The sequence below is a fragment of the Cytobacillus sp. ABV4_503 genome (genome assembly GCF_056158445.1).
On the sequence record NZ_JBSWTH010000001.1, the window covers coordinates 974,429 to 1,031,635 of the forward strand.

General features: G+C 41.1%; 55 protein-coding genes, 3 pseudogenes and 1 riboswitch (2 of these 59 only partly in view). Of the genes and pseudogenes, 36 read left to right on the forward strand and 22 right to left on the reverse strand.

Translation table 11 applies throughout. The features are described 5' to 3' along the window. From ACXAD1_RS05040 to ACXAD1_RS05050, 3 genes and pseudogenes are all read right to left on the reverse strand, one after another. Positions 1–1,211, reverse strand: a pseudogene (locus ACXAD1_RS05040) (YheC/YheD family endospore coat-associated protein) (it extends 155 nt beyond the left edge of the window). Next, a complete protein-coding gene (locus tag ACXAD1_RS05045) occupies positions 1,189–2,292 on the reverse strand; it encodes a YheC/YheD family endospore coat-associated protein (protein ID WP_474909598.1) in 1,104 nt (367 codons plus the stop codon). Before ACXAD1_RS05045 ends, ACXAD1_RS05040 begins: the two are co-directional and overlap by 23 nt. Then, the gene (locus tag ACXAD1_RS05050) at positions 2,261–3,667 is read right to left on the reverse strand and encodes a YheC/YheD family endospore coat-associated protein (protein ID WP_474909599.1); all 1,407 of its coding nucleotides are present in this window, start codon (positions 3,665–3,667) and stop codon (positions 2,261–2,263) included. Before ACXAD1_RS05050 ends, ACXAD1_RS05045 begins: the two co-directional genes overlap by 32 nt. Before the next feature lie 222 nt (positions 3,668–3,889). On the opposite strand from ACXAD1_RS05050, the gene ACXAD1_RS05055 reads away from it, so the two are divergent. The 3 genes from ACXAD1_RS05055 to ACXAD1_RS05065 all read left to right on the forward strand — a co-directional run bounded on the left by ACXAD1_RS05055 (position 3,890) and on the right by ACXAD1_RS05065 (position 6,147). Beyond that, complete coding sequence (locus ACXAD1_RS05055) at positions 3,890–5,035, forward strand: DUF445 domain-containing protein (RefSeq protein ID WP_474909600.1); 1,146 nt, start codon at positions 3,890–3,892, stop codon at positions 5,033–5,035. Between the two features lie 106 nt (positions 5,036–5,141). Further along, positions 5,142–5,492 carry a YlbF/YmcA family competence regulator gene (locus ACXAD1_RS05060; protein ID WP_113883461.1) on the forward strand — a complete coding sequence of 117 codons (351 nt, stop codon included), beginning with the start codon at positions 5,142–5,144 and terminating at the stop codon, positions 5,490–5,492. 130 nt (positions 5,493–5,622) lie between these two features. Then, entirely contained in the window at positions 5,623–6,147 is a 525-nt protein-coding gene (locus ACXAD1_RS05065) for a D-glycero-alpha-D-manno-heptose-1,7-bisphosphate 7-phosphatase (protein ID WP_206834994.1), read from the forward strand. A gap of 69 nt (positions 6,148–6,216) precedes the next feature. On the opposite strand, the gene ACXAD1_RS05070 is transcribed toward ACXAD1_RS05065, so the two are convergent. The 5 genes from ACXAD1_RS05070 to ACXAD1_RS05090 form a co-directional block, all read right to left on the reverse strand. Then, positions 6,217–6,417: an alpha/beta-type small acid-soluble spore protein gene (locus tag ACXAD1_RS05070; RefSeq protein ID WP_009331452.1), complete on the reverse strand. Its 201-nt coding sequence runs from the start codon at positions 6,415–6,417 to the stop codon at positions 6,217–6,219. Between the two features lie 189 nt (positions 6,418–6,606). Beyond that, positions 6,607–7,386 carry an energy-coupling factor transporter transmembrane component T family protein gene (locus ACXAD1_RS05075; protein WP_474909601.1) on the reverse strand — a complete coding sequence of 260 codons (780 nt, stop codon included), beginning with the start codon at positions 7,384–7,386 and terminating at the stop codon, positions 6,607–6,609. After that, complete coding sequence (locus ACXAD1_RS05080; RefSeq protein ID WP_474909602.1) at positions 7,373–9,073, reverse strand: ABC transporter ATP-binding protein; 1,701 nt, start codon at positions 9,071–9,073, stop codon at positions 7,373–7,375. The genes ACXAD1_RS05075 and ACXAD1_RS05080 overlap by 14 nt, the downstream gene beginning before the upstream one ends. Continuing rightward, positions 9,057–9,653, reverse strand: coding sequence for an ECF transporter S component (locus ACXAD1_RS05085; protein ID WP_206835000.1), 597 nt, complete (start codon positions 9,651–9,653; stop codon positions 9,057–9,059). Before ACXAD1_RS05085 ends, ACXAD1_RS05080 begins: the two co-directional genes overlap by 17 nt. A gap of 1 nt (position 9,654) precedes the next feature. Further along, complete coding sequence (locus tag ACXAD1_RS05090; protein ID WP_206835001.1) at positions 9,655–10,260, reverse strand: YkoF family thiamine/hydroxymethylpyrimidine-binding protein; 606 nt, start codon at positions 10,258–10,260, stop codon at positions 9,655–9,657. 321 nt (positions 10,261–10,581) lie between these two features. Next, a riboswitch (TPP riboswitch) is annotated at positions 10,582–10,683 on the reverse strand. A gap of 229 nt (positions 10,684–10,912) precedes the next feature. On the opposite strand from ACXAD1_RS05090, the gene ACXAD1_RS05095 reads away from it, so the two are divergent. The 4 genes from ACXAD1_RS05095 to ACXAD1_RS05110 all read left to right on the forward strand — a co-directional run bounded on the left by ACXAD1_RS05095 (position 10,913) and on the right by ACXAD1_RS05110 (position 16,312). Continuing rightward, positions 10,913–11,779: a Cof-type HAD-IIB family hydrolase gene (locus ACXAD1_RS05095; protein ID WP_370224976.1), complete on the forward strand. Its 867-nt coding sequence runs from the start codon at positions 10,913–10,915 to the stop codon at positions 11,777–11,779. Between the two features lie 249 nt (positions 11,780–12,028). Then, the gene (locus tag ACXAD1_RS05100; RefSeq protein WP_370224978.1) at positions 12,029–13,543 is read left to right on the forward strand and encodes a coproporphyrinogen III oxidase; all 1,515 of its coding nucleotides are present in this window, start codon (positions 12,029–12,031) and stop codon (positions 13,541–13,543) included. A gap of 149 nt (positions 13,544–13,692) precedes the next feature. Continuing rightward, on the forward strand, positions 13,693–15,315 hold the full coding sequence (locus ACXAD1_RS05105; RefSeq protein ID WP_370225019.1) for a long-chain fatty acid--CoA ligase: 1,623 nt from the start codon (positions 13,693–13,695) through the stop codon (positions 15,313–15,315). Positions 15,316–15,520: 205 nt separating this feature from the next. Then, positions 15,521–16,312 carry an enoyl-CoA hydratase gene (locus ACXAD1_RS05110; RefSeq protein WP_370224980.1) on the forward strand — a complete coding sequence of 264 codons (792 nt, stop codon included), beginning with the start codon at positions 15,521–15,523 and terminating at the stop codon, positions 16,310–16,312. A 46-nt stretch (positions 16,313–16,358) separates the two neighbouring features. Here ACXAD1_RS05110 and ACXAD1_RS05115 read toward each other — a convergent pair whose 3' ends face one another. Next, entirely contained in the window at positions 16,359–16,544 is a 186-nt protein-coding gene (locus ACXAD1_RS05115) for a YhzD family protein (RefSeq protein ID WP_206835011.1), read from the reverse strand. A 178-nt stretch (positions 16,545–16,722) separates the two neighbouring features. Between ACXAD1_RS05115 and ACXAD1_RS05120 the strand changes: the two genes are divergently transcribed. Together ACXAD1_RS05120 and ACXAD1_RS05125 are read left to right on the forward strand one after the other, a co-directional pair. After that, on the forward strand, positions 16,723–17,622 hold the full coding sequence (locus ACXAD1_RS05120; protein ID WP_370224982.1) for an ABC transporter ATP-binding protein: 900 nt from the start codon (positions 16,723–16,725) through the stop codon (positions 17,620–17,622). Next, positions 17,615–18,866, forward strand: a pseudogene (locus ACXAD1_RS05125) (ABC transporter permease). The gene ACXAD1_RS05120 and the pseudogene ACXAD1_RS05125 overlap by 8 nt, the downstream one beginning before the upstream one ends. Positions 18,867–18,918: 52 nt before the next feature. On the opposite strand, the gene ACXAD1_RS05130 reads toward ACXAD1_RS05125, so the two are convergent. After that, positions 18,919–19,551 (reverse strand): LysE family transporter, encoded by a 633-nt coding sequence (locus ACXAD1_RS05130; RefSeq protein ID WP_206835018.1) that lies wholly within the window; start codon positions 19,549–19,551, stop codon positions 18,919–18,921. Between the two features lie 212 nt (positions 19,552–19,763). On the opposite strand from ACXAD1_RS05130, the gene ACXAD1_RS05135 reads away from it, so the two are divergent. The 6 genes from ACXAD1_RS05135 (at position 19,764) to ACXAD1_RS05160 (ending at position 26,711) form a co-directional block, all read left to right on the forward strand. Then, positions 19,764–20,993 (forward strand): metallophosphoesterase family protein, encoded by a 1,230-nt coding sequence (locus tag ACXAD1_RS05135; protein WP_474909603.1) that lies wholly within the window; start codon positions 19,764–19,766, stop codon positions 20,991–20,993. Positions 20,994–21,007: 14 nt separating this feature from the next. After that, complete coding sequence (locus ACXAD1_RS05140) at positions 21,008–24,001, forward strand: ATP-binding protein (protein ID WP_474909604.1); 2,994 nt, start codon at positions 21,008–21,010, stop codon at positions 23,999–24,001. A 174-nt stretch (positions 24,002–24,175) separates the two neighbouring features. Beyond that, complete coding sequence (locus ACXAD1_RS05145; RefSeq protein ID WP_280516063.1) at positions 24,176–24,514, forward strand: CidA/LrgA family protein; 339 nt, start codon at positions 24,176–24,178, stop codon at positions 24,512–24,514. Next, positions 24,511–25,200: an LrgB family protein gene (locus ACXAD1_RS05150; protein ID WP_206835029.1), complete on the forward strand. Its 690-nt coding sequence runs from the start codon at positions 24,511–24,513 to the stop codon at positions 25,198–25,200. Before ACXAD1_RS05145 ends, ACXAD1_RS05150 begins: the two co-directional genes overlap by 4 nt. A 201-nt stretch (positions 25,201–25,401) precedes the next feature. Then, positions 25,402–26,346: a 3'-5' exoribonuclease YhaM gene (gene yhaM, locus ACXAD1_RS05155; protein WP_206835032.1), complete on the forward strand. Its 945-nt coding sequence runs from the start codon at positions 25,402–25,404 to the stop codon at positions 26,344–26,346. A 179-nt stretch (positions 26,347–26,525) separates the two neighbouring features. After that, complete coding sequence (locus tag ACXAD1_RS05160) at positions 26,526–26,711, forward strand: sporulation YhaL family protein (protein WP_206837607.1); 186 nt, start codon at positions 26,526–26,528, stop codon at positions 26,709–26,711. A 60-nt stretch (positions 26,712–26,771) separates the two neighbouring features. Here the strand turns inward: ACXAD1_RS05160 and ACXAD1_RS05165 are convergent. Next, positions 26,772–27,667 (reverse strand): annotated as a pseudogene (locus tag ACXAD1_RS05165) (peptidylprolyl isomerase). Positions 27,668–28,027: 360 nt separating this feature from the next. Here ACXAD1_RS05165 and ACXAD1_RS05170 point away from each other — a divergent pair. Together ACXAD1_RS05170 and ACXAD1_RS05175 are read left to right on the forward strand one after the other, a co-directional pair. Then, the gene (locus ACXAD1_RS05170; RefSeq protein ID WP_019381424.1) at positions 28,028–28,111 is read left to right on the forward strand and encodes a YjcZ family sporulation protein; all 84 of its coding nucleotides are present in this window, start codon (positions 28,028–28,030) and stop codon (positions 28,109–28,111) included. Between the two features lie 64 nt (positions 28,112–28,175). Next, entirely contained in the window at positions 28,176–28,268 is a 93-nt protein-coding gene (locus tag ACXAD1_RS05175; RefSeq protein ID WP_082139012.1) for a YjcZ family sporulation protein, read from the forward strand. 74 nt (positions 28,269–28,342) lie between these two features. Here the strand turns inward: ACXAD1_RS05175 and ACXAD1_RS05180 are convergent, their stop codons facing one another. From ACXAD1_RS05180 to ACXAD1_RS05195, 4 genes are all read right to left on the reverse strand, one after another. After that, positions 28,343–28,522, reverse strand: coding sequence for a hypothetical protein (locus tag ACXAD1_RS05180; protein WP_009331432.1), 180 nt, complete (start codon positions 28,520–28,522; stop codon positions 28,343–28,345). A gap of 156 nt (positions 28,523–28,678) precedes the next feature. After that, the gene (locus tag ACXAD1_RS05185; RefSeq protein ID WP_206835040.1) at positions 28,679–29,227 is read right to left on the reverse strand and encodes a DUF3267 domain-containing protein; all 549 of its coding nucleotides are present in this window, start codon (positions 29,225–29,227) and stop codon (positions 28,679–28,681) included. A 229-nt stretch (positions 29,228–29,456) separates the two neighbouring features. Continuing rightward, the gene (locus ACXAD1_RS05190) at positions 29,457–30,032 is read right to left on the reverse strand and encodes an HTH-type transcriptional regulator Hpr (RefSeq protein ID WP_206835042.1); all 576 of its coding nucleotides are present in this window, start codon (positions 30,030–30,032) and stop codon (positions 29,457–29,459) included. Between the two features lie 288 nt (positions 30,033–30,320). Further along, entirely contained in the window at positions 30,321–30,677 is a 357-nt protein-coding gene (locus ACXAD1_RS05195) for a YtxH domain-containing protein (protein WP_206835043.1), read from the reverse strand. A 67-nt stretch (positions 30,678–30,744) separates the two neighbouring features. On the opposite strand from ACXAD1_RS05195, the gene yhzF reads away from it, so the two are divergent. Further along, positions 30,745–31,002 carry a membrane protein YhzF gene (gene yhzF / locus ACXAD1_RS05200; protein WP_474909605.1) on the forward strand — a complete coding sequence of 86 codons (258 nt, stop codon included), beginning with the start codon at positions 30,745–30,747 and terminating at the stop codon, positions 31,000–31,002. 97 nt (positions 31,003–31,099) lie between these two features. On the opposite strand, the gene ACXAD1_RS05205 is transcribed toward yhzF, so the two are convergent. From ACXAD1_RS05205 to ACXAD1_RS05215, 3 genes are all read right to left on the reverse strand, one after another. Continuing rightward, positions 31,100–31,627 (reverse strand): tryptophan transporter, encoded by a 528-nt coding sequence (locus ACXAD1_RS05205; RefSeq protein WP_474909606.1) that lies wholly within the window; start codon positions 31,625–31,627, stop codon positions 31,100–31,102. A gap of 128 nt (positions 31,628–31,755) precedes the next feature. Beyond that, positions 31,756–32,838: a 3-phosphoserine/phosphohydroxythreonine transaminase gene (gene serC, locus ACXAD1_RS05210; protein WP_206835048.1), complete on the reverse strand. Its 1,083-nt coding sequence runs from the start codon at positions 32,836–32,838 to the stop codon at positions 31,756–31,758. A 174-nt stretch (positions 32,839–33,012) separates the two neighbouring features. Then, on the reverse strand, positions 33,013–33,432 hold the full coding sequence (locus ACXAD1_RS05215) for an HIT family protein (protein ID WP_370224993.1): 420 nt from the start codon (positions 33,430–33,432) through the stop codon (positions 33,013–33,015). A 648-nt stretch (positions 33,433–34,080) separates the two neighbouring features. On the opposite strand from ACXAD1_RS05215, the gene ACXAD1_RS05220 reads away from it, so the two are divergent. The 3 genes from ACXAD1_RS05220 (at position 34,081) to ACXAD1_RS05230 (ending at position 36,823) form a co-directional block, all read left to right on the forward strand. After that, positions 34,081–34,821 (forward strand): ABC transporter ATP-binding protein, encoded by a 741-nt coding sequence (locus tag ACXAD1_RS05220; RefSeq protein WP_206835053.1) that lies wholly within the window; start codon positions 34,081–34,083, stop codon positions 34,819–34,821. Further along, the gene (locus ACXAD1_RS05225) at positions 34,814–36,034 is read left to right on the forward strand and encodes an ABC transporter permease (protein ID WP_474909607.1); all 1,221 of its coding nucleotides are present in this window, start codon (positions 34,814–34,816) and stop codon (positions 36,032–36,034) included. Before ACXAD1_RS05220 ends, ACXAD1_RS05225 begins: the two co-directional genes overlap by 8 nt. Before the next feature lie 63 nt (positions 36,035–36,097). Beyond that, entirely contained in the window at positions 36,098–36,823 is a 726-nt protein-coding gene (locus ACXAD1_RS05230; protein WP_474909608.1) for an EcsC family protein, read from the forward strand. Positions 36,824–36,855: 32 nt separating this feature from the next. Here the strand turns inward: ACXAD1_RS05230 and ACXAD1_RS05235 are convergent, their stop codons facing one another. After that, positions 36,856–38,061, reverse strand: coding sequence for a M20 family metallopeptidase (locus tag ACXAD1_RS05235; RefSeq protein WP_474909609.1), 1,206 nt, complete (start codon positions 38,059–38,061; stop codon positions 36,856–36,858). A gap of 158 nt (positions 38,062–38,219) precedes the next feature. Between ACXAD1_RS05235 and ACXAD1_RS05240 the strand changes: the two genes are divergently transcribed. Next, a complete protein-coding gene (locus ACXAD1_RS05240; protein ID WP_244671091.1) occupies positions 38,220–38,876 on the forward strand; it encodes a phosphatase PAP2 family protein in 657 nt (218 codons plus the stop codon). Positions 38,877–38,916: 40 nt separating this feature from the next. Here ACXAD1_RS05240 and ACXAD1_RS05245 read toward each other — a convergent pair whose 3' ends face one another. Beyond that, positions 38,917–40,323: a hypothetical protein gene (locus ACXAD1_RS05245; protein WP_206835069.1), complete on the reverse strand. Its 1,407-nt coding sequence runs from the start codon at positions 40,321–40,323 to the stop codon at positions 38,917–38,919. Between the two features lie 240 nt (positions 40,324–40,563). Here ACXAD1_RS05245 and liaF point away from each other — a divergent pair, with 240 nt between their 5' ends. The 3 genes from liaF to ACXAD1_RS05260 are packed head-to-tail and all read left to right on the forward strand — an operon-like array spanning position 40,564 to position 43,088. Next, positions 40,564–41,400, forward strand: coding sequence for a cell wall-active antibiotics response protein LiaF (gene liaF / locus ACXAD1_RS05250; RefSeq protein ID WP_244671064.1), 837 nt, complete (start codon positions 40,564–40,566; stop codon positions 41,398–41,400). Positions 41,401–41,409: 9 nt separating this feature from the next. Next, positions 41,410–42,453, forward strand: coding sequence for a sensor histidine kinase (locus ACXAD1_RS05255; RefSeq protein ID WP_206835072.1), 1,044 nt, complete (start codon positions 41,410–41,412; stop codon positions 42,451–42,453). Further along, complete coding sequence (locus ACXAD1_RS05260; RefSeq protein WP_206835075.1) at positions 42,450–43,088, forward strand: response regulator transcription factor; 639 nt, start codon at positions 42,450–42,452, stop codon at positions 43,086–43,088. The genes ACXAD1_RS05255 and ACXAD1_RS05260 overlap by 4 nt, the downstream gene beginning before the upstream one ends. A gap of 256 nt (positions 43,089–43,344) precedes the next feature. Here the strand turns inward: ACXAD1_RS05260 and ACXAD1_RS05265 are convergent, their stop codons facing one another. Beyond that, the gene (locus tag ACXAD1_RS05265; protein WP_206835078.1) at positions 43,345–43,854 is read right to left on the reverse strand and encodes an antibiotic biosynthesis monooxygenase family protein; all 510 of its coding nucleotides are present in this window, start codon (positions 43,852–43,854) and stop codon (positions 43,345–43,347) included. 319 nt (positions 43,855–44,173) lie between these two features. On the opposite strand from ACXAD1_RS05265, the gene hemE reads away from it, so the two are divergent. The 5 genes from hemE to ACXAD1_RS05290 all read left to right on the forward strand — a co-directional run bounded on the left by hemE (position 44,174) and on the right by ACXAD1_RS05290 (position 50,675). Beyond that, complete coding sequence (hemE, locus tag ACXAD1_RS05270; RefSeq protein ID WP_206835081.1) at positions 44,174–45,220, forward strand: uroporphyrinogen decarboxylase; 1,047 nt, start codon at positions 44,174–44,176, stop codon at positions 45,218–45,220. A 124-nt stretch (positions 45,221–45,344) separates the two neighbouring features. Beyond that, positions 45,345–46,277, forward strand: a complete 933-nt coding sequence (hemH, locus tag ACXAD1_RS05275) for a ferrochelatase (protein WP_206835084.1) — start codon at positions 45,345–45,347, stop codon at positions 46,275–46,277. A 30-nt stretch (positions 46,278–46,307) separates the two neighbouring features. Next, complete coding sequence (gene hemY / locus ACXAD1_RS05280; RefSeq protein ID WP_474909610.1) at positions 46,308–47,747, forward strand: protoporphyrinogen oxidase; 1,440 nt, start codon at positions 46,308–46,310, stop codon at positions 47,745–47,747. A gap of 113 nt (positions 47,748–47,860) precedes the next feature. Beyond that, on the forward strand, positions 47,861–48,433 hold the full coding sequence (locus ACXAD1_RS05285; protein ID WP_206835092.1) for a TetR/AcrR family transcriptional regulator: 573 nt from the start codon (positions 47,861–47,863) through the stop codon (positions 48,431–48,433). 73 nt (positions 48,434–48,506) lie between these two features. Beyond that, positions 48,507–50,675 carry a YhgE/Pip domain-containing protein gene (locus ACXAD1_RS05290; protein WP_206835097.1) on the forward strand — a complete coding sequence of 723 codons (2,169 nt, stop codon included), beginning with the start codon at positions 48,507–48,509 and terminating at the stop codon, positions 50,673–50,675. 52 nt (positions 50,676–50,727) lie between these two features. Here ACXAD1_RS05290 and yhfH read toward each other — a convergent pair whose 3' ends face one another. Then, complete coding sequence (gene yhfH, locus ACXAD1_RS05295; protein WP_206835100.1) at positions 50,728–50,862, reverse strand: protein YhfH; 135 nt, start codon at positions 50,860–50,862, stop codon at positions 50,728–50,730. 227 nt (positions 50,863–51,089) lie between these two features. On the opposite strand from yhfH, the gene ACXAD1_RS05300 reads away from it, so the two are divergent. The 6 genes from ACXAD1_RS05300 to ACXAD1_RS05325 form a co-directional block, all read left to right on the forward strand. Then, positions 51,090–51,824, forward strand: coding sequence for an MBL fold metallo-hydrolase (locus ACXAD1_RS05300; RefSeq protein WP_206835103.1), 735 nt, complete (start codon positions 51,090–51,092; stop codon positions 51,822–51,824). 12 nt (positions 51,825–51,836) lie between these two features. Next, a complete protein-coding gene (locus tag ACXAD1_RS05305) occupies positions 51,837–52,826 on the forward strand; it encodes a lipoate--protein ligase (RefSeq protein WP_206835107.1) in 990 nt (329 codons plus the stop codon). Positions 52,827–53,030: 204 nt separating this feature from the next. Continuing rightward, positions 53,031–54,587 (forward strand): fatty acid--CoA ligase family protein, encoded by a 1,557-nt coding sequence (locus ACXAD1_RS05310; protein ID WP_206835110.1) that lies wholly within the window; start codon positions 53,031–53,033, stop codon positions 54,585–54,587. 125 nt (positions 54,588–54,712) lie between these two features. Beyond that, on the forward strand, positions 54,713–55,489 hold the full coding sequence (locus ACXAD1_RS05315; protein ID WP_206835113.1) for an enoyl-CoA hydratase-related protein: 777 nt from the start codon (positions 54,713–54,715) through the stop codon (positions 55,487–55,489). A gap of 190 nt (positions 55,490–55,679) precedes the next feature. Next, entirely contained in the window at positions 55,680–56,690 is a 1,011-nt protein-coding gene (locus ACXAD1_RS05320; protein ID WP_206835115.1) for an ABC transporter substrate-binding protein, read from the forward strand. A 187-nt stretch (positions 56,691–56,877) separates the two neighbouring features. Next, positions 56,878–57,207: the start of an ABC transporter permease gene (locus ACXAD1_RS05325; protein ID WP_206835118.1), read on the forward strand. It continues 693 nt past the right edge of the window; only the first 330 of its 1,023 coding nucleotides appear in the window; the start codon lies at positions 56,878–56,880; its stop codon lies off the right edge, out of view.

Below are 57,207 nucleotides of genomic sequence, written 5' to 3' on the forward strand. Positions count from 1 at the left end.
CGTGGCCATTTCGGTCCAATCCAAAGTCAAAGCCGATTTCACCGATAATTCCTTCCATGCTTCGTTCCAGGGCCTTGCTGATTTTTAGTGCCGCCTCACTCAGCTTTTCCACTGCTGCTGCTTTTTCAGCATCCGATTCAAACACTTCTTCCAGGGTTTTTATTTCGCCGCCGCTCTTAACATGGGTTGTAACACTGCCAGGTCCCGCCATTTTTGCAGCTCGCAGCTGTTACTTTCCATTCCCCATTCTCATCTTTATTCGTATGAATCCTGAAATCAATAGTCCTCTGCTCATAACGGAGCAAATGGATTCCCTGCTGAACAAGCATTCGGCTTAAACTCCGCCCTGCAAAAATATTCCCCATCAAATTTTCCAGGCTGTTAAACTTTCTCAGCCGGTTGTCATCCCGCACTCTATATCGGCAATAATAATGACCATCCTTTTTATCATAAATAATTTGATGAATACCAAGGCCCAGGCTTCCATTAATCGGTTTTAGGAAAACATGGCCATAATCAGCCAGCATTCTTTCAATGACAGAAAATGAAGAAAAAGGGTGGGTTTCCGGCAAATAGTGATTAATATCATCATCGTTCTGCAGTCTTTCATAAACATCCAATTTATTAAAGAAACCAGGATTATACCAGGGAATTAAATAGTCTCTCTGCAGACGGTCACGAACTTCTTTAAGTTCAATCCTTCTTTCGCTTTTTCGATTGGGAAGCCGATCGTATACCACATTCGGAAAAGGCACTTCAAAGGTTTCCCATCCTTCCTCATGATAAAAAAGCCCCCTGATTGTTCTTTGTTCCCAGTTGATATGCTGGTCACCGAACAAATACGGAATTGCTCCAACCGTTTTTTTGACTGAAAGCAGTTTGGCAAAAAATAGGGTCCGATCCCCGACTGGCCTCAAAGGAAAGGAGGTGAATCCTGATGTGAAGATTCCTACGAGCGGGCCGAGGTACAGTGTCCCCTTATTGGCAAATGCATGCAGAGGAATCTTAAGGTCAGGAAAATGCAGTGCATCTGCCAAACCTTTACTTATGATGATGGAGTTTTTCTTTGTTTTCTGAAGTAAGAAAGCGGCATCTGCAGAATGTGTGCCAAAGGCCAGTTTCGTCAAATGAGTATGAAGGTTAAGCTCATTCGGAATATAAACTGTTTTGGAGGCTGAATCGGAAATTTCAATTTGATATTGTTTTCTCATGATTCGTTCTCCTTTCCAATTCCTTATTGGCTGCCAGGAATTTGGCATAGTGAAGGGGAGCAGTATATAGTTCTTCCTTCTTTTCAGGCTGGCTGTTTAGGATGGTTTTTCTGCCTGGTTTTGAGTTGATATCCAAAATCCAAATAGAGCCGTTGTTTTCCACTCCTATATCGATTCCCATTTCAAATAGCGGAGGAAGCTTTCGTTCAAGCGCAGCGGGAAGTGTATTGATAATGTCATTAAGCTCATCGCAAAGAAAACTCCTCAATGAAGATGGGTATTCAGTAATCCAGTCCTCAAAAGAAATGTTGATTCCGCCCGTGCTTAAATTGGAGACGATGCCGCCATTTCTGCCCGTCCGAATGCCCCGGCCAAGTTCCTTCCAGGTGCCATTCCTGTCCTTTTGAAGCAAAATTCTTATATCAAAGGGCTGTTCTTCCTTGTTCGATAGATTCACATATGGCTGGAAGAGGTACTGCCGTTTTGCGGTCAGGCTATTAAGCCAGCTCGCTGCCTTTTCAGCGCTTTCAAAGCTGCGGGTAACCTGAGTATTCTTTTTATCTGTTTTAACAAGAATGTTTTTGCCGGTTTTCTCAATATAATAGATTCCGTGCCCCTGTGAGCCGCTTGCGGGTTTTAAGATGAGGGGATGATCAGGCAGGAGGCTGCCTATGAACCTGTCGGCGCCAGTAAAGGGTGTTGTGTTTAGCAAATAGGGTGAAATGTTTGTGCAGGACAGGATTTCATATAATTCAAGCTTATTAGGCAAGCCGTAGCCAAGGAATTGGATGTCATTTCTTGCCTTGAGCCAATTCACGATGGACATGCATTGTTTTGAGTGGGAATCATTTCCGTAAAAACAGCGGTCATAAAGGATTTCGGGCACTGTAAATTCTGCTGGCTCCCATCCGCCTGAAGCAGGGTTAAAGAAATCACCTGTAATTCTTTCTGTAATAGGATTGATATCTGAAGGCACAAACCGGCAGCAGTTAATATTACATTCATTAGCTCTTTTGGCCAATTCCATAAAATATGACTGTTCACTCCGTTTATTCAATGTCATGATTCCGAATGAAAGCATGTTGTAATCCTCCTCTTTGGATGAATGATAAAGCCGTTGCATATTCCATCAGTGCCTTGGCTGAGGGCCTTACTCTTTTTTCTTTGTCTTCGAAATTTTTGGAGGGCTTAGAATTCACTTCGATGATCCATAGTTTTCCATTTATATCTAAACCAATATCAATTCCGAGTTCTCCGACAAGCCCTTCGCATTTCTGGCTGATAATCATTGCTGTTTCAAGTGCAAGCTCCTTCAATAATGCCAGCTGCTGAACCGCTGTTTTCTGATCAGACAGCATCGAGAAAATTCTTAGAGGTTTCATGATTTCCCCGCCTCTTGCAATGTTTGAAACAAATTGCTGCTCAGCTGAAACCCTTGCAACTGCAGAAGTGGCTTTCCAGATATCCTGAAAATTTTTGTGGCAGAGCACACGGAAATCAAGCTGCCTGTTATTATAGGTTTGCAGAGGGATGGCCTGCTGGGTCAGGAAAATTGTATTCTTTTGGTATTGCTGGAACCAATGTGAAAAGCGGGTATAATTTTTGAAAGTGAGTGTATTCTCTCTGCCTTTTCCGGTCGATAGTTCTGTCATGATTTCTTCGCCATATAAACTCAGTCTGATAATATTCCGGCCCTGGCTGCCGTGTATGGGCTTAAGGAATATTAATCTGTGTCTGGCCAGCATATCCTTGATGGTTTGTTCATCTGCTATGGCTGAATCAGGGAGATAAGGCTGCATATGATCCTCAGAAAAGAGCAGGTTATGAACTTCCTTTTTTGATAAAAAACGGTCATTAAACACAGGGATGTTATATTTTATTAGGCTGTTTTTAAATGATTGAAATGCGGAACTTGCTTCAAGCATTCTGGAGTGAATCCGGTTATAGATTACACTCGGCAAAGGAACCGGACGTTTTATCCACTTTCCATTTTGCAGGCAGTACCCTTGCAGACTGCCTTGAATGAAGTCCTGAAAGTGAAACACATAAAAAAATCCCCCCATATTCGAAACAACCTCATGCAATTCATCGCAAAAAGAATGAATAGAGCGGAAGTCAGGCTCTTCGCCGCTATCATTGAAATCTGTCATCAGCCCTATAATCGGTCCGGCAGTAATAGTAAAGTCCTTTCTGGAGTAACTGGCAACGAAATGGAGTTCTTCTATTGGCAAGCAGCATTCCTGAAAAAGCAGATCACTGACAATAACTTCATCTTTCGTAATGTTTGCTCCTTCAATGGTTATCTGAATGGTGTGCTTGCCGATCCGCAGCAAATGTGGCATATGCGGATCAATATTCCAATAATGGACGAGAGAATGGCTAATTTGAATGCGAAATTGATTTTCCTGAAACTTCTTTACCGGAACAATCGTAATAGGCAATAAAGAAACTGACATGATCATTCCTCATTTGCTTATCTTTATTTGAGCATTCTGGAAAGCCGAATGCAGGGTGCAAAATGAATGCTGAATTTTACCTGCGGCAGAAAGTGCAAAACTCCCATTGATGAAGTTTTCACTGTATAATGAAAAAATAGGCAAAAGCTGATACCATATCGTATGTTCTGGGCAATAAAATGGTGCGTCTGGAGAGGCGCTTGTAACTTAAGGAAGGTAGAGATGAGAATGGAAATTGCAATAACAATAATATTGATGATGTTAATAGGAGCTCTCATTGGCGGGTTTACTAATTACCTGGCTATTAAAATGCTCTTTAAACCTTATAATGCTGTTTACATAGGTAAATGGAAGGTTCCATTTACCCCGGGGCTGATTCCTAAACGAAGGGATGAAATGGCTGATCAGATGGGTAAGCTTGTTGTTAACCATCTTTTGACACCAGAAAGCATCAAGAAAAAGTTCATCAATGCTCAATTCCAGCGTGATATGACTGGGCTGGTTCAAAAAGAGCTTGAAACTATCCTGCTGTCGGAAAAATCAGCAGAGGACATTCTTGAAGCGTTTGGAATCGCGGATGGGCAAGCGAAAACAGAAAACCGCATTAACTTATTGATTGAGCAGAAATATGAAAAAATCATTAGTGAATATCGCAGCCGCCCCCTTAAAGAAGTTATCCCTCAGGCTCTTTTGGATAAAGTGGATGAAAAAATCCCGGCAATCAGTTCAACGATCCTTCAAAAGGGTATTGATTATTTTTCCAGCATTGAAGGAAAAATGAGAATACAAAGAATGGCAGATGATTTTGTCCGTGAACGCAGCGGCATGCTGAGCAACATGCTGCAGATGTTCATGGGGAACATCAATATTGCAGATAAAATTCAGCCGGAAATCATAAAGTTTTTAAATAATGAGGGAACGTCGGATTTGATTACAACCCTTTTAAAAAATGAGTGGAGTAAAGTTCTTGAAATGGAAGCTGCAGTTATTGAAGAGCAGCTTGAAAAAGAACAGATTCTTTCAGTAATAAAGAATATTGCCCATAAGGTCATTAATCTGGAAAATATATTTAAAAAGCCTATTTCATCTTTTATGGCCCCTTATAGGACTGTATTAATAGATGAACTGGCTCCTAAAAGTGTACAGATGCTTTCTGATTGGCTTTCAGGAAAAACTGAAATGTTCATGGAAAGACTTCGTCTCGCTGAAATTGTCCGTGAACAGGTCAGCAATTTTTCGGTGGAACGACTGGAAGAAATGGTCTTTTCCATAATAAAAAGCGAGTTAAAAATGATTACTAATTTAGGGGTCCTCCTTGGGGGGATTATCGGGCTCATTCAGGGATTTATAGCCATATTGATTAATTAAGGGTATCGCCTCGCGTTTACTTTCATAGTTTGTTATAGTGTAGTGGATGTTCAAAATGGGGAAGATGGATTTTCCTTTTGAACGAGAATCGGAAGGAGTGTTTTTTATGGCGGTAAATTTATATGATTCAGCCTATGAATTAGAAAAAGCGGTGCGGGAAAGCGATGAATATAAGGCTCTAAAACAAGCATACGATGATGTAAATGCAGATCCGTCTGCAAAAGCAATGTTTGATAACTTCCGTAAAATCCAGATGGAACTTCAGCAAAAACAAATGATGGGCCAGGATATTACACAGGAAGAAGTAGAACAGGCTCAAAAGACAGTCGCACTTGTACAGCAGCACGCCCAAATCTCAAAGCTTATGGAAGCAGAGCAGCGCATGAGCATGATGATTGCAGAAATGAACAAAATTATCATGAAGCCTCTTGAAGAGCTTTATGGTGCAGTTGAATAATTAGCATTGGAAGACTCCCGGAATTGATTTCGGGGGTTTTTTTATAAGAACAAGCATTATCAATATTAAACTTGACGAGGTTTGGGTACCTTTATGATAGATGTTGATTTTTCAGTAAGGGGGCTGCAATTTGAAAAAAGCCATTTTTCTTGATCGCGACGGCGTTTTGAACGAGGTTTTATCTGACAGGGTAAAATTCGTTAACAAGCCTGAGCAGTTATATTTACTTGAAGGGGCGGCAGAAGCTGTGGCAGAGCTGACCAAAGCAGGATATGAAATCTTTGTTGTAACCAATCAGGGAGGCGTGGGGCTTGGTTTTTTAAAAGAAAGAGAGCTAAGGAGAATCCATGAAAGGCTGCAAGAGCTTGTTGCAGAAATAGGCGGTAATATTAAAGAGGTGGCCTATTGTCCTCATAAACCGAAAGCAGGGTGCCAATGCCGCAAGCCAAATGCAGGGATGCTGGTGGATTTGGCGGAAAGGCACAATCTTGATCTGTCTGAGAGCATTATGGTAGGCGATCACGAGCGGGATATTGAGGCTGGCAAGAAGGCTGGCTGTAAAACTGTTTTTATCGGCTCTGATCCAACTAGTGCAGATATCCAGGCTTCATCACTTTTTGAGGCAGTGGAAGATATTTTGGAAATGCTTAAATAGGAGAGTAAAAAACCGCTTCCGGGATTGGCTGGAAGCGGCATTTTATTTAACTATGATTGCCTGGAAGGACTAGCGTGCTCCGCCAAGCTGCTGCTCAGCCATTTGCACCAGGCGCTTTGTGATTTCTCCGCCTACTGATCCATTTGCTCTTGAAGATGTTTCCGGGCCAAGGTTCACACCGAATTCTGTTGCGATTTCATACTTCATTTGATCAATTGCCTGGCTGACTCCTGATACTAAAAGCTGATTAGAATTGCTGTTTCTTGCCATGTAAATCATCTCCTTTGGTGTAGTTTTCTTGATTGTTACACTCATAGCTTTAGGAGAGAAAATAAGATTTATTCATAGGGGCGCATGGTAAATTAAGGTATTTTTTGCGTTGTTGAAAAAGTTTTACGCACATAAATTGGCTCTATGTGCACAGAAAAAAAATATGCGCACATAGACAACACTCGACTATTAAAGTTCGCCATTATAAAGCTGAAGAAACCCGAATAGCCACGAAATATAGGCACTTGCCAGCACTGTTATTATAAAAAAGGCGAAATATGCCCAATCCTTCCAGGAAACAGTGATTTTATGATAGAAATCCCGGTTTCTATCTCCGGTAAACCCTTTTGATTCCATCGCCATTGCCGTTCTTTCAGCTTTACGGATTGCTCCGGCAAGAAGAGGAACTAAATACCTCTTAAGTTCTGCCATTTTTTCCGAAAGTGTCCGGGCTTTGGGTACTCCCCTGATCCGGTGGGCGCTTCTGATAATTTCAAACTCTTCTTTCATTAATGGCAGAAACCGATAGCCTGCCATGATTCCATATGCAAGCTTCGGAGGGAGCCGGCATTGCTGCATGAGACTGAGCAGGAATTCTGTCGGCTTAGTGGTTAAAATGAACAGAAGGGACAGCGAGGTAAAACTTAAAACCCTCATTCCAAGTGAAAGGGCACGCTGAAAGCCCTCCTCAGTCAATGTGAAGATTCCCCATGTCCATAGGATAGTTTCTCCTTCAATAGTTTTTGAAAAAATCAGAGCTGACCAAATATATATTATAGCCATGAAGATAAATGGCGAGAAAAGCAAAATCCATCTTTTGAAAGAAACCTTACCGAAAATGAAGGTAGCTCCTGCAGTCACCACTAAGGTCAGAAAAGGAGTTACCGGGTCAAAGAAAATTGATAAAATCAATACGCAGACTACCACCGTCAGGGCTTTTATGCTTGGGTTAAATTCATGTAAGAGCAAACTTTTTCCTCCCTTCCACAGCCCCTATTTCGTTCCTGAGTTTTTCTGAGTAAGGAGCCTTTAGAGAAGCAACCTTCATAATCTCATGTTCCTTCCACAATGAATCAGGCACCCCCTCGTAAATTTTCTCTCCATCTGAAAGGATAATCACTTTATCAGCATAGGAATGCAGGATTTCCATGTCATGAGTGATCATCAACACGGAGCCTCCGCTCTGAATCTTTGTTTCCAAAAGCCCCATAAGCTCCGCAGAAGTCCTGGCATCCTGTCCAAATGTCGGTTCATCAAGGAGCAGCAAATCCTGTTCATTCACAAGCATTGATGCAACACTAAGCCGCCGCTTTTGTCCCTGGCTTAAGGAAAAAGGATGTATGTCAGCATGCTGAAGCAGGTTCACTTGGTCCAGAACAGCTAGAACCATTTTTTGTATATCGGCATCTGGTATGCGCTGAATTTTTAAACTGAAGGCAATTTCATTATAGACAGAATCTGCAATAAATTGGTGCTCGGGATTCTGAAAAACGTTACCTAATTTTAGCCTTAACTCTTGTTCCTTCCAATGGGAAAGGGAGCGGTCATTAAAAAGAATATTGCCTTTGGATGGAGCATATAATCCTGCCAGCAGTCTGGAAAGCGTTGTTTTTCCTGATCCATTTGAACCGGCTATTGCCACAAATTCACCTTTTTTAACCGAAAAACTAATATTTTTAAGCAGATCCTTCCCATCTTTATAAAAAGAAAGATTCTCTGCGGTTAGGATGACCTGTTCTTCAAAGCCTTGATGAATAGTCTTCCTTTTATCTAAAATATGAAGTGAAGCATAGGGATTTACAAATCCAGCAATTAATTCCCGATCAGTTAACGGAAGTTTTTCCCCTTTGTAAATCCCTGCTTTTTTTCCTAATAGGCCGGCTCTTACCGGGCTTGGCAGCCAGATACCCTCAAGCAGAAGTTCTTCTGCATACTTATCAAAGCAGTCGGCAGTGCTTCCATTAAATAAAATTTCGCCATCCCGGTTTAGCACCAAGCAGCGGTCGGTCAAATCAATCCAATCATCCAGCTTGTGCTCAATTATTAGAAGGGATAAGGATTGCTCCTCTTTAAGCTCTTTGATGATGCGGGTAAGTTCATAGCTTGAAGCCGGGTCAAGGTTTGCTGTCGGTTCATCCAAAATCAGGATATCCGGTTTTAATGACAATACACATGCGAGTGCAAGTTTTTGCTTTTGTCCCCCCGAAAGGGTGTGGATTAAGGCATGCTTAAATGGCAGAAGATGAACAAGTTCCAGTGCTTCATCAATCTTGTTCTCAATTTCTTCAGGAGGTGTTTTCATATTCTCAAGTCCGAATGCCAGCTCTTCTTCAACTGTTGTCATGCAAAACTGGCTTTCTGGATCCTGAAACACAATGCCGATGTGCCGATTAATTTCACCTGGCCGGAATTCCTCCAGCATTTTTCCCTTGAAAGAAATGGTGCCTTCCAGTTCTCCATCAATGGCTTCCGGATACAATTTATTTAAGCAGAAAGCAAGCGTACTTTTTCCGCAGCCGCTGGGGCCCAATAATAGAACAGCTTCCCCTGGATAAAGACTAAAATTCAAATTCTTAAAAACAGGATTCTTCTCATCTTCATGACGGAAGGACAGCTGTTCTGTTATTAATAGAGGCTGGCTATACTGTAATGCCATTTTCCGATTTTCCCCTTTTCAGCTCTTTTCCTATAGGAAAGCTGTTTAATGCACCAGTTTTTGCAAGACTCTCACTGAGCCATTTCCCCAGCAATCCGGCAAGCAAAGCGCCGCTAATCAGTCTCACGAAAAACATGGCAGCTACATAACCGGGTGAGAGGGCTGCATAGCCTGAAATGAAATAGCCCCAAATAAAGCTTGTAACAGAAGAGCCCATGCCGGCAGCAATTAAAACCCATGTCCGGTAGTTGTTCCATTTTGTTGCCGCAAACACCGCCTCTGCTCCAATCCCCTGTATCATGCCTGAAAGAATCAGGCGAGGGCCTACTGCATTGCCAATCATGACCTCAATGGCTGCAGCGACGGTTTCCGATAAAAAGGCGGCTCCGGGTTTTCTGATTATGTACGCTGCGATGATTGAAACAATAAACCAAATGCCAAAAATCAGATCATAGCCGATTAAGCCAAACATCCCATATAACACGTTCCCAAATTGCATGAACACCAGGTATACAACTGCAAACACAACAGCGAGTACAGACAGGACAATGACCTCACGAAGTTTCCATTTTTCGAGCATATTACACAGCCCCCTTCTTGGAAGGACTGTTCGCAGACATATTCACTGTCATGACAATATGAGTAGAATCGCTTTTCTTACAGCTTTGGAATGCATCTTCCAGCGTTTTAAAAACAGCATGTGCATCTCCATCTAATCTTGAAGCATAATGGACACCTTCAGTAAATGTTCCCTGATCCTTTGCGAGCTCGACCTGCTCCATAATGACGTTCATGTATGAAGGAATCCCCATCGGATACAGTGCGAACTGTACAGCGACTTCCTGGCTGATTCCAGCAGATTTATTTTCATTCGCCTTCTCTTCATTTTCAGCAAGATAAGCATCTCCGGCAGTATCCCCAGGGCAGCCATTTGAAAATGTGCCGTTAAATACCACATGATCACCATGCTTAGCAGCTTCAAGATAAATAGCTTTGACCACATCAAAAACATGAATGGATCTGCCGCGCACACAAGTGCTCACATCATCTGTTTCCATCCATACCTTGCTTGTATCCACTTCTTTTAGAGCAGATAAAATAACATCCACAAACCTGTCAGTCATTGGATAAATCGAAAACCTGCACCCTGTAATCTCACTTGTTCCGCATAGAAAATTTTCCTGCATCTTTCCATCCTCCTAGTTTAGTTTTCATGAAAGGCTATTTTCGCAAGGTTTGTTGCTTTTTGTATATGATTTACTGAGTTGATTGTAGCGGAAGGTGCGAGACTCCTGCGGGAGTAGCGGGACAGGTGAGACCCCGCAGACGCGCAGCGTCGAGGAGGCTCACCGCCCGCCCCGCGGAAAGCGAGCAGCCTGGAGCGGAAATCAACGGACAATATTAATAAGCGAAAAACAACAATTTACACGAAAAGAGCCTAATGAAAATAAAAAACTGCATTCCCATAAGGAAATGCAGTTGAATGATATCAATACACTAGAAATGATAGCCGTTCACCTGCACTTCCCCACGCTGGTATTATCCAGATCGGGTGATAAGAGTCAGAACGGATTGTTCTTCTCAGCCAAAAAGCTCCCCTAGTGCAAAATAAGATATGCAGTTTTTATTGACTCCATCTTAATACGGAGCATCCAAATTGTAAATGACTAATTTATAATTCTTTAAATCATTTGATCTATGAAAACAGACAAACGCCTTCACTAACACAGAAAAGCTATAAAAAATTTCTGCATTGTCCATGTCATGTTCTATTCCAATCCTTCCCTTCATAAAAGTGTAATAGGACAATTTTACACCGAGAAGAGGGGGGCAAATTGGATGATATACAGAATGCTTGCTTTAAATATTGACGGAACACTACTCCAATCAAATGGAAGACTTCATAAATCAACAAAAGAAGCCATTGAATATGTGCAGCAAAAAGGAATTTATGTAACACTTGTCACATCTAGAAGTTTTCCATCCGCGAAAAAAGCGGCCAAAGCATTGAAAATCAATTCTTTACTGGTCACACACAGGGGGGCTTATATTGCAGCTTCTCAGGAAAAGCCGATATATGTAAAAAGGATACAGGAAGATGAAACGTATGAAATCGTGCGCCTGCTTGAAGGCTTTACCTGTCAAATCAGGCTGGTGCACGAAAAATATTCCCTTGCCAACAAAACCAAGCTAAATACCAATATGCTTGCTAAAACGGTTTTTACAACCGGGGATCCCATTTTTTACTCGCAGCAATTTGTGGATTCATTAAGTGACACCATTCTAGATGAGCCGGTCACGCCGCCAAAAATTGAAGTGTATTTTGAAGATAAAGGAGACCTTGAGGATGCCAAGGCAGCCATTAGGGGCATGTTTGAAAATGTAGAAGTCATTAAGCTGGGTGATCTGCGGATGGATATCGTTCCTGCCGGAGTTTCAAAGCTGAATGGTTTGCTTTATTTATGTGAACATCTCGGAATATCCCGAAACCAAATGGTCGTTATAGGCGATTCGGCAGATGACCTGGAAATGATTGAAGCCGCCGGTCTCGGTGTGGCTATGGGAAATGCCCCTGCAGAAGTAAAAAAAGCAGCCGACTGGCTGACCCGATCCAATAACCAGAACGGGGTAAGCTACATGGTTAAAGAACATTTCCGGAAGCAGCATCCAATTGATTTTCTGAAGAAAATGAATCTATTAAAATAAAATCAATGAAAGAGAGTTCGATTAGGTAATCGGCTCTTTTTTTGCTTTGTGAAATTGCCAAAGGAGAAAGGAAGAAGAACCATAAATAATATAAGCAATCCATTAGGAATCATTCCGCCTATATTGACCTTGTTTCCCCATTTCTGTACACTAAAAGAAGTTTGTCAACATGAAAAATAGACACTTTACAGCTGCCGTCAAAAAAAGACATCGGCACATTTAATATATTTACTAAAAAAGGTGATCGATTTGAACATTTCAATTTTAGGTATACAGGATGAACGGTTCCATCGGCCGCTCCGGCTGATCGGGAACCTCTTTTTTGAAGAATGTGCAGTGTTGATGGGTGAGAATGCTGCAGCTGATTTGACAATTAATTTTCAGCTTGAACATGGAAAGCACATTAAGGCCATTGCAGAGCTTTCTGATAAAGATGGAAAGAATCTTTCAGCGAATTTTGAGAAGGAATTCGTTCCGGCTGAGTCAGAAAAAGAGAATTTCAAACAAATAAAAAATGCAGTATCCCATGTATATCTGACTGTTTTGCAGGACTGGACAGGCATTACCCAGAAGTGGGGAATTCTGACTGGGGTACGTCCCACAAAATTGCTTCACCGTGCTATACAGCATCAGACACCTCTCCATGAAGCCCATCAGCAGCTGAAGGAAGAGTATTTGATTACAGATGAAAAAATCCAGCTTATGCAGAATATTGTAAACAGGCAGCTTGCTGTCGTACCGGATCTTTATGACTTAAAAAATGAAGTCAGTATATATATTGGCATTCCATTCTGCCCGACAAAATGTGCGTACTGCACTTTTCCTGCATATGCGATTAATGGCAGGCAGGGTTCTGTCAACTCGTTCCTTGGCGGCCTGCATTTTGAAATGCGCAAAATTGGCGAGTGGCTGAAAGAAAATGATGTGAAAATTACTACTGTCTACTATGGAGGAGGGACTCCGACAAGCATTACGGCGGAAGAGATGGATATGCTTTATGAGGAAATGTATGACTCTTTTCCAGATGTAGAAAACATACGGGAGGTCACTGTGGAAGCTGGCCGTCCGGATACAATCACACCTGAAAAGCTTGAGGTGCTGAAAAAATGGAATATTGACCGAATCAGCATCAATCCTCAGTCCTATATTCAGGAGACCCTGAAAGCCATTGGCCGCCACCATACAGTGGAAGAAACCGTGGATAAGTTCCATTTGGCTCGCAATATGGGAATGAATAACATCAATATGGATCTGATTATCGGACTTCCTGGAGAAGGTGTGCCGGAATTTTCGCATACTTTGGATGAAACTGAGAAATTAATGCCGGAATCCCTGACTGTTCATACTTTATCCTTTAAACGAGCTTCGGAAATGACGAAGAACAAGCAAAAATATAAAGTTGCCGGGCGGGAAGAAATTGAAAAAATGATGGACATGGCTGAGGATTGGACAAGAGGGCATAATTACCATCCTTATTATCTTTACCGTCAGAAAAATATTCTCGGCAATCTTGAAAATGTCGGCTATGCCCTTCCGAATCAGGAAAGCATCTATAACATCATGATTATGGAAGAACAGCAGACAATCATCGGGCTTGGATGCGGGGCCTCCAGTAAATTCATTGATCCTCAGACTGGGAAAATCACTCATTTTGCAAACCCGAAAGATCCTAAATCGTATAATGACAGTTTTGAGCATTATGCAAACGAGAAATTGAAAATATTAAAAGAACTTTTTAATAAACACGAATCCCTGGCCGAATAGGCGGGGATTTTTTCAAAGTAAATATTTTAGAAAATTTAGAAAAATATTAAAGGAATTCCTGAAAATAAAGAGAATGAAATAGGTAATAAAGATCATAGAATTATTTGAATCCAAATGTAAGCGTTTTCTAAAGAGGGGGAATTGTAATGATGATGCAAACACCTTTGACTATGACGCAAATGATAAAGCGTGCTGAAAAGTATTTTCCAAGGAAGACAGTTGTTTCAAGAACAGCCGGAGGAATTCAGAGATTTACATATAAGCAGATTGCAGAACGTACAAGGAAGCTGGCAGAAAGCCTGCAAAACATAGGAGTGGAAAGAGGGGACAAGGTCGGGACACTTGCGTGGAACCATCATCGCCACCTGGAGGCTTATTTTGCCATTCCATGCAGCGGAGCCGTCCTCCATACGATTAATATACGTCTGTCACCTCAGCATATTACTTATATAATTAACCATGCTGAGGATAAGGTACTTCTGATTGATTCTGATATTGTACCCCTAATTGAGAAGGTTAAGGATGAACTGAAGACGGTCAAGGCGTTCATTATTATGACTGATAAAGATGAATTGCCGGAGACTTCTCTTTCGCCGGTTTATCATTATGAGACGCTTATCAATGAAGCAAGCGGTGCATATGAATATCCAGATGATCTGGATGAAAATTCGGCAGCTGGAATGTGCTATACCTCTGCAACCACAGGCAACCCAAAAGGTGTCGTCTATTCCCACAGGGGCATTGTCCTTCACAGTATGGCACTTGGAATGGCAGATAGTGCAGCGGTAAGCGAGAAAGATATCGCCCTTCCAGTAGTGCCGATGTTCCATGTAAATGCATGGGGGCTGCCTTTTGCTGCTGTCTGGTTTGGAACGACTCTTGTGTTGCCGGGACCATATTTTACACCTAAGCTCCTGGCTGAACTTATCCAATCAGAAAAAGTCACCATAACGGCCGGAGTGCCGACAATCTGGCTCGGACTATTAAAAGAACTTGATGAAAATAAATATGACATGAGTTCACTCCGATCGGTTCTTTGCGGAGGATCGGCGGCACCAAAAGGCATGATTAAAGCTTTCGAGCAAAAGCACAAAATTCCATTCATGCATGCTTACGGAATGACCGAAACAAGCCCTCTTGTTGTTATTTCGACTTTAAAAAGCTATCAGGAAGAGTTGTCAGCAGAAGAGAAGCTGGACATAAAAGCCAGGCAGGGCATACTTGTACCCGGATTGGAAATGAAGATTGCCGGCAAGGATGGGGAAGCAGCATGGGACGGAAAGGAAATGGGGGAACTGGCTATAAGAGGTCCGTGGATTGCTTCTGAATATTACAAGGATGAGCGGACAGATGAGGCGTTCCGTGATGGCTGGCTCTACACGGGTGATGTCGTAACCATTGATGAAGAAGGATTTATGAAGATTGTTGACCGGACAAAAGATTTAATTAAGAGCGGAGGGGAATGGATTTCTTCTGTTGATATCGAAAATGCCTTGATGGCTCATGAATCGGTATTTGAGGCAGCGGTTGTTGCTGTACCGCATGAGCAATGGCAGGAACGACCGGTGGCATGCGTTGTGCTGAAAGAGCCATTTAAAGGGCAGACAACAAAAGAAGAACTTTATGAATTCCTGAAGCCGCAATTTGCAAAATGGTGGCTTCCGGATGAAATTCTTTTCTTTGAAGAAATACCAAAAACATCTGTAGGGAAATTCCTGAAAATGGCATTAAGAGATCAGGTCCAAAAAGAATATACAGGTAATGCAAAGTAATAAGGGCCAAGTACAGCATCCTTCTGCGGATGCTGTTTTTTAGTGCAGGTTTTGGAACGTTAAAACTTACTTAATTTCTGCTATAGTTTGGATTTACAGCAAAAACTTGAATAAGTGACAAAATTAAAAATTTTTAGATAAAACACTTTTTAAATATAATAATACTCTTTATAATAAAAGAAGCACAAAAAGGAGGGAAAGGATTTTGACAACAGACTTTGTAACTGATACTGTCAGCGTACAGCTTGATGGCCGAGTAGCCACAGTTGAGATGAACAGGCCGGAATCATTGAATGCATTGAATGTGGAAATGATTAAGGGGCTCTTGACTGCTATGAAGGATATAAGCCAAATGGATGATGTGGATATCGTTGTATTAAAAGGAAAGGGCCGCGCATTTTCCTCAGGCGGGGATATTAAAACAATGCTTTTGGAAACAAATGAAAGCGATTTCCCGGTGGTGATGGATTGTATCAACGAGCTGGTTGTAACTCTTTATAGCATGCCGAAGCTGACAATAAGTGCTGTAACAGGGGCAGCTGCTGGTCTGGGCTTAAGCCTGGCATTGGCCACTGATTATGTTTTGGCAGATAAGGGCAGCAAGCTTGCCATGAATTTTATTGGAATTGGATTAATTCCTGATGGAGGGTCGCACTTCTTCCTGCAGCAGCGCATTGGCGAGGATAAAGCTAAGCATTTAATCTGGGAAGGAAAAGTGCTGACTGCAAATGAGGCTTTACAAATGGGGCTGATTCACGAAATAGCCGAAGCTGAATTAAATACCGCTGTTGATGAAAAATTGAGCAAATGGCTTAACAGCCCAACTGAAGCAATGATTAAGACAAAAAAAATTCTTGCAGATAAAAACCGGCCGCTCCTGCTGAAAGTGCTTGAACTTGAAAAGCTCGGCCAGCATAAAATGAGGCAAACAGAGGATCACAAAGAAGGAATCCGGGCCTTCATTGAAAAAAGAAAGCCTGTATTTAAGGGGAAATAATGACGGCAAGAAGAAAAAGCAAAGAGCTGAGCCCTTTGCTTTTTTACTATCTATGAAACAAAATCAGCTTGCCGGCCGGAGAGGTGCAGCGGTGCGTTTTTTCATCCAATCCTTTTTCCTTAAGAAGGTTTTCTCCCATACTCTTTGCAGCGTCATCTGTAGCTGCCTGGAAGGATTCATCCAAAATCTTTTCTCCGTCCTGTTCAAATGCAGTTAGCTTGTACGTTTTCATAATAAGATACCCCTTTATTATAAAATTCAGATAGTTACTATTATTCTTGCATAGTTTTTATAAATGTGCAAAATATTTTTAAAAGAAATGCCGTAAATTAAAATGCTAAATTTTAAAAAATAGTGAACCTTTTTTATGTTATGTCCGTATTACCAATTAGGCAAAGGAGGAGTTCGATATGGCATTAGAGCTTGAACATGTAACAAAGCGTTTTGGTAAGTTTACTGCAGTTGATGATTTATCTCTATCTATTCCCGAGAGCGAGATGTTTGGGTTTCTGGGGGCGAATGGCGCCGGTAAAACGACTACCTTCCGGATGATACTGGGGCTATTGGATCCCAGCGGGGGAAAGATTACGTGGAATGGAAATCCAATCGATTATTCAACCAGTCCGCTGATAGGCTATCTTCCCGAAGAAAGAGGCCTATATCCAAAGCTGAAGGTCAAGGATCAGGTAGTATATTTAGCTAAGCTGAGGGGGATGGCAAAGCAGGACTGTTTAAAGGAATTAACATATTGGCTTGAGCGCTTTAAGGTTCCCGAATATGCCAATAAAAAAATTGAAGAACTATCAAAAGGCAACCAGCAAAAAATACAGTTTATTACTGCAGTTATACATAAGCCTAAGCTTTTGATATTGGATGAACCATTCAGCGGGCTGGATCCGGTGAATGTAGAACAGCTGAAGGATGCTGTACAGGATTTGAAGGATAGCGGCACAACGATTGTTTTTTCCTCCCATAGGATGGAGCATGTAGAAGAACTTTGTGAGCATTTATGCATCATGCAAAAAGGCCGGCCAGTTGTGCACGGGTCTCTAAAAGAAATTAAACGCTCCTTTGGCAGGAAGAATCTTGTTATCCATGCAGACTATAATTTAAGCTTTTTGGCAGATAGCAGGGGAGTGGTGAAAGCCAGACAGACAGCTGAGGGGATTCAGCTGCAGATTTCCGGAGAAGAAGCAGCTGAAGGCATTTTCAGGGAGGTTGCTGAGAAGGGTTTTGTCCGTAAGTTTGTACTGGAAGAGCCATCCCTGAATGATATTTTTATAGAAAAGGCTGGTGCTTCCTATGAGTAATTTTATGACTATCCTTCTTCATACTTATTTAAGCAAGCTGAAGACCAAGTCATTTATTGCAACAACTCTCATAACTGTGTTGATTGTTGCAGGGCTTGCCAACTTATCAAGCATTATTGATTATTTTAATAAAGATGATGAAGAAAGAGTTGCAGTGATCGATGAGACTGGTGTGCTGTTAACTCCTCTTCAGGAGCAAATGGATGCTCTAAATAACAAGATAGCTTTAATTGCATACAAAGGGTCTGAGGCAGAAGGGGAAACTGCTGTTAAAGATGGAGATTATAAGGGGCTTTTACTGTTATCCTTTAGCACCGATGAGCTCCCTGAAGCGGCCTATAAAGCCAGAAGCATAGCCGATTCAGCCATCCCATCCGAATTGCAGGGCGGGCTGCAAGCAGCTGAAAACACAAATGGCTGCCACCCAAATTAATCTTAGTCCAGAGCAATTAAGCAAGCTATATGAGCCGGTGCCTTTTGATAAGACTGCTCTTGAAGAAAACGCCAAAACAGAAGAAGAACTGAATCAGGCAAGAGGGCTTGTGTATGTTCTATTATTCATCATTTATTTTGCAGTAATCTTATATGCCAATATGATTGCCATGGAAGTAGCAACTGAAAAATCTTCCCGTGTCATGGAAATCTTAATATCCAGTGTTTCTCCAATCAAGCAGATGTTCGCAAAAATATTGGGAATCGGGCTGCTTAGCCTGACACAGATGGCACTTATTCTATTAGTAGGCTATTTTTCAGTCAAACAAAACCTTGATACTATGGAAGGCGGCTTTTTTGAATTCTTTGGCTTTGGAAACATTCCGGCTTCGACCATCGCTTATGCACTCATCTTTTTCATTCTTGGATATTTCCTATATGCCACACTGGCTGCTTTTCTTGGTTCGCTGGTAAGCAGGATTGAAGATATTCAGCAGATGATTACTCCAATGACCATGATGGTTGTGGCAGGCTTTATGATTGCTATGTTTGGCTTAAGCCAGCCGGAAGCATCTTTTGTTACAATCACCTCTTATATTCCATTCTTCACTCCAATGCTCATGTTCATGAGAGTGGGGATGCTGTCACTGCCTGTATGGGAGCCAATTCTTGGAATCGTAATCCTTCTGGCTGCCATTATATTACTGGCCGTCTTTGGAGCGAGAGTTTACAGGGGCGGAGTATTGATGTATGGAAAGTCGAATTCATTTAAGGATATTAAAAAAGCCTTACAGCTTACTAAAAATGAATAATACGAAAAAAGCTCCGTCTTTTTGTGACGGAGCTTTTTTCAATGGGGTTTCATTAAATAAACAATGCCTTTAACCCTTCGAATGCAAAATAAAGCCCAAATCCAATCAGTGATATTCCTGAAAGAATCGAGATGATGATAATCCCTTTTGAAGTAAGGAATCGGCGAAACCCTGTGGTCAGTCCAGCCACAAACAAATCCCAGAGCATGAGACCCAGAAAAATCATTGTACTGTATAAAAAGAGCTCTGTTTTTCCATAGGCTGCTGCTGTTTTTGCAAGAACTGATCCGTAGATGCCCAGCCAGAACAGAATGGAAAGAGGACTGGATATGGACATAATAAATCCGGAAAAAAAACATTTAAACAATGAATCGCGGCTTCGCACATAGCTTAAGGATATTTTATTGGCATTTGCAATGCTCTCAATCCCTGTATATAAGAGTATAAATCCTCCAAAAAGCCACAGGAATATCTGTACGACAGGGGTGTCCAAAAAATGGACAAGACCAAGGTATACAACCAGCATATAAAAGGCATCAGCAAACATGGAGCCCACTCCAACAATCCACGCATGCCAAAATCCATTTTTAATCCCCTTTTCAAGCCTTACAGCATTTACCGGCCCGATTGGAGCTGCCAGGGATAGTCCGAGAAACACATAACTTAAATAAATTCCAATTCCCAATATACCACTCCGCCCTTAAATTTCCCCTGAAGCCGCAAACTTGCCCTTGAGGAAAGAGTACTTGTACATTTTTATGCACAAGCTTTCCAGTCTAAAACAAACTTCAGGAAAATTTTCAGACGGGCACATATAGTTAATTAATTTATGATAGGAACGTGCATTCGCTTTTTGGATGAGGTAAAATGAGAGAAAAGGAATGAAAGGAAGTTTACATGAAAAGGGTTACGTTTATTCATGCAGCTGATTTGCACCTGGATAGTCCAATGTCCGGTTTGAAGCATTTGCCTCCATCCATTTTCAAAAAGCTCCAGGAAAGTACATTTGAAGCATTTACGAAAATAGTTGATTTAGCCATTTTCCACACTGTGGACTTTATCATTTTAGCCGGAGATTTGTTTGATGGTGAAGACAGAAGTATAAGGGCACAAACACGTTTTCGGAAAGAGATGGAGCGGATGGCTGAATCAGGGATTGCTGTTTATGCAGTCCATGGAAATCATGATCATATGGATGGGAGATGGGCTCACCTGCCTATGCCGGAAAATGTCCATATCTTTTCCCATGAAGTTGAAGTGGCGAAGCATATTGCTAAAAATGGTACATCCGTTCACCTTTATGGTTTCAGCTATCCTAAAAGACATGTGGCGGAACGGATGATCGATCAATATAGCAGGGAAAATGGAGCTGACCTGCACATTGGAATCCTTCACGGTTCTTTTGAAGGCAGCAGTGATCACGCTCAATATGCCCCATTCCGAATAAATGATTTGCTTGAAAAGGACTTTGATTACTGGGCTCTCGGCCATATACATAAACGAGAAATCTTAATCTCCCTGCCACCCGTCATTTACCCAGGTAATATACAGGGAAGGAACCGGAAAGAAACTGGTCCCAAAGGATGCTATTTAGTTGAGCTGGATAGTTCTGGTGCAAAGACGGAGTTTCTGGAGGCTGCTCCTGTTATATGGGAGAATGCAGAAATAGATGCTTCAAAATCGGAAAGCTATCAGGAGATTTATGAACTTTGCTTAAGTTTGATTGAAGAAAAGCGCCAAAACAGGATGGGGACAATCATAAATCTGACACTCAAAAATGTATGCTTGTCTGATCATGAATTAAGAAGCATAACGAGCGGTGAGCTGCTCGAATCTTTGCAGGAGGAAGAGGCAGAAGAGGAATCCTTTGTATGGATTTCCGGTATAGAAGTGAACGAAAAAAGATTGTGGAATAAAGAAAAGCTGGCACATGAATCGGATTTTTTCAGTGAGCTTTTTAAAACTGCAGGTCATTTTGCAGAGGGCAGCGAAAGTCCTCTGATCTTGTATGCACATCCACTGGCAAGAAGATTTATAGGAGAGCTTACTAAGGATGAAAAACAGAGAATCGCGGAGGAAGCCGAAGCACTGCTTGTGGATCTTCTATACAAAACTGAAGGATATTGAATGGAGGTGTACCTTTGAGAATTACAGATATACATATTTACGGATATGGAAAGCTTACTGATTTTATACTAAATGATATTCAATCGTTGCAGGTGATCTACGGAGAAAATGAGGCAGGCAAATCTACCATCATGTCTTTTATCCATAGTATCCTTTTTGGCTTTCCAGCAAAGATCCAATCGGAATTAAGGTATGAGCCCAAGGAAGGAGCAAAATACGGCGGCAGGCTTACCGCCATTTTTCCTGATAGAGGGAAGGCGGTCATAGAGCGTGTTAAAGGAAAAGCATCCGGAGATGTCAGTGTCTTGCTTCAGGATGGAACAAGGGGAGGGGATGAGCTTTTACACGATCTCCTTCACCATATTGATAAAGGGCTGTATCAATCTATCTTCTCCTTTAATATCCATGGGCTGCAAAATATAAATCAAATGAAGGGTGAAGATTTGGGGAGGTATTTGTTTTCAGCAGGTTCACTGGGAACGGACCATCTGGTTTCTGCGGAAAACATACTGCAAAAGGAATTGGAAAGCCGCTTTAAGCCGAACGGAAAAAAGCCATCCCTGAATGTAAAGCTAAAAGAAATGAAGCAGCTGCATCAGGAGTTGAAAAAAGCGGAGCAAAATAATGAGCAGTATTGGGCATTACTTCGTGAAAAAGAAAATCTTGAAAACGATTTAAACAGATTGCATCAGAGACTGGACCAAGCTCAGCAGGAGCTGCTCCGTTTAAAAGAATGGCAGGACCTATATCCATTAATAGCAGAGGAGCAAGAGCTGTTTAAAGAACGGGAAAAATTTACAGACCTTTCCTTCCCCGCAAATGGGCTTGCTCTTTTGGAGAAACTCGAAAGTATGATCCAGCCCCTCGAAGGGCGCAGAGCTAGTCTGGAATCCAGAATAATTATCCTGGAACAGGAGCTGGAGAATAATCAGCCGGATTATTTGCTCCTTAAGCATGAGCATCACATCAATGCAGCTGTTGAAGGGCTGCCGTTTTTAGAGAAGTTAAACCAGGAAGAAAAAGAATTATCAATTAAGCTGGATAATATCACAGAAGAAATTTTAAATCTTCAGGAAAGACTTCATCTCCGAATTGATGAACAGCAGCTTGAACAGGCTGACACGAGTGTTTTTATGAAGGAAAAGGTTAATAATGCGCACATTCGCCGAAACCGTCTTCAAGCAATGAAACAGGAATTGGATGATCGATTTATCGATGAAAAGTCAGTGCTGGAAAACACGGAACGAAAAATTGGCGAATTGAAAGAACAGCTTCTTAAGGAAGAGGAACGTTCAGCCATTAAGGAAACATTAAACCACACTGCAGATAGGCATAATATCGAAAAAGAACTGAAGGATACACAGGAGAGACTTCAGTTCCTTCAGATAGCAGAAAAAAAGGAGCAGGAAAAAAGACGGCAGAAAAAATACCAGGAGAAAAGGCAGCTTTTGTTTTTTGGAGTTCTTTTTGCCGCTTTGTCCGGCTGGGGAATTTTTAGCCAATCATGGGTGATTGCAGGTGCAGGATTTATAGGTGCAGCCTTTTGTTTTGCCATTGCAAATAAAAAAGAGCCTGAGGGGCAAGACAGCTTCATTAAAAATGAGATAAAAGCTCTGAGTGAAAAGGAACGCTCACTGCTTGATAAATTAAAGCAGCCTGACATTCAGCATGCAGCCAGCCTGGAGGCACAGCTGAAGAAAGACAGCGACCGGCAAAATCAGCTTATCCAATTTCAGTTTCAGCTTGAACAGGCAAATGAAAAATACGAAAAGGTCATTGCTTCTTTTGAAAAATGGGAGAATGAATGTGCCGAACTTGAAAATGAACTGCTGCAGCTGGGTAAACAGCTATTTCTCCCTCATGAAATCTCCAAAACCTTTTTGAGTGAAGCTTTTAATCTGATTGAACAGCTAAAAGCCCTCTACAGGGAAAAGAAATACATTGCTGAAAGAAAGGCATCAGCAGAAAAGGGAATCAATGAGAAGCTCCATGCTTTTCATAAGCTAGAAGTCTTATTGGATAGCGAGCCGGGAAGTGTACAGGAAATCGGCTATCAATTGAAAAAAAGACTAAAGGAAGAAACGGAAAAACATATTAAGCAGGGTGAAAGGGAAGCCGCTCTTCATGAGTTAAAGCTAGAACACAGCACAGTGCTGGCAGAACTTAGCCACTTTCAAAAAGACTACGAACATCAGATTTCCCTTGCCGGAACCGATGCAGCCGAAGAGTACAGGGAAAAAGCTGCTGAAGCACAGAAATTAGCAGAACTGGAAGAACAGATTAAACAGGTCCGCAAGCAAATTAATCTTAACTCTTTTTCACAGAAAGAAATTAATAAATATTCCAATGTGATAAATCCAGAAGCAGAGATCCAGGCTGTCAGCGAAGAAGCTGTTCTGCTTCAGGAAAGCATTCCTGGCTTACAGAGCAAACTTGCAGAGGTCAAATATGAAATTCAAATCCTTGAAGAGGGCGGAACCTATGCAGAACTCCTTCATAGGTTCGCCTTGCTGAAATCTGAGTTTGAAGAAGAAGCAAGGGAGTGGGCAAAATATGCTGCTGCCAAGGATATATTAGATAGAACGATAAACAGTTTTAAAAATGAACGTTTGCCCAAAATTCTGGGAAAAGCAGAGCAATTTCTTTCTTTTTTAACCAATGGCGGCTATGTACGGATTTTTCCTAAAGAAGAAGGAAGCGGGTTTCTTATAGAAAGCAAGACAGGAGCGGTTTTTGAAGCAAAAGAACTGAGTCAGGCGACTGCTGAGCAGATATATGTATCCTTTAGGCTGGCACTCGCCATGACGATTTATGGCAAGTATCCCTTCCCCATTATTATAGATGACAGCTTCGTGAATTTTGATCAAGTCCGAACTGAAAGAATGATTAACCTTTTAAAGAAACTTAAAGGGAGGCAAATTTTATTTTTTACCTGTCATAAGCATCTTCTGCCGCATTTTCAGGAAGAACAAATATATTCGGTTGCAAAGGAAAAGCTGTCTGTCTAATATTACAGGCAGCTTTTTTATATGTATGGTAAGCAAATCTTACAAAAAGTCACAAGTATTATAAAAAGTGTGTAAAGAAACCTTACAAATATCAAGTTTTTTCTTTTTTAATCCAGTAAGATGATAAAAAGCGGTTAGGAAGGAGAAAATCATTTGCCCTGGCTGATTCAAATATTGTTACTCGCTATTTTTCTGATTGCAGGGAATTTTGCGGCTGCGTTTTTTCATATTCCGCTTCCTGGAAGTGTCATGGGAATGCTTATGTTATTACTCTTATTGGTAACTAATTTAATTAAATTAGAATGGATAGAGAAAGCAGCATCTTTTCAAATTAAACACATGACCCTGCTGTTTATCCCCTTTGTCATTGGATTATTTTTATCTCCCAATTTTATTCCTCTATTAAATTTTCATTTCCTTTTGGTGCTGATTCTAAGCAGCTTTTGCTGTTTATTGGGCACAGCGTATTCTGTTCAATTGTATGAGAACATAAGAAGGAGGCGCCAAAAATGAGTTCTGTTTTATTCAATAGTATAGGGTGCATCTTGATGACTCTTGCCAGTTATATCGCAAGCCTGCAAGTTTTCAGGAAGTTTAAGAAGAGCTGGCTAAATCCTTTATACACCGGAACTGCACTCTTGATTATCCTTCTTCTATTGGGCAACATCCCTCTATCAGTATATCAGAAAGGAAGCAGTCTGTTTGAACTGCTCCTCCAGCTTTCGGTTGTCTCGTTTGCGGTTCCTTTATATAAGGAGTGGCCCTTAATGAAAAGACATCTTAAGAAAATATTCTCAGGAGTCTTTGCCGGGACCTCCTTAGGCATATTTTCGGTTTACATTATGTCACAGGTTTTTCACTTTAATCAGGAGGTCATGGCATCTCTTATTCCGCGTTCGGTAACACTCCCGGTAGCCTTAACGGTCTCGGATGGCCTGGGAGGAACCACGGCCTTTACTGTTTTCTTTGTGCTATTTTCTGGTCTTTTTTCCGTTACAATGGGACCAAACCTATTGAAGTGGCTTGGAATAAATAGTAAAGCTGCCAAAGGATTGGCAATGGGTACTTCAGCACAGATGCTGGGAGCCAGCCGTTCACTCATGTGGGGAGAGGAAGAAGGTGCCATGGGGTGTATAGCCATGACAACTTCTGCAATTATCATTTCGTTATTCATTCCAATATTGCTGCTTTTGCTGTAACCCGCAATTATCAAAAAACCCATTCATGAAAAAGTGAATGGGTTTTTATGGCGGACAAAAGACATGATTAATTTAGGAGAGAGCAGGACCTGTGTGGTATACTAGGTTAATAGAATTGCATGTTTAATGAGGCTGCCAAGGATCTGTCTGTTTCTTAGTGCCCTTTTTAAACAACCTCGTGAAGGGAGCGTCGGTGCGCGTATGTCAAAAGGAATTGTTTATTACGAAGTAGGAGAACAAATCGAGCTTTTTCTGCTAATCAAAAGTGCAGCTAAAGGGATTGCAAGTAATGGAAAACCGTTCTTGACCCTAATTTTCCAGGACCAAAGCGGAGAAATTGAAGCAAAACTTTGGGATGTGTCTGATGATGATGCGAAAAACTACAGCCCTGAAACCATTGTAAAAGTGGCTGGGGATATTTTAAATTACCGTGGACGCAATCAGCTAAGAATCCGCCAAATTCGGCCGGCGTCCCCAACAGACCCGGTCAAACTGGCAGACTTTCTCGAAACAGCGCCCTTAAGTACAGATGAAATGATGAGTAAAATTACTCAATATATATTTGAAATGAAAAATCCGAATATCCAAAGGATTACTCGCCATTTATTGAAGAAGCACCAAAAGGACTTCCTTGAATATCCGGCAGCTACGAAGAATCATCATGAGTTCGTATCAGGTCTTGCCTATCATGTAGTTTCCATGCTGGATTTGGCAAAGGCAATTTCCGGTTTGTATCCAAGCCTGGATAAGGACTTATTGTACGCTGGAGTCATTTTGCACGATTTAGGAAAGATTACAGAACTGTCTGGACCGATTTCAACATCTTACACAATAGAAGGAAACTTGCTTGGACATATTACCATCATGATCAATGAAATTGGAAAAGCTGCTGAGGAACTGGGAATCAGCAGTGAAGAGATCATGATTCTTCAGCATATGGTTTTATCCCATCACGGCAAAGCGGAATGGGGCAGTCCAAAACCTCCGCTTATTAAGGAAGCAGAAATTCTCCATTACATTGATAATATTGATGCGAAAATGAATATGCTCGATAGAGCCCTTGAGAGGGTGAAACCGGGAGAATTTTCCGAGCGGGTATTTGCTCTGGATAACCGTTCATTCTATAAGCCCAGTTTTCATAAATAATTATTGCCATCCTTCCTAATGGGAACGGATGGCCTTTTTATAGATATTCATATAAATTTTGAAGCGGGGTAACTGTCTAGCTCCAGCGCTTTTCTTATTCTTGTCTATCATATTTTTCCTGGTTTAGCATACATTTTTAATAAATGGACAACCATTATGAAAAGAAAGAGGGGAAAATGATGATTCCAATTTGGGTATATTTTGTTGCAGCCGGAATCGTTGTAAGTGCATATATGGCGGTAACGACGGGCAGGGAAGAGAAAAAGGTGGAGCAGGACAGCATTGAACGCGAGGGTGAAATTTATATGAAGCGTCTTGAAAGGGAAAAAGAAGACCGGAAATCCGCTCAGCAATCTGCAGGCTGATTTGAATCAGTATAAAAAACACATAAATAACGGGACTCCAGCATGGAGCCCCGTTATTCATTATTTTTCTTCAGTTCCAGCTTCACCTTCTGCGCCTGCTTTCGGTTCATCAAGAACTCCTTTTAGTTCCTTATCTTTAATATCAACATCAGCAGCCTTTAATTCACGATCCATTGCCTGCTGAATTTTATCGCCGTCAAGCTTGGACACTTTCACTTGATATTCCATTTCCTTCTTCATTTCATCAAATGATTTCTTCTCTTTTTTCTCTGTTACTTGGATGATGTGGAAACCATGCTCAGATTTAACAGGAGCGCTGATTTCGTTCACATCAAGGGCATAAGCAGCCTCCTCGAATTCAGGCACCATTTTACCTGGGCCGAACCAGCCTAAATCTCCGCCATTTGCAGCAGACCCTGGGTCTTTTGAATATTCTTTGGCCAGGTCTTCAAATTTTCCGCCTTCGTCCAGTTTTTTCTTTACTTCGTTTGCAGTTTTTTCATCCTCTACAAGGATATGGCGTGCTTTAATTTCCGGCTTGTAGTTATCATAGTATTCTTTAACTTCTTTTTCTGTTGCTTCAATATCTTTAATAGCTGCTTTTCCTGAAGCAATCCTGTTTTGAAAGTTTTCTTTAGATCTTCTTCATCCTTATAGCCATATTGCATAAGCGCCATCTCAAAGTTTGCGCCAAGCTGCTGTTTTAGTTCGTCGATTTTCTCATTAAGTTCTTCGTCTGTTACTTCGTATTTATCAGAAAGAACTTTTTCATAAATGAGCTCCTGGAGCGCCTGTTCGCCGTATTTTTCCTTCATTGCTTCATAAAGCTCGTCCTTCGTAATGTTTCCGCTCTTTGTTTCAACGACTACATCTCCTGATTCGCCGCCGTTGCTGGTGCATGCGCTTAATCCAATTACTCCGGCTGCAATGGAGAGGGATAGCATCCATTTTTTCATGTTGAACACTCCTAAATTAATTTTCAATTCGGCTCTGGAGAGCTGGGGCTGGAATTTTTATACATATAAATAACAGCAATTGTCTTCACTGAGCCTGCATTTATCACAATCCCTACTATACCATAAATGTAAAAAATAACAAAAGAAGAAAGTAATGCTTGGTCTATAACACAGTGTTTTTTAAAAAATTTGGGTATTCGCCCATCCCATTCAGGACAATTGTACATATGATACATGGAACCCTCTGATGGGAGGTTTCAAAGCAGCCTAAAAAAGTTAGGATAGCCGGGATAGAAGCCTATCCGACCACAGAGGCAAATGAATAGGATATGGTAGCAACCTGAAGGGGAGGTGTTATCCATGGGTGCTGGATACGGCGGAGGTTTCGCGTTAATCGTTGTATTGTTTATTTTATTAATTATTGTAGGCTGTGCGTGGCTGTAAATCTATGGTGGGCATAGGGTCTATTGAAAGGGCCCTGTGCCGGAATTTGAGAGGAGGCAACCATATGTCTGGAGGACATGGATGCGGCGGAGGTTTTGCGTTAGTTGTCGTGCTGTTCATTTTGTTAATCATCATTGGAGCTTCTTGTTTTTGCTAAGCTTTTGATGTATATATAAAAGCGGCGGAATATTTCCGCCGCTTTTGCTCATTTTTAAGAGCTCTCAGGATATCCTAAGCATACAAGATTTCTACAAAAGAAGAGATTAGCAATATGGTAATAAGAATGTTAATGGTTCTGAATACTTTGGGCTGCCGTTCCTCAGGAATCTCTTTTTGGAGACAAAGCGAATTTGTCATCTTGTTGATATAAAATAAAATAAAAACGGCAAAAATAATAAAGATGGAGATCATCCAAGATTCCCTCCTTGGGCAGTCATATTATTGCTTTTACATGTTTTGTCTGTTATTTACAATATCAAAGTTCACAAAAAAAAGATAGTAATAAAGATTGGCTGTCCGGTAAGTAAAAGGTATCCTTTGTCAGGATACCCGGGATTTATGCTTATGCTACTGGTTCGAATGAAGCAATATCTCAAACCCATCTTCGTTTTCTTCAACATAAGATTGATTTGGGGCATTCAGCACATTTTTGGCGCACACAATGTCAGAAAAAGATAAGCCTGCATGGAAAGCAAACAGGATTATTAAATAATGAACATAGTGCGGAAAAATAAAGCAAGCAGCCAGAAGCATGCTGTTTATAATAAGCATAGGGGCCAGAGTTGCAGTCAGGAAAAGCCGTTTTGAAATAGGCTCCGTTATTCGAATATATATAATTGGCATAAAGCCATATTTAATTGTCAGCTGTTTTTTAACGATACTTCCAAGGTGTGCAATAGGCAGAAAGTGAATCAGCTTATGCACAGGATACATCAGCCATAAACCGGCTGCCAAGAAAATGAAATAATTATCGTAAAAGGAACCTGGCACAAATACATATGTTGCAGGAACATATGTAATTATGAAAGTAGCCAGCATGGTTAAGGAAGACAGTATAAAAAGTCTTTGCGATCCGTATTGCTTCGTGAAGTTAATCGTCTTCCAGCAATTCATCATAAAAATACCTCCAAAAGGAGTAAAATAGTAATCTTTCAAACTCACTTAAGATACTTTACGATGAATAAATAAAAAAATCAATAGGGAATACTAACACATTTTGTCGAATAAAATTTTAATATAATTAAATTAATGTGAAACTGTGAGCAACTGAATTTATAAATACAAAGCGAATATTATGCATTCGCTTTGTAAGGGTTTACATAATGAAGAAAGGAACTTAACTTATTTAAACAAGTTCCTTTTGTGCTGTTGGTTTTTTCTTTAATTTCCCCTCATCTTCATCAAATTGATTTTCAAGATTAGCAAAGGACTTTTCAAAAATCTCCATGAAATCATCACCATATATATTGCGGACTATCGCCATAATTTCAATGATATCTGGAAATTTCCCATACAGTTCCCTTAATGGCATCGCACCTGAGAACACGGCATTTTTCTCAGGTGAATAGGTTTCCATAAGACTTAGCAATACCTTTTCTCCATCCTCAGTCAATTTAATATAGGTATTTCTTTTATCGCTTTCTTTCTTTGAAAACTGAAGAAAACCTCGTTCTTCGAGCTTTTTTGAGAAATTGAATGCAGTTGAAACATGCATTACACCAAATTTGGCAACATCGGAAATCGATGCACCGTTTAAATGATAGGCAATCCATAAAATATGGTGTTCATTAATATTTAAATCGTAGGGTTTTATCCATTGCTGCCAATCTTTTTCTATAGACTTCCACAGGGCTTTACTCAGCTGTGCCACTCGCTGGCTGAAGATCATTGCTTCCTTCATAGAAACTGGTTTATCCGACATTCAAAAATTCACCTACTTTGTAAAATTAATTATTTCTGGTCAAACAGCCAGAAGTTCATTTTTCTTTTCATAGTATCATTATGCCAATAAAACAAAAATTAATAAAGATATAAATTTACAAAATTTTTAGAAATATAATTATATATTTCTATAAAAGGCTTAAGGACAAGGGATGAGAGCTTGTTCAAAGATCTATAAAATTTTGAAGCATTTTCATAATATATTGGTTTTCGTTCAAAAATAAAAAAATCCTTCTTTTTAACTAAAGAAAAAAGAAGGATTTTTTTATTACTTTTTATTTAAATTTGTTTCAAGCTCATGGATGGCTGCTTCAATTTCCTGCAATTCTCTCTGCAGCTTGTGCTGATGGGGAAGGATTTCGTTTTTCCAGTTGCTGATTGAATATTTAATGTCGTTTGAGAATTCCTTAAATGCGGTTTTTCCTTCCTTCGAAGCAAATGATGCTGAGTTCTTTATGGCCAGCAATTCGGATTTTAATTCGCTCAGCTGCTCCTTCAGGGTGTCTGTGGTTTCTTTTAACTGCTGTCTTGTATCCCTTCCTGAAGCAGGTGCGGTCAATAGGGTAGATATGCCGGCTGCAGCGCCGCCTGCTAATAATCCAAGCAATAGCGATTTGGCTTTCATAATGATCACCTCAAAATCTTGTTTATATGTCTATTTTACTGCATTACTCATTTTTATAAAGCAGAAAATGAAAAGTGCCCGTTCCTATATCTATATCACAAAATATAGAAGGGTAAACCATATCCTCATAGCTCCCGGGATACAGGCATACAATTCAGTAGAGGGATATAAAGCGAAAGGGGGAGAGAGGTTGTCCGGAGCGGCGGCTGGGATTTTTGCATTGAGTGTGGTGCTGTTTTTAGGAGGTATTCATTTTTTTCTTTCTATAAAGAAACCCGGAGTCTATCCTCCGAAGTATGTTCTGAAAAAAGGGCAGCTGCTCTAGCAGCAGCCGGTGCACTGTTGTTCCTGCTGGGAATGATTGTAGGGAGTTTCCAATAATGTAAATATAAAAAGCCCGCTTATTTCGCGGGCTTTGTCTATTACTGGCTGATCGTCTGCTGAGTCAGCTTCGTTCTGTTTGCAATTGATTGTGCTACTGGATAAAGGATAATCATTGCCACCGTGTTAACTGCAGCTGCGGGCAGTACAACTGCTGCAAATAATGCAGCGAATGGCCCTGGCAGTCCGACAATTAGGTATGCGGAAGTTAAAAACACAATTCCGGATACAATTGTTCCTGCTGCTGTTAAGACAGCTGCACTGGCGATATTCTTCCGGAATTTCTGTAAGATCAGGAACATTGCGAAAAAGGTGAATCCAGTAACAGGCTTATCAATAATATTTGGGATTAATCCTCCAGGAAAAGTTGTGGTAAGCCCGGATATCAGGCCTGTAACCAAACCTAAAAGCAAAACGCTTTTGCTGTCTGGATAAAGGATTATGCCCAAAAACATCATGGTAAGCATCATGTCGGGTTTCATCCCAAGAAAGAACCCTGGAACAACGGCATGAAGCACTGCGCCCATCCCGACTAATAGGGATAAGGCTACTAAATTTTTTGTATTCATTTCTAATCTCTCCTCTGCTATTCTCTGACTAAGCTCTGTTCGTCTCTCCTGCAGTGCACTCTTTGCCTGCAGCGAAAAACTTTAACTCATTATAACACATATACCCGGGATAAAAAGGTGTTATATTTTTAATTTTTATTCTTAAAGGCTTTCATAAATGCGGCCAGTTTTTCAACATGCTGTTCTGGCACAGCATTGTAAATGGAAGCGCGGCAGCCGCCTATGGAACGGTGTCCACCGAGTCCAACAAACCCTGCTTCATTTGCCTGGTGCAGAAATTCCCTTGAGAGGTCCTCTTTATGAAGGTTAAAAGTGACATTCATGAGGGATCTGCTGTCTTTATGAGCATGTCCTATGTAAAAGCCTTCGCTTTCATCTATAACATCATATAGGATTTTTGCCTTCTTTTCATTTGTCTTTTCTATCTGCTGCAGGCCGCCTATCTTATCTGCCCATTCAAGCACCAGGGACAGTAAATAAATAGCCAGAGTTGGAGGTGTGTTATATAAAGAGTTATTATTGGCAAACGTATTATAATTCAGCATTGCAGGGAGCTTTTCTGATGATCTTTGTAATAGTTCTTTTCGGATAATGACTACTGTTACACCGGAAGGGCCGAGATTTTTCTGGGCGCCTGCATAGATCATATCAAATTGTTCCACTTCCAATGGACGGCTTAAAATATCGCTGGACATATCTGCTACAAGTGGTGTTTTTTCATTAGAAGGAAATTCTTTCCATTGGGTACCGTAAATTGTATTGTTGCTGGTAATATGAAGATACGCGGCATTGTCAGGAATATTATCCTGATTGTATGCTGGGATGAAACGGTATTTTTGATCCTTGCTGGAGGCAGAAATAACGGTGTCGCCAATTTTATCTGCTTCTTTTAAGGCTTTCTCCGACCAGGAGCCACTGAGGATATAATGGGCTTCTTGATCTTTTCCCAGCAGGTTCATCGGAACCATTGAAAACTGGAGACTTGCACCTCCCTGGATAAATAGCACCTCATAATTATTCGGAATGGCCAGCAGTTTTCTCAATAGTGCTATTGCCTGATCATGTACTGCCTGATACTCTTTGCTTCTATGGCTTAGTTCCATTATGCCCATCCCGGTATTGCTGAAATTCAGTAAATTCTTTTCCGCTTTTTTTAATACCTCTTCCGGCAGGGCCGCGGGACCTGCATTAAAATTTAGAGCACGGTACATTTTTCTCCCTCCAAAAATATAAAATCAATGTACTATAACGCTGTAAAGAAATAAAGATATTTAATATGTTAACAAAATTTACTGATTTGTACAGAGAAAAAAATGAACATTTTGAAAATTAGGGGATGAAAGAAGCAAAAAAATTCCTCCTGAAGAAACAGGAGGAAGAGGAATTTATAAATGTTTTTTTATAGCTTCAGAAATTTCCTGAAGGTCGGACGCTGAATATTCCGATTGATGTGATTTCCATACAACTCCTAAGCCATCACCTTCGCCGTAGCGGGGAATAAGGTGGGAGTGAAAGTGGAAAACGGTCTGCCCGGCATGTTCACCGTTGTTATTAATTAAATTCAAACCAATGGGATCAAATTCATCTTTGATGGCTCTTGCAATTTCCGGAACAGCTTCGAAATAGCTTCGGGCTGTTTCCGCATCCATTTCATATAAATTTTCTTTATGTACTTTCGGAATGACGAGCGTATGCCCTTTAGTGACCTGGCTTATGTCCAGAAACGCCATCACATGCTCGTTTTCGAAAACTTTGGCTGAAGGAATCTCGCCATTGATTATTTTACAGAAAATACAATCGTTCATTATGTCAGCTCCTAACCAAATATTCTTTTACACAATTCTACCATATTCGCCAAAAAACAAAAAAGTGAAACATATTACTGGGGAAAGGATTATTGCATTGTCCTATTCATAAAATAAAAAGACAGGATTCACTTGGAATCCTGTCTTCGGTGAAGGGGAAGCTTCTATTGGAACGTTTCTGATTCAGGTAAATTCTCTTTAACAAACACCTCATTTATGAATGAATTGTGTTTATCTCTAGAGAAAATCGATCTTTGTTCAATCGGACCATCCCCTTATTTCTTTATATGCATTCACGGGCGTATAAAGCATGGATGATAGTCTTTAACAAACACCTCATTTATAAAATGACTTAGTGACCACTTTCGGGTGAAGCGATCAAGTGTTTAAGATCATCAGGTTTCATGTGCAATGCAACCATCCCCTTATTAGGAACGTTTGAAGCTTATACTGAAAGGAAACTGTCTGCGACAGACACCTCATTTCAAGTTTTGATCATCTGAATGTTGTTCAAATGATTTGTTTCCCCTTCATAGATTAGAATGTCCGGATTCGGGATTTATATGCAGGGATTTTCCCCAAACTGGACAATATCCTCTGGCTTTTTTTACAATGGTCTTACATATATAGTAGGAAGGACGTTGAAAAATGGCGCTGCTCGAAATTAAAAACGTTACCGGTGGCTATACAAGAAACCCGGTTTTGAAGGATGTCTCCTTTGATGTGGCAGAAAAAGAAATTGTCGGCCTGATTGGTCTTAACGGAGCCGGAAAAAGTACGACCATCAAACATGTAATTGGTTTAATGGAACCAAAGGAAGGCGAAATAACGATCAATGGCACGCTATTCCTTAAGGATAAGGAAGGGTATCGCAAGCAATTCACCTTTGTTCCGGAAACGCCGATTTTATATGATGAATTAACACTGGAAGAACATTTGCGTCTAACAGCCATGGCATACGGCCTGCCTGAAGCAGACTATAAATCAAGAGTGGCGACACTCCTAAAGGAATTCAGAATGGAAAAAAGACTGAAGTGGTTTCCTGCCCATTTTTCTAAAGGGATGAAACAAAAGGTAATGATTATGTGCGCCTTTCTGGTGCAGCCTTCATTATACATTGTTGATGAACCGTTTGTAGGTCTTGACCCGCTGGGCATTCAATCACTTCTTGATTTGATGAAAAAAATGAAAGAAAGCGGTTCAGGCATCCTTATGTCCACCCATATACTGGCAACTGCTGAAAGATATTGTGATCGTTTTGTGATTTTGCATGAAGGAAAAGTGAGGGCGAAGGGAACTTTAGCAGAGCTGCAGCAGCAATTTGCTATGCCGGGAGCAACCCTTGATGATTTATATATCCAGCTCACAAAGGAAGAAGATTATGTTTGATGAAAAACAATTATGGAAGGAGAGATTCGGGAGGACAGTCAAAGAGCTTTCCCGCTATCTCCGCTATATTTTTAATGGCCATATTGTCATTGTCATGGTGTTCCTTCTGGGCACTGCCGCTTTTTATTATCAGGAGTGGATAAAGGCACTACCCAGTCATTTTCCTGCTGCAGCGGTAATGGCACTTATTTTAGCTCTTCTGGTTACATACAGCCCGATTTATACATTTTTTTCTGAGGCGGACAAAATTTTTCTTCTGCCGCTTGAAGATAGGCTTTCAGGTTATTTTAGACGTTCCCTGGCAGTCAGCTTTTTAGTGCATGCATACATCCTGGTATTGGGGCTGGGGATTTTTATGCCCTTGTATGCCAGAGTGAATGATGGCAATTTTAAAACGTTTTTACCTTTTCTGCTTATTTTGCTGTCGTTAAAAATTGTCAATTTGCTGATCCGCTGGAAGATACAATATTACATCGAAACAAGCGTGCTTATTCTGGATGCATGTGTGCGTTATGCAATAAACACTGTGTTCCTATATTTTCTTTTTAGCGGTGCCTCCCCCATTTTTATGCTGGCGGCAGGCGTGCTCCTCCTTCTGCTGTATTTGTTCTTTAGTGTGAAATCCAGGGATAAAGGACTAAAATGGGAGTTTTTGATTGACCAGGAAGAGCGGAGAATGACGTCTTTTTACAGGCTTGCCAATATGTTTACAGATGTTCCAAAGCTTAAAGATCGTGTAAAAAGGCGGAGATGGCTTGATTGGCTGCTATCTGGCATTCCTTTCAAACAAGATGCAACGTTTAAAAACCTTTTTGTCCGAACGTTTCTCCGTTCTGGTGATTACTTCGGTCTATTCATTCGTTTAACGTTCATTGGTGCTGGAGCGATTTATTTAATTTCGTATGGAAAGGGACAAATACTGCTTGTACCGCTCTTCATGTACTTAACAGGCTTTCAGCTCCTGCCTCTATGGAATCATCATCAGGATAAGCTGTGGGTGAATTTATACCCGGTTAAAGGGGACATAAAGGAGAATTCCTTTAAACAGCTGCTTACAGGCATCCTATATGTTCAGGCACTTCTCTTATCGCTGGCTGTCCTGGCCAATGGCGGCTGGATGGCATCACTGCTGTCTTTGGCATTAGGGATTTTATTTGCATATGTATATACTCATTTCTATATTCAGAAACGGCTGGCGGGCAGCCGGGTATAAAATGAAACCATTTCTGTCTGGCATACGTATGTATAGTCATCCTGAATGAAGGCAGGTATGAAAATGAGGGAGTATGAATTAAAAGCGTATCACGAAATTGAAGAGTGGAAGAGACGAATTAACAAGCGCTCCAGTATGCTGAATCGCCTTTCGAAAAAAGCTCAAACAAAGGTAAATAGTATAATACCTGAAAAAGCTCATCAAATTATTACAGACAGCATAAGGAATATGGTGAAGGCAACCCTGATTGGATCAAATGCCACCACCAGAAAAAAACCATCTGCCAGCCGCGGCCTTGATGCGATGGATCACATGCTTGAAGAGAAGGTTTCGACCTACCGCAAAACAGCTGCGGTCGAAGGTGCCGGGACTGGGGCAGGGGGAATTCTCCTTGGCCTGGCAGACTTTCCTTTACTACTGAGCATAAAGATGAAATTTCTTTTTGAAGCTGCCGCCGTATATGGATTTGATACAAATGATTATGAAGAGCGCTTGTTTCTCCTGCACGTCTTTCAGCTCGCATTTTCCAGTGATGAAAAAAGGAAAGAAACCTTGAAGCTGATTGAAGAATGGGATGACCGTAAGGAAGCATTAGGAGACATGGACTGGAAGGTATTTCAGCAGGAATACCGTGATTATATCGACTTCGTTAAGATGCTCCAGCTTGTGCCCGGTATAGGTGCTGCTGTTGGAGCGTATGCAAACTATAATTTGCTTGATCATTTAGGTGAAACCGCTAAAAATGCTTATCGTCTTCGGATATTAAAGACAGCCCCAAGACCTGATTAGGCTTGGGGCTGTCTTCTCGGACTTTCTCCTTGCTATCCTACCTCAACAGAATCCTTGTTTTCCTGAAAGCTATGATAGTTTAAAGCTGCTGCTCCCAATGTTTTAGCTGCGATCAGCATGGCTTTTTCATCGATATCAAACTTTGGATGATGGTGCGGGTAATTTTCAACTGTGCTTTCCGGTCTTGCACCTGTAAAGAAGAAGGTGCCTTTCACATGCTGCAGGTAATAAGCGAAATCTTCTCCGCCCATCTCAGGGTCTGTCTCTTCCACCCATTTGACTCCATTAATTTTCCCTGCTAGATCAGCCAGGTATTCGGTTTCTTTTTTATGATTCACAACAGCAGGGTAGCCTCTATGGAATTGATACTCATAAGCGCTGTCTGCTGTGTAGCATGTTCCTTTTACTATGCGCCCGATTTCCTCTTCGATATTATTGCGGACTTCTTCGTTAAATGTGCGGACGGTGCCGATCAATTTTGCTCTATCGGCAATTACATTAAATGCGTTATCAGCTACAAATGATCCAACTGTTACAACTGCAGAATCAATTGGATTTACTTTTCTGCTGACGATTTGCTGAAGATTGACGACCAGCTGAGACGCTGTTACAATCGCATCTTTTGTTTTGTGAGGCTGTGCTCCATGCCCGCCTTTTCCTTGGATGGAAACTTCAAATCTGTCTGCTGCTGCCATAATTGGACCCACTCTATATTGAATTTTCCCTGTTGGTTCGGATGCCCACAGGTGAGTTCCAAAAATGGCATCGACTCCCTCAAGGCAGCCATCTTCGATCATCGATTTTGCTCCGCCTGGGGCATATTCCTCAGCGTGCTGGTGAATCATGACATATGTACCCTCTAATTCATCGCGAAGTTCATTGAGTGCCTTTGCCAGCACAAGCAAAGTTGCTGTGTGTCCATCGTGTCCACAAGCATGCATAACACCCGGTACCAATGATTTATATGGGACATCCTTTTCATCCTGGATAGGCAGTGCATCAAAATCTGCTCTTAAAGCGATGGTTTTTCCTGGTTTGCTTCCATGGATCGTAGCAACTACTCCATTTCCTCCTACATGTCCACGGACTTCAATACCCAGATTTTCATAATAGGTTTTTATATAGTGAGCAGTTTTTTCTTCCTTAAAGGATACTTCAGGGTTTTGATGAAGATAGCGGCGGATGGAGACCATTTCATCGTAATAGCCTTCCAGATTTTTAAATAATGTTTCGGACATGATTCCCTCTCCTGTCTGCATAATTTTTTCATTATTATAACATTCTTTAATAGGTTAAAGGAAAAAATCTTTTTTTTCCAAACTTAACATAATAAAAGTGAAGAAGAGATGTTACTATAAATTAAAGTGCAATATGGGAGGTATTAGTAAGGTTGGAAATGCATAAATCTAAATGGGCATACTTTTTCCTGGCTGTATCATCAGCAGTTTTTCTATATTTTTTGGCTGCTGTTAATAACGGAACATCACTGGATTTTGATCGTTATTTTTCGAAATATTTTACAGGTTTGTTTTCAGAAAACACCCATCCATTTTTTGAAGTCATGGACAGTTTGGGTGATAAAGCCGGTGTTGGAATCATCACATTAGCATTCTTATTGTGGCTTTGGCTTAAATATAGGAATTATGAAGCGATGGCAGCAGTTGTTTTTGCTGTGGCAGCGGGAAATGAAGTAAATAAGTGGCTTAAAGAGGCTATTGGAAGGCCGCGCCCTGAACAGGAACATCTGGTTAATGTTGCGAGTCTAAGCTTCCCGAGCGGACACGCTATGATTGGGATGATTCTGTATACATCTATTGCCTATTTCATAATTATAGAACTAAAATCCAGGTCTGCGAAATGGCTGACGGCAATTATAGCTGGCATTTGGATTTTCCTAATGGGAATCAGCCGGATTGTGATGGGTGTACATTATCCGTCAGATATTGCAGCCGGATTTGCTGCCGGATATATTTGGGTATTCATTTCAATTTCCCTTTACGCGGCACTAAAGTTAATGTTCAGTAGAAATTCACCCAAAAGAGAATCGGCATAAAAGCAAAGAGGCTATCGCCAGATAGTCTCTTTGCTGCTTTTTAAATGAGGAACATGGCTGCAATAGTTGTCACAATTAACCCAATTGTCACCGGAAGCAAATTCCTGCGAGCCAGTTCAAAAGCGTCTACATTACAGATGGCAGCTGCAGGGATGAGGGCCCAAGGAACAAGCGTACCGCCGCCTACCCAGATTCCGGCTACCTGACCTAGAGCTGTTAGGGTTGCTGCACCTGTGCCTATGGCAGCTGCGAAAAGGCTTGCAATCGAGCCGGCCAGCGATATGCCGGAAAAACCAGATCCGTCCAGGCCGGTAATGGCGCCAACCACTGTTAATGTAATGGCGCCTACTTCCTTGCTTAAAGGTACAGCTGAAGCAAGGCCAACTCCAAGATCATTAACGATTCCGTGAGAGTCTTTTGGCAGAAAGTCTCCTATCATTTGGGTAAATCCAGCATCCCCCAGATAAAAGAAAGCTGCAATTGGAATTACAGGTCCAAATACCCTAAAACCAAACTGGAAGCCTTCAACTAAATAGCCAGTTGTTTTTTCAAGGCCTTTATTGCGATGGGCAGTTAGCGTAATCATCAGAAGGATGAAAATCGATGTCCCGCCTACTAAAGCAGTTGCATCACCGCCCTGGAGGTCCAGTGCAAACATGGCAGCTACATCAGCAGCAAATAAAACAGGAATGAATACGGCGAAAAAACGCTTTTGATGAAGTGTTAGCAGATGTTGTTGACTGGCGTCAGATTGAAGTTCAGCAGGGGTATCCACGGTGAGTCCTGTTGCTGCAGTGAGCTTTCCACTTTTCATGTCTCTCTTAATAAGATAAAAAGCTGTAATAGTTGTCACTGCCCCCATAATAATAACAAGCGGAATACTGGCTGATATGACTTCCCCGACAGGAAGCCCTGCTGCATCGGCAGTTAACTTCGGTGCAGCCTGGATTATAAAATCCCCAGATAGTGCAATACCGTGCCCGAATAGGTTCATGGCCATTGCCACGCCCAAAGCAGGCAATCCAACCCGAATGGCCACTGGAAGAAGTACTGCCCCCATTAATGCAACTGCAGGAGATGGCCAAAAAAACCATGAGATGACCATCATCAAAATCCCAATTGTCCAGTAGGCAAGTGCTGGTGTTCTGATTAATTTGGTAAAAGGAGAGATCATGACATCATTAATTCCAGTTATGGTCAGTGTCCGGCTCATAGCGACGATTATCGAAATGACCAGTATTGTGGAAAGGAGTTCTGTAATGGCAAATATAAAACTGGTAAAAATACTGCTGACTGAACTGCTTAAGGAGCCGGTAGCCGTTATGGCAATTAAAAAGATGCCTGCAATACAGACAAGAGTTGTATCTCTCCTCATAATCATGAAACCAATGATAAACAGAATAAATAGAACATATATCCAATGGATGGCTGTCAGTTCAACTCCCATCTAAAGTTTCCCCCTTTCATAATTCCATAAGTGAAGAAGCGATTTAGGCTAATCACCCAAATTGGAATGTAGTACAGAATATGACGGAAAGAAATAAATGGTGATATGGATTGTATCCGTCCGGAGGCGGAGGCTGAACCACTCTGCGGAATGTTTCCATAAAATAGCTGAGTGATAAAATGATTATATTGGAGGAAAAGTTTTCTATTTTATCGAATACAAGATTAGGAGAAAAGAAGGATGGGAACGCCTATGAGATACAGGTCAGTTAATCAGATAATCTTCGCGGTAACTTTATCAGCAGTTGGAGTTTTGCTTCTGCTTATGAACATAGGTGTCATTTCCTTGGAAATAAAAGAGGTATTTGTCGTAATTTACCCATTTATTCTATTGGCTGCAGGATGCCATTATCTGCTGTCATACATGTTGAAAAAAAGCCGGAGCGGAGTGTTTCCCGGGTTATTTCTAATGGTATTTTCATTTCTATTAATCCTTGATCGTTTCGAAGTAATTGAATTCAGGTTTATGGAAATATGGAAACTCTGGCCCCTGTTTCTTATTTTTTTCGGCATTAGTATTTTATTGAAACGAGATCGTTTAAAGATTCATTTTGAACAGGATTTTCCGGCAGATATATATGAAAAAAACAAAGGTGCAGCTGAGAAGAAGGTTATTAATATCTCTAAATACGAAAGCCCGCAGCCGCTTAAAAATATAAGAGGTTTTTCGATTGGCGATGTGGATTTTAAACAGCCAAATTGGTCTCTGGAGCCAATGGATTTATATACAATGATCGGTGATTACTTTATTGATTTCAGCAAGGCTTTCATCCCGGAGAAAGAGACACCTGTTATTGTAAGAGGCTGGATTGGGGATGTAAAAATGATCATCCCTGAAAACATTCCGGTGATGATCCAGTCAAATATTAATATAGGAGATATCCGCATTTTTGATCAAAAGACAGGTGACGTTAACCGCAGTCTTCAATATAAGTCACCCGGTTACGATGAAGCATCAAGAAAGCTGAAAATTGCTGTACAAGTAAAAATTGGATCCATCCGGATCGATAAAGTATAGGGGTATGTGATGAGAAAAACCGGAATCAGGTATTGGTTTATACAGAGTTTCATTATGATGGCCGTTATAAGTTCATTAATCTTTTTTGTCGGATTACAGGTGTATCTATTTTATAATCCTGAATCGCCAATGACGATAAAGGGCACCTTCTGGCTTTTTTTGTATGCTTTAACCATTTTACTGCTTACGGGAGCCTACTTTGGGCTAAAGGGCAGCTACTTAATTAAAGGCAGACTCGGTGATATTTTATTATTTGTTTCAACATTAAGGAGCGGCAAGTATGCTGATCGGATGGAATCTTATGAAAAAGATGAGATAGGGTTAATTTCAGATGAACTGAATCAGCTGGCGGAAAATATCCAGGAGCAGGTTTTTTCCATGCAGCGCCTTGCTGATGAAAAGTCCATCCTGGCACAAACAGCCCATTCAGCTGCCGTGATGGAAGAACGACAGCGTCTGGCAAGGGATCTGCATGATGTAGTGAGCCAGCAGCTTTTCGCTTTGAGTATGATGTCTTCAGCTGCCCTAAGAGTTTTTGATTTGGATAGTGATAAAGCAAGGGAGCAGTTAAATGAAATCTCTGAAATCGCTTCAAAAGCACAGGGGGAAATGAGGGCACTTCTTCTCCATTTGAGGCCTGTGCAGCTGAGTGATGACAGGCTTTGCAATGGAATTATTAAACTTATACAGGAGTTAAAGGCAAAGACAAACATCGATTTTCACGCAAGCATTGATGAGATCGAAAATCTTTCGAAAGCAGCGGAAGAGCATTTGTTTAGAATTGTGCAGGAAGCGCTATCCAATGTGCTCCGCCATGCTGATGCAGGGAATATAAAAATAACCTTAACGGAAGAAGAAGATTACATTTATCTTTTTATTGCAGATAATGGAAAAGGGTTTAATCCTCATAAAGAGAGGATAACCTCCTATGGGCTGAAGACAATGAGGGAACGCTGCGAGGAAGTTGGCGGAATATTCAAAATACGTTCTAAGGAAAACGAAGGAACCTATATAGATATTAAAATTCCGGCAAAAGGGGAGAGGCTGAAATGATCAGGGTTGCTGTAGTGGATGATCATGAAATGGTAAGAAAAGGAATCATTTCTTATTTGGCAACTGAAGCTGGCATAGAGGTGATTGGGGAAGCAGAGAGCGGAAATGAAGCTGTAAAGCTTGTACTCAAAGAACGGCCGGAAATCGTTCTGATGGATCTGCTGATGGAGAATGGGAATGGAATTGAAGCGACTAGGGAGATTTTAAAAAGCTATCCTGGATGCAAAATTATAATCATAACCAGCTATTACGATGATGAACAAGTTTTCCCGGCAATTGAAGCGGGGGCGTTCAGCTATATGCTTAAGACGGCAAATGCTGCTGAGGTTGTGAATGCAATTAAGAAAGCTGCGAAAGGAGAGCCTGTTATTGAATCAAAGGTTGCGGGGAAAATGGTAAGCCGTTTCAGAGAAAAAGAAAAAAAGCCTCATGATGATTTAACTGAAAGGGAGTTTGATGTCCTGCTCTGCATTGGAGAAGGGATGACAAATCAGGAAATAAGTGAAGAATTGTTCATTGGCATCAAAACAGTCAAAACACATGTAAGCAATATCCTCAGTAAACTGGGCGTTACTGACCGTACACAGGCAGCGGTTTATGCCAATCGAAATGGCATAATTAAAAAGCAGGCATAGAGAAGGATGAGCTGATGCAGCTCATCCTTTTTTAAATTATAATAATGTTTGAATTCTTAAGTTAGGTAATTGTCTAGCTCCAGCGTCTACCCCCTCGAGGTCACAAGCCAATCCTCCCAAAAAGGCAAAGGACGCCTTTCCGTAAGGCTTGTCTTGTGCTTGGGGCCCCCAGGATGGGGGTCATGCAGACGTTGCCACAGGACGTGGCGTTCTTAGTCTGCGTTCCTTCGTGGGCAAGGCGCTTACGCTTTTCTTATTACTCTTCTTCAGGGATATAATATTGGGTTACATATGAAGGGCTGGAGAATATATTCGGTGTCTTATCGATGCCGCTTTCCGTCCCGCGTTTTTCATGTACTTTATCATATGCTTTGGAATTCTGCCAGTTCTTAAAGGATTTTTCATCCCGCCATAGAGTTAGAATGATATATGTGTTTGATTCAAGAGGCCGCAGAACCCGAATGGCTGCAAAACCCGGTTCATTTTCGATAAGTCCTGCCCTGTTTTTAAACCGGTGTTCAAAAAGCGGCCTGCCTTCATCTGTAACTGGAATATTATTCAGCACGGCAAACCCTGCATCCGTAAATGCCCCGGAAGAATCAATTACTTCATAGGATCTGGGTTCTTTAAAAATCGAGGCGCCTGCCGTTTCATGGATTAATAAGGCACTCTCAGTATTCTGCATTGCAACCATAGTTTCATCGGAGTGCTTTTCCTCAATTTTTTTCAAAAAATCGTAAGTTCCTCTTGCCATATATATCTTCATTTTTTCTCACTCCACCTGGAAAAGATTTATAGTGTTCTTTGAAGGTCAATTAGTGAATGCATCATGCTATTAATAGAATCTTCATTTAAAACACTTCATTAAAAAATTTGAATTTTTACTGTGCTAATATCCTTACAATCTTTAATTTTCCCTTATTTAGACAGTTAAAAACGTCAAATTTTTGACATTTAGCCTTCAAATCTATACAAAAACAGAGAAAAAAGGATATAGTCATAAAGGTAGATACTGGCGATTTCTAATTTTGGTATATATATATTACAATAATACGCAGACAAGTCTTGAAAGGTGGTAAAATTTAATGAAAAACTCATTTAATGATACATTTCTGAAGGCCGCAAGGGGGGAACAGACAGATTATGTTCCTGTTTGGTATATGCGGCAGGCTGGCCGCTCGCAGCCGGAATATAGAGCGATAAAAGAAAAATACTCCCTTTTCGAAATAACACACCAGCCTGAGCTTTGTGCATATGTTACAAGGCTGCCAGTAGAGCAATATAACAATGATGCTGCCATTCTTTATAAAGATATTATGTCACCGCTTCCAGCCATTGGGGTTGATGTGGAAATAAAATCAGGAATCGGCCCTGTTATTTCAAATCCAATCCGTTCCATAGCGGATGTAGAGAAGCTTGGGGAAATAAATCCTGAAGAGGATGTTCCATATGTCCTGGATACTATTAAGCTTCTTACTCAAGAGCAATTGACTGTGCCTCTAATCGGTTTTGCCGGGGCTCCATTTACTCTTGCCAGTTATATGATTGAAGGCGGACCATCAAAGAACTACAACAAAACGAAAGCATTCATGTATGCAGAGCCTAAAGCCTGGTTCGCTTTAATGGATAAGCTTGGTGAAATGACTATTACATATGTGAAATCCCAGGTCAAAGCAGGTGCAAAAGCCATCCAGATTTTCGATTCATGGGTTGGCGCATTAAATGTGGAGGATTACCGCTATTTTATTAAGCCAGTAATGAATCGCATTTTCTCTGCCTTAAAAGAAGAGAATGTCCCGCTGATCATGTTCGGAGTTGGTGCTAGCCACCTGGCTATGGAGTGGCATGATCTGCCGCTTGATGTAGTTGGGCTGGACTGGAGACTTCCAATTCAGGAAGCAAGAGCAAAAGGAATTACAAAAACGGTTCAAGGCAATCTTGATCCAGCTATCCTGCTTGCCCCTTGGGAAGTAATTGAGGAAAAAGCAAAAGGTATTCTGGATCAGGGAATGGCTCAGCCGGGTTATATATTCAATCTTGGGCATGGTGTTTTTCCTGAGGTTAATCCGGACACATTAAGAAAATTAACAACTTTTATTCATGAATACTCTGCTTCAAAATTAAGCAAGTAGCCTCCGGTTTTCTTTAAGCGATAGCATGCAGCATTTGCATATTGCTATGAGCATTAGTTTTGGTAATCGATTTGTTTTTTGGCACAATAAAAACTGGAGACAGATAGAATTTGAGGTGGATGACATGGGTAAAAAGACAATGGGTTTACTTGTAATGGCTTATGGAACTCCCTATAAGGAAGAAGACATTGAGCGTTACTATACACATATCCGCAGAGGAAGAAAGCCTTCTGAGGAAATGCTTGAAGATTTAAGAAGCAGATATGAAGCGATTGGCGGAATATCACCGCTTGCAGAAATCACCAAAGTTCAGGCTGAAAAACTTGAACAGCATTTAAATGAAGTTCAGGACGATTATGAATTCAGAATGTATTTAGGGTTAAAGCATATTGAACCTTTTGTAGAAGATGCGGTTAAACAAATGCATGAGGATGGGATTGAAGAGGCTGTCAGCATTGTTCTTGCACCGCATTTCTCAACCTTTAGCGTAAAATCATATAATGGCAGAGCCAAAGAAGAGGCTGAAAAGCTTGGCGGTCCTGTAATAAAATCAGTTGAAAGCTGGTATAAAGAACCTAAGTTTATCAAATATTGGGCCGATCGTGTAAAGGAAACATTCGATAAAATGCCTGCTGAAGAAAAAGATTCTGCAGTGTTAATTGTTTCTGCACACAGTTTGCCGGAAAAGATTCTGCAATCAGGGGATCCATATCCGCATCAGCTGCAGGAAACAGCTGATCTCATTGCCGAACAGGCTGGAGTCAAAGATTATGCCGTTGGCTGGCAAAGTGCAGGAAACACACCTGAGCCTTGGCTAGGTCCTGATGTGCAGGATTTGACAAGAGACCTTTATGAAAACAAGAGCTACAGGGCATTTGTGTATACTCCTGTCGGCTTTGTTTCAGATCATCTTGAAGTGCTGTACGACAATGACTATGAATGCAAAGTTGTCACTGATGAGCTGGGTGCAAGCTATTACCGTCCAGAAATGCCAAATTCACAGCCAGAGTTTATTGATGCGATGTCTGATGCCATTTTTAAGTTGCTGAATAGATAAGCAAAAAATTAGAAAAGAAGGCGATTTACCGTGCAGGGAGAGCGACAGAAAGTTGTGGTTGCCGGAGGAGGAATTACTGGTCTTGCTGCAGCTTACTATCTGCAGAAGGAAGCCAAAGAAAAAGGAATGGCCCTGGATGTAAAGCTTATAGAAGCCTCACATCGTCTTGGCGGCAAAATTCAAACGATAACACGAGACGGTTTTGTGATCGAAAGAGGGCCAGATTCCTTTTTGGCACGTAAACAAAGTGCGTCCCGGCTTGCCAAGGAAGCTGGCCTGGAAAAAGAGCTTGTGAGAAATACATCCGGTAAGTCCTATGTGCTTGTAAGGCAGCGTCTATTTCCAATGCCGGGCGGATCCATCATGGGGATTCCAACACAAATTGCTCCCTTTATTACAACCGGATTATTCACTCCCGCAGGGAAGGCAAGAGCTGCTGCAGATTTTGTGCTGCCGCGCTCCAATCCTTCCAATGATCAGTCACTGGGTGCCTTTTTTAGAAGAAGGCTTGGTGACGAGGTTGTCGATAATTTGATTGAACCGCTTCTCTCTGGCATATATGCTGGCGATATTGATCAATTAAGCCTTATGGCCACATTCCCGCAGTTTTATCAGGTTGAGCAGAAGTATAGAAGTTTAATTCTGGGAATGAAAAAGTCTACAGGCACTCAGCAGAAACAAGCCTCAAGCCGCAAGAGCAAAGAAGGGATGTTCCTTACTTTGAAATCGGGGCTTCAATCACTTGTCGATGCCCTGGAGAGCAAGCTTGAACCTGGAACTGTACTGAAAGGCCATCGAATTGAATCTATCAAGAAGACTGGCAGAAGCTATACAGTTGAATGGAATGGCGGAGAAAACCTTCAGGCAGACTGCATGGTCATGGCTGTTCCCCATCGTGCACTGTGCAGCATTTTCTCCGGGTGGGGAATATTTGAGCAGTTCAAAGACATGCCGTCCACTTCTGTGGCAACTGTAGCGCTGGCATTCCCTGAAGAAGCGATTGAAAGGGATATTGACGGAACCGGTTTTGTTGTTTCACGCCATAGTGATTACACCATTACTGCATGCACGTGGACACATAAGAAATGGCCCCATTCGACTCCAAAAGGAAAAGTGCTTCTGCGCTGTTATGTTGGCAAAGCTGGTGATGAAACTGTGGTGGATCTGTCAGATGATCAAATTATTAAAGTTGTACTTGATGATTTAAATAAAACAATGAATATTAAAATGAATCCGGACTTTGTTTATGTAACAAGATGGAAGGATTCTATGCCGCAGTATACTGTAGGACATAAAGAACGCGTCGATCTGGCAAAGAAACAGGCACAGGCAAAGCTGCCCGGCATTTTTCTGGCAGGAAGTTCATTTGAAGGTCTTGGCGTTCCTGATTGCATAGATCAGGCAGAAGAGGCAGTTCGAAATGCAGTTGAATACTTGCAAAGCAACAAGCAAAAAGCTGTCCGTTTGTGACAGCTTTTTATATTGGCATCATTTCAGGTTGCTTTTTCATTTGGAGTATGATAAATTACTTTTTGTACTAATGACCAAAATGTTCATTTAGTCATTTTATATGAGGTGAGTTCATGTCAGCAGATCGCAAACAGCAAATTATTGAGGCGGCCACTAAATCATTTTCTCTGTTTGGATATAAAGCAACCACTATGGATCAGGTTGCGAAGCTTGCAAATGTAGGAAAAGGCACTATTTATAATTTCTTTAAAAATAAAGAAGAGCTGTTTGATGAAATTATCCATACGCTCATCGTGGAAATGAAAAGCGCAGCTGATGAAGCGCTTGATCCCTCTTTGCCCTTTCATAAAAATGTTCATCGGGGATTGTATAAAATACTTGAATTCCGCATGAAGCATCAGTTAACAATCAAGCTTTTCCAGGAAGCAAAGGAAATGGGAACTCCTGCTGTTACAGATGTAATTGGGAAAGTAGAGGATGCGATATTAAATTATGTAAAAGACAAAGTTGCACAAGCGATTGAAAAAGGAGAAATCCGGGAATGCGATCCTGAACTGACATCTTTTGTGATGCTGAAGCTTTATATTGCTCTTATATTTGATTGGGAGCAGCGTCATGAACCTTTGGAAAAAGAAAAAATAGCTATGCTGTTTGAACAATATATTATGAAAGGATTATCGAACTAGATAGTCCTCTATTTTTTCAGCAAAATGACCAAATGAGGAAAATAGTCACTAAGTTATTGTGGAGGGATTTACGGTGAAAAACAAACTTTTCTTGAAGGAGTTTTCAGCAATCTTAAAAAACAAAAAATTGCTGATTCCTATTATCGCAGTAATGTTTATTCCTATTTTATACAGCGGAATGTTTCTTTGGGCATTTTGGGATCCATATGATCATTTAGATGATCTGCCTGTTGCTATCGTTAATGAGGATGCCGGTGCTGCATTTGAAGGTAATGACTTGCATCTTGGCGATGATCTTGTTGATAAATTAAAGGAAAGCAAGGACTTTAATTTTCAATTTGTTGATAAAGAGGAGGCATATAAAGATCTAAATGATCAGCATTACTATATGCTTGTTGAAATCCCTAAGGATTTTTCCAAGAATGCAACCACACTCCTTAAGGACAATCCGCAGAAAATGAACCTGATTTACGTTCCCAATGAGAGCTACAATTTTTTATCAGCTCAAATTGGAGGAACAGCTGTAGAAAAAATTAAAATGTCTCTGTCAGAAAAAGTGACTGAAACATATGCTGAAACGATGTTCGATAAAGTAGGGGAACTGGCAGATGGCATTGGACAGGCAAGTGACGGGGCCCTTCAAATCAGTGAAGGAGCTGCAGGTTTAAAAGATGGTTCTAAAACGCTGCATGAGAAGCTGGCGCTTTTGGCCGATAAATCCATTGAGTTCAATAACGGTGTAAGCTCAGCAAGCAAAGGTTCAGAGGAAATGGCAGAAGGAGCTAAAACCCTTTCAGAAGGATTAGGCAAACTGGCTGAAGGCCAATCAGAATTAAGTAAAGCATCCTATCAGCTGAAATCTGGGAGTGAAAAGCTTTCTGCAGGTGTTACACAATCAAAGGCAGGGATTGATACAGTAAAGGAAAAGCTGCCTGTTATGATTGATGGAACTGAGCAGCTTGAAAATGGAGCGAAAACCTTATCTTCATCTCTGGAGCAATGGCAAACGGAGGCACAAAAACTCAGCGGAGGCACTGCTCTTTTAGAGCAAAAGCTGCAGGGCTTTATTTCGCAGCTTCCTGAAGGATCTCCTGAAAAAGCTGAGCTTCAGAGTGTGCTTGCCCAGCTGAAGGCTGGAACAGCCCAGCTTGCTGAGTCAGCTGGCAAATTATCAGCGGGAGGAGCCGAATTGTCCCAAAAAATGGGACAGCTAAATGAAGGACAGCTGCAGCTGCAGCAGGGAATAAATCAGCTTGCCCAGGGGGCATCAGAGCTGGAAATTGGTTCTCAGCAGCTAGTACAGGGCCATAAAGATTTCGGTGCTGGAATGGAAACATTTGCTCAGAAATTTGGTGAAGCACAAGCCGGAGCAGACAGGCTAGCAGGCGGTGCAGCAGATTTGTCAGGAGGGCTTGGAAAACTGACCCAAGGTTCAGATGCATTGGCAGACGGCACAAAGCAGCTTGAAGATGGCGCAGGCAAAGTAGCTGAAGGTAATACACAAATTTTTGAAGGTTCTTCTGAGTTAGCAAATAAATTAGCGGATGGCGCTGAAAATGCATCAGCCGTAAATGCCAGCGATAAAACTTATAATATGATGGCAAATCCGGTAGAAATAGATAATGAGAAGATTACAGAAGTACCTAACTATGGTACAGGGTTCGCGCCATATTTTCTGTCGCTTGGCCTTTTCGTGGGTGCTCTGCTTCTTTCAATTGTATTTCCGCTTCGGGAGCCGGCTGGCGTTCCGCGGTCAGGATTTAGCTGGTTTGCAAGCAAGTTTGGGATTCTTGCTGGAGTAGGCATTATTCAGGGTCTCATTGCTGCCATGATATTATTGCTGGGACTTGGCCTGGAAGTGCAGAGTGTACCTTTGTTTCTGCTGTTTACAATCATAACCAGCCTTACTTTCATAGCTCTGATTCAATTTTTTGTCACCGTCATGGGTGATCCTGGCCGGTTTGCTGCCATAATTATATTAATTCTCCAGCTGACAACAAGTGCAGGTACTTTCCCGCTTGAGCTGATTCCTAATGCACTTCAGCCAATCAGTTCATACTTGCCTATGACCTATTCTGTTTCCGGACTAAAGGCTGTCATTTCAAGCGGAAATTTTGATTTTATGTGGGAGAATGCAGTAATTCTATTGAGTTTCGCCGCCCTATTTATTGCAGGAACTTTTGTTTACTTTACTGCAATGCACAAGAAAAGATTTGCAGCAGCTGCAGGGCAGGCTGATTGATTATTAGCAAAAAACAAAGCCAGCCCACAGGGCTGGCTTTAAATATATAATTCTATAAATCTGTAATTCCCATGCAATTATCACACTTGTTTCCGTAACATTCATGCTGCTCTTCGATCGACTTCCCGCATTCTGAACATTGTTTAGCCGGCAGGTTTCTGAAAAACTCCATAATGTTTTGAATCATGTTGAAGCCTCCTGATTTGTGATTTTGTTCTAAATAGTTTGATTATTTAAGTTAATTGTATTATAACAGAATTCATATGTCAACTTCTGTTTCAATACAATTTTAAAAAAGTGAAAAAATAGGCATAATCGAGTATATTGAACATAGCAAAGCTTGGTCTTTTCTTGAGATTTTGGTTACCAAGTCATAGCGTAGGAGCTTGAACTTTTTAATAAGGAGGAAACGTGATGAAGTTAACTGTAATCGGCAGCTGGGGCGGTTATCCTAAAGCTGATGGAGCCAGTTCAGGGTATTTGCTGGAGCATGATGGTTTTCATTTGCTGATCGACTGCGGAAGCGGCGTCCTTTCAAAAATGCAGAACATTTTTCAGCCAGAAGAATTGGATGCAGTGATTATCTCGCATTACCATCCAGATCACATTGCAGATATAGGGGTACTGCAGCATGCCAGGCTCATTCAGGGTTTTTTAGGCAGGAAAACAGATACACTCCCGATTTATGGCCATTCCCTTGATCAGCTTGAATTTGCTAAATTTACATACAAGGATATAACAAAGGGAGTCTGCTATGATCCTGATGGCACTCTCTCTGCAGGACCGTTTCAAATCCGCTTTTTAAAGACTAATCACCCAGTGCCATGCTATGCAATGAGAATTGAAGCAGACGGCAAAACGCTTATTTATACGGCTGATACCTCATATAAAGAAGAGCTGGAAGCATTTAGCGAGAATGCTGATTTATTAGTTTGCGAATGCAATTTTTATGGTCATCAAAATGGAAAGAATGCAGGGCATATGACAAGCCTGGATGCTGGAACATTGGCCAGAAAAGCAAAGGTGAAGAATTTGCTGCTGACTCATTTGCCTCATTATGGTGAACTGAGAAAGCTGAAGGAAGAGGCTTCAACAAAATATCCCGGTCCTATTTCGCTTGCGGATTATCAATGGTCCCATACTTTTTGAGGAGGAAAACAGATGCTTTTTATTGACAACCAGGGAATCACAGATCCCAGAATTAACCTTGCTATTGAAGAATATGCACTGAAAAATCTTGATATTGAAGAAACCTATTTGCTTTTTTATATTAATGAACCTTCCATTATTATTGGAAAAAATCAGAATACCGTTGAAGAGATCAATACTGAATATGTCGAGAACAATAGCATCCATGTAGTCAGAAGGCTTTCTGGCGGCGGGGCCGTTTATCATGATTTAGGCAATCTCAACTTCAGCTTTATCACAAAAGATGATGGAGAAAGCTTTCATAACTTCCAAAAGTTTACCGAACCAGTTGTAGAGGCTTTGCGGAAGCTTGGTGTTAATGCTGAATTGAGCGGCCGAAATGATCTGATGGCGGAAGGGAGAAAGATATCCGGGAATGCCCAGTTTTCAACCAAAGGCAGAATGTTTAGCCATGGCACCCTCTTATTTGATTCAGAAATAGAAAGTGTCGTTTCGGCACTAAAGGTAAAGAAGGATAAAATTGAATCGAAAGGCATTAAATCTATTCGGAGCCGGGTTGCTAATATATCAGAGTTCCTGGATAAAAAAATCACAATTCAAGAATTTCGCACTTTGCTGCTTAAGAATATTTTTGGTGATTTAGATGAAATTCCAGAGTACAAGCTCACGAATGATGATTGGGAAAAAATTCACCAGCTGTCCAGGGAGCGCTATCAAAACTGGGATTGGAATTATGGAAAATCCCCCAAATTTGATCTGCAGCACTCGCATCGTTTCCCAGTGGGGCAAATTGATATTAGACTTAATGTCACAAAAGGGCAAATTGTGGAATGTAAAATTTACGGAGACTTCTTTGGGGTTGGCGATGTAAGCGAAATTGAAAACAAGCTTACAGGAATTCGCTATGAAAAGTCAGAGGTTGAAAGTGCCCTTGGGGGAGTGGACATTAAGCATTACTTTGGAAATGTGACAAAGACCGAATTTATCAACCTGATTTATTAATGCGGTCATTTATTGGAAAGCTGGCATATTGCCGGCTTTTCTTATATTTATATAAAGTCTTGCGAAAGTCAGTCCGCTGTAAAAAAGAAATTGTGAACAATTCGCTTTCCTACTTGAATACAAAAATTTCTTTCAATATAATATATTTAGAAAATTTATTTAATAAAAATGAATGACTATTCATTCATTATAGGGGGAGTGTAAATGAATTTAACAGAGCAGCTGCATGAAACGGCGATCAAGATGGGCAATAAGACTGCCTATTATTTTATGGACCAGTCCAGTACATATGCGGAGCTTGATGGTGCTGTGACCAAATTTGCGGATGGGCTTTCAAAGCTGGGAGTAAAAAAAGGAGATCATATTGCTCTTTTACTGGGGAATTCACCGCAATTTGTCATTGGCCTGCATGGCGCACTGCGTCTTGGAGCAACTGTTATACCGATCAACCCAATTTATACACCTGATGAAATTGGCTACATTGTTAATAATGGTGATGTAAAAGCTGTTGTTACGCTCGATCTCTTAGTGCCTTTGATTGAGAAGATGCATCAGGCTCTTCCAAAGGTGGAGAACTTTATTATTTGCGAAACCCCGCAGGGACAGTTTACAAAAGCGGACCCGTCTGCATTAACAGCTTTTGAAAAAATGAAATCGTTTACACAGGTGATGGGTTCAGGAGATTTGGATTTTAAAGGCCCTGAACTCGAAGAAGAGGAAACGGCCGTTATCCTATATACATCCGGTACGACAGGCAAGCCGAAAGGTGCCATGCTGACACATAAAAACCTCTACAGCAATGCAAAGGATGTCAGCGATTATTTGCACATGAACGAAAATGACCGGGTTATCACTACTTTGCCGATGTTTCATGTTTTCTGTTTAACGGTTGCTCTCAATGCACCGCTGATGAATGGGGCTACTATTTTAATAGATCCAAAATTCAGCCCTAAAGAAATTTTTAGACTCGCAAAAAAATTTGAACCTACTGTTTTTGCCGGCGTTCCGACCATGTACAATTTCCTTCTTCAGTTTGATGATGGCAATCCAGAAGATCTGAAATCGTTAAGGCTTTGCATTTCGGGCGGTGCTGCCATGCCTGTTGCACTTCTCCATGGCTTTGAAAAAAAGTTCAATGTCATTGTCTCAGAAGGATATGGTCTTTCAGAAGCTTCTCCGGTTACCTGCTTTAATCCGCTGGATAAGCCGCGCAAAGCAGGCTCAATCGGGCAATCCATTATGAACGTTGAGAATAAGGTTGTAAATGAACTGGGAGAAGAAGTTTCCGTTGGCGAAGTTGGAGAACTGATTGTTCGCGGGCCTAATGTGATGAAGGGATACTACAAGATGCCTGAAGAAACAGCGGCCACTATTCGTGATGGCTGGCTTTATACAGGAGACCTCGCAAAAAAGGATGAGGAAGGCTATTTTTATATCGTTGACCGTAAAAAGGACCTTATTTTAGTCGGCGGATATAACGTGTACCCTCGGGAAGTAGAAGAGGTGCTCTATAATCATGAGGATGTAGTTGAAGTTGCTGTATTGGGTGTGCCTGATCCAAATCTGGGAGAAGCGGTAAGGTGCTATGTTGTATCTAAAAACCCTCAGCAGACAGAAGAATTGCTGCTTGCATACTGTGCTGAGCATCTGGCTAAATATAAAGTGCCGTCAACGATTGAATTCTTAGAGGAGCTGCCAAAGAACGCAACTGGTAAAATTTTGCGGAGAGCGTTGAAGAATCAGGTACTGCAGACTAAATAGGTTTTTATGGACAGGCAATGGATGTGTCTGTCCTTTTCTATTCCACTTCAAATTGACTAAACTTGAAAGGGTTTTCGCAAAATTCATCGAATTATTAGATAGCACTGGAAAGAGGAGAGATACAAATGAGTTCTATTGCAGTTGAAACAAAAGGTCATATTGCGGTCGTAACGATTAACCGTCCTGATGCATTGAATGCATTTAATTTTGAGACTTTATCGGAGCTTCAGGAAACAGTTGAGAAACTGCGAACCAGCCCTGATGTTCGTGCAGTGATTTTTACAGGGGCTGGAGAAAAGGCATTCAGTGTTGGTGCAGATTTAAAAGAGCGCAGGACATTATCTGAAGAGCAAGTCCGCAGGAATATATATAAAATAGGTGAAGTATTCTCACTGGTTGATCAGCTCCCGCAGCCTACTATCGCTGCTATAAACGGTTTTGCCTTCGGAGGCGGGATGGAACTGGCACTATCCTGCGATTTCCGCATCGCCGTTTCAGGCACTGCCATGGGACTTACAGAAACAAGTTTAGCCATAATACCAGGTGCAGGCGGCACTCAAAGACTTCCAAGATTGATTGGCCAGGCCAAAGCCCTGGAATTAATTTTGACGGCTAAAAGGCTTACTTCTGAAGAAGCGCTTGAATACGGCATCCTTACCAAAGTGACTGAAAAAGAAAATCTCTTAAATGATTGTTTTGAATTTGCCGGACAAATGCTTAATAATGGCCCTCTTGCCCTTCAGCAGGCTAAATTTGCTGTAAAGCATGGCATGGGCGTCGATTTGCAGACTGGACTTCAGATTGAAAGGAAGGCATATGAAGTCATTATCCCAACAGAAGATAGAGTTGAAGCTCTTGCAGCCTTTGCTGAGAAAAGAAAACCAGAATTTAAAGGGAAATAAAATGAATAAGCAAGTAATGGGACACGGCAGAATTGTGCTGTGTCTTTTCTATTAAAATAATAATTTTTAGAAAATTATTAAAAAACATCTTGAATAGTAAGACTGTTAACTATATAATTTAGTGAATAAAAGCATAAAAGCATAAAAGTGATGAAGTGGAAAGATAGAGATAAAAGGGGGATCAACTAGTATGTTAGAGAGAATAAAATTATTTAAAGCAGTAGCTGCAGCAGGTCTTATGGGAACATTGCTGCTAAGCGGCTGCGGCAGTGAAAGCACAAATGGAGATGCAGGGTCTTCTGATAAAGAAAAGGAAGAATCATTTAATATAGGAGTTACGCAGATTGTCGAGCATCCTTCGTTAGATGCGGCACTGGAGGGATTTAAAAAGGCTTTAGAGGATTCTGGTATTGAAGCAAGCTATGATGTCCAGATTGCTCAGGGGGACCAGAATAATAATCAATCCATTGCCAATAATTTTGCCGGAGATGGAGTAGACCTGATCTTTGCCAACTCTACCCCAAGTGCATTAAGTGCACTTAATGCGACGAAGGATATACCAATTGTATTTACTTCAGTAACAGATCCAGTGGGTGCGCAATTAGTAAAATCAATGGATACACCTGAAGGAAATATAACTGGTACAACAGATACACATCCTGATGCGATACCCAATATGGTTAAATTTATAGATGAACAATTTGAGGCTGGAACTGTGGGTGTTATTTACAATTCTGGAGAACAAAACTCAGAGGTGCAGATTGAAAAGGTGAAGGAAGCTCTTTCAGGTACAGATATGAAATTGGCCGAAGCTACCGTATCCAATTCTTCTGAAGTGAAACAGGCTGCAGAATCACTTGTCGGAAAAGCAGATGCCATCTATATTATTACGGATAATACTGTCGTTTCTGCTTTGGAATCTGTCATTCAGGTTTCAAACGATAATGACATCCCGCTATTTGTAGGAGAGCTGGATTCTGTTAAACGCGGGGGCTTTGCTGCTTATGGATTTGACTATGAAGATATCGGATATGAAGCTGGGGAAATGGCTGCAAAAATTTTAAAAGACGGCAAGAAGCCATCCGAACTACCTGTCCAATATCCGCAGAATCTAAAGCTGGTAATCAATAAAAAGGCTGCAGAAGAAATGGGAATTGACTTAAAAGAGGAATGGAGCGAACTTGCTGAGTTTGTGGAGTAATACCAGCAATAACCACCAGCGCTTACGCTTTTCACCTCGATAACTGTCTAGCGCAAGCAGCCTACCCCTTCGAGGTCACAAGCCAATCCTCCCAAAAAAGGCAACGAACGCCTTTCCGTGAGGCTTGTCTTGTGCTTGTCGGGAGTGGGCAAGGCGCTTACGCTTTCTAATAGAAAGGGAGATTACTATGCCAACAGCGATCTTTGGTTCCATTGAGGCAGGAGCAATTTATGCCTTAATGGCATTGGGAGTTTACCTATCATTCAGAATACTGGATTTTCCCGATCTGACGGTGGATGGAAGCTTTGTAACGGGCGCATCTGTAGCAGCTGTCATGATAGTAGGGGGATACAATCCATTTTTGGCAACAATGACAGCTTTGCTTGCGGGTTTTGCAGCAGGCTGCCTTACAGGCCTTCTTCATACAAAAGGAAAAATTAATGCCCTCTTGTCCGGAATATTAATGATGATCGCATTGTACTCTATCAATCTCCGGATCATGGGCAAGTCAAATGTT

Excerpts from the sequence above, each read along its gene's own strand:
- ACXAD1_RS05045 (WP_474909598.1), bottom strand. The coding sequence starts at position 2,292 with ATGCTTTCATTCGGAATCATGACATTGAATAAACGGAGTGAACAGTCA.
- ACXAD1_RS05050 (WP_474909599.1), bottom strand. The coding sequence starts at position 3,667 with ATGTCAGTTTCTTTATTGCCTATTACGATTGTTCCGGTAAAGAAGTTT.
- ACXAD1_RS05055 (WP_474909600.1), top strand. The coding sequence starts at position 3,890 with ATGAGAATGGAAATTGCAATAACAATAATATTGATGATGTTAATAGGA.
- ACXAD1_RS05060 (WP_113883461.1), top strand. The coding sequence starts at position 5,142 with ATGGCGGTAAATTTATATGATTCAGCCTATGAATTAGAAAAAGCGGTG.
- ACXAD1_RS05070 (WP_009331452.1), bottom strand. The coding sequence starts at position 6,417 with ATGGCAAGAAACAGCAATTCTAATCAGCTTTTAGTATCAGGAGTCAGC.
- ACXAD1_RS05080 (WP_474909602.1), bottom strand. The coding sequence starts at position 9,073 with ATGGCATTACAGTATAGCCAGCCTCTATTAATAACAGAACAGCTGTCC.
- ACXAD1_RS05085 (WP_206835000.1), bottom strand. The coding sequence starts at position 9,653 with ATGCTCGAAAAATGGAAACTTCGTGAGGTCATTGTCCTGTCTGTACTC.
- ACXAD1_RS05090 (WP_206835001.1), bottom strand. The coding sequence starts at position 10,260 with ATGCAGGAAAATTTTCTATGCGGAACAAGTGAGATTACAGGGTGCAGG.
- ACXAD1_RS05095 (WP_370224976.1), top strand. The coding sequence starts at position 10,913 with ATGATATACAGAATGCTTGCTTTAAATATTGACGGAACACTACTCCAA.
- ACXAD1_RS05105 (WP_370225019.1), top strand. The coding sequence starts at position 13,693 with ATGATGCAAACACCTTTGACTATGACGCAAATGATAAAGCGTGCTGAA.
- ACXAD1_RS05115 (WP_206835011.1), bottom strand. The coding sequence starts at position 16,544 with ATGAAAACGTACAAGCTAACTGCATTTGAACAGGACGGAGAAAAGATT.
- ACXAD1_RS05120 (WP_370224982.1), top strand. The coding sequence starts at position 16,723 with ATGGCATTAGAGCTTGAACATGTAACAAAGCGTTTTGGTAAGTTTACT.
- ACXAD1_RS05135 (WP_474909603.1), top strand. The coding sequence starts at position 19,764 with ATGAAAAGGGTTACGTTTATTCATGCAGCTGATTTGCACCTGGATAGT.
- ACXAD1_RS05150 (WP_206835029.1), top strand. The coding sequence starts at position 24,511 with ATGAGTTCTGTTTTATTCAATAGTATAGGGTGCATCTTGATGACTCTT.
- yhaM (WP_206835032.1), top strand. The coding sequence starts at position 25,402 with ATGTCAAAAGGAATTGTTTATTACGAAGTAGGAGAACAAATCGAGCTT.
- ACXAD1_RS05160 (WP_206837607.1), top strand. The coding sequence starts at position 26,526 with ATGATTCCAATTTGGGTATATTTTGTTGCAGCCGGAATCGTTGTAAGT.
- ACXAD1_RS05170 (WP_019381424.1), top strand. The coding sequence starts at position 28,028 with ATGGGTGCTGGATACGGCGGAGGTTTCGCGTTAATCGTTGTATTGTTT.
- ACXAD1_RS05175 (WP_082139012.1), top strand. The coding sequence starts at position 28,176 with ATGTCTGGAGGACATGGATGCGGCGGAGGTTTTGCGTTAGTTGTCGTG.
- ACXAD1_RS05180 (WP_009331432.1), bottom strand. The coding sequence starts at position 28,522 with ATGATCTCCATCTTTATTATTTTTGCCGTTTTTATTTTATTTTATATC.
- ACXAD1_RS05185 (WP_206835040.1), bottom strand. The coding sequence starts at position 29,227 with ATGATGAATTGCTGGAAGACGATTAACTTCACGAAGCAATACGGATCG.
- ACXAD1_RS05190 (WP_206835042.1), bottom strand. The coding sequence starts at position 30,032 with ATGTCGGATAAACCAGTTTCTATGAAGGAAGCAATGATCTTCAGCCAG.
- ACXAD1_RS05195 (WP_206835043.1), bottom strand. The coding sequence starts at position 30,677 with ATGAAAGCCAAATCGCTATTGCTTGGATTATTAGCAGGCGGCGCTGCA.
- yhzF (WP_474909605.1), top strand. The coding sequence starts at position 30,745 with ATGAAAAGTGCCCGTTCCTATATCTATATCACAAAATATAGAAGGGTA.
- ACXAD1_RS05205 (WP_474909606.1), bottom strand. The coding sequence starts at position 31,627 with ATGAATACAAAAAATTTAGTAGCCTTATCCCTATTAGTCGGGATGGGC.
- serC (WP_206835048.1), bottom strand. The coding sequence starts at position 32,838 with ATGTACCGTGCTCTAAATTTTAATGCAGGTCCCGCGGCCCTGCCGGAA.
- ACXAD1_RS05215 (WP_370224993.1), bottom strand. The coding sequence starts at position 33,432 with ATGAACGATTGTATTTTCTGTAAAATAATCAATGGCGAGATTCCTTCA.
- ACXAD1_RS05220 (WP_206835053.1), top strand. The coding sequence starts at position 34,081 with ATGGCGCTGCTCGAAATTAAAAACGTTACCGGTGGCTATACAAGAAAC.
- ACXAD1_RS05225 (WP_474909607.1), top strand. The coding sequence starts at position 34,814 with ATGTTTGATGAAAAACAATTATGGAAGGAGAGATTCGGGAGGACAGTC.
- ACXAD1_RS05230 (WP_474909608.1), top strand. The coding sequence starts at position 36,098 with ATGAGGGAGTATGAATTAAAAGCGTATCACGAAATTGAAGAGTGGAAG.
- ACXAD1_RS05235 (WP_474909609.1), bottom strand. The coding sequence starts at position 38,061 with ATGTCCGAAACATTATTTAAAAATCTGGAAGGCTATTACGATGAAATG.
- ACXAD1_RS05240 (WP_244671091.1), top strand. The coding sequence starts at position 38,220 with ATGCATAAATCTAAATGGGCATACTTTTTCCTGGCTGTATCATCAGCA.
- ACXAD1_RS05245 (WP_206835069.1), bottom strand. The coding sequence starts at position 40,323 with ATGGGAGTTGAACTGACAGCCATCCATTGGATATATGTTCTATTTATT.
- liaF (WP_244671064.1), top strand. The coding sequence starts at position 40,564 with ATGGGAACGCCTATGAGATACAGGTCAGTTAATCAGATAATCTTCGCG.
- ACXAD1_RS05255 (WP_206835072.1), top strand. The coding sequence starts at position 41,410 with ATGAGAAAAACCGGAATCAGGTATTGGTTTATACAGAGTTTCATTATG.
- ACXAD1_RS05260 (WP_206835075.1), top strand. The coding sequence starts at position 42,450 with ATGATCAGGGTTGCTGTAGTGGATGATCATGAAATGGTAAGAAAAGGA.
- ACXAD1_RS05265 (WP_206835078.1), bottom strand. The coding sequence starts at position 43,854 with ATGAAGATATATATGGCAAGAGGAACTTACGATTTTTTGAAAAAAATT.
- hemE (WP_206835081.1), top strand. The coding sequence starts at position 44,174 with ATGAAAAACTCATTTAATGATACATTTCTGAAGGCCGCAAGGGGGGAA.
- hemH (WP_206835084.1), top strand. The coding sequence starts at position 45,345 with ATGGGTAAAAAGACAATGGGTTTACTTGTAATGGCTTATGGAACTCCC.
- ACXAD1_RS05285 (WP_206835092.1), top strand. The coding sequence starts at position 47,861 with ATGTCAGCAGATCGCAAACAGCAAATTATTGAGGCGGCCACTAAATCA.
- yhfH (WP_206835100.1), bottom strand. The coding sequence starts at position 50,862 with ATGATTCAAAACATTATGGAGTTTTTCAGAAACCTGCCGGCTAAACAA.
- ACXAD1_RS05300 (WP_206835103.1), top strand. The coding sequence starts at position 51,090 with ATGAAGTTAACTGTAATCGGCAGCTGGGGCGGTTATCCTAAAGCTGAT.
- ACXAD1_RS05305 (WP_206835107.1), top strand. The coding sequence starts at position 51,837 with ATGCTTTTTATTGACAACCAGGGAATCACAGATCCCAGAATTAACCTT.
- ACXAD1_RS05310 (WP_206835110.1), top strand. The coding sequence starts at position 53,031 with ATGAATTTAACAGAGCAGCTGCATGAAACGGCGATCAAGATGGGCAAT.
- ACXAD1_RS05315 (WP_206835113.1), top strand. The coding sequence starts at position 54,713 with ATGAGTTCTATTGCAGTTGAAACAAAAGGTCATATTGCGGTCGTAACG.
- ACXAD1_RS05320 (WP_206835115.1), top strand. The coding sequence starts at position 55,680 with ATGTTAGAGAGAATAAAATTATTTAAAGCAGTAGCTGCAGCAGGTCTT.